The organism is Methylobacter sp. Wu1, assembly GCF_036553575.1.
Taxonomy (GTDB): Bacteria; Pseudomonadota; Gammaproteobacteria; order Methylococcales; family Methylomonadaceae; genus Methylobacter.
Genome location: NZ_JAZHOC010000033.1, coordinates 1 through 54,573, shown reverse-complemented (window position 1 = coordinate 54,573; position 54,573 = coordinate 1). Strand labels below are relative to the sequence as shown.

66 protein-coding genes and 1 pseudogene (1 of these 67 only partly in view) are annotated in these 54,573 nt (G+C 55.8%); 19 read left to right on the top strand and 48 right to left on the bottom strand.

The window, feature by feature from the left end:
• The 43 genes from V2P20_RS03700 to V2P20_RS03490 all read right to left on the bottom strand — a co-directional run.
• On the bottom strand, positions 1–306 hold the 5' portion of the coding sequence (locus V2P20_RS03700) for a DUF1320 domain-containing protein (protein ID WP_331816236.1). Its footprint begins 96 nt before the window's first position; the window shows 306 of its 402 coding nt (coding positions 1–306); the start codon lies at positions 304–306; its stop codon lies off the left edge, out of view.
• A 3-nt stretch (positions 307–309) separates the two neighbouring features.
• Positions 310–522 carry a hypothetical protein gene (locus V2P20_RS03695; protein ID WP_331816234.1) on the bottom strand — a complete coding sequence of 71 codons (213 nt, stop codon included), beginning with the start codon at positions 520–522 and terminating at the stop codon, positions 310–312.
• A 12-nt stretch (positions 523–534) separates the two neighbouring features.
• Positions 535–1,581: a Mu-like prophage major head subunit gpT family protein gene (locus tag V2P20_RS03690; protein WP_331816232.1), complete on the bottom strand. Its 1,047-nt coding sequence runs from the start codon at positions 1,579–1,581 to the stop codon at positions 535–537.
• Between the two features lie 9 nt (positions 1,582–1,590).
• Positions 1,591–1,983 carry a hypothetical protein gene (locus V2P20_RS03685; RefSeq protein ID WP_331816230.1) on the bottom strand — a complete coding sequence of 131 codons (393 nt, stop codon included), beginning with the start codon at positions 1,981–1,983 and terminating at the stop codon, positions 1,591–1,593.
• Complete coding sequence (locus V2P20_RS03680) at positions 1,980–3,071, bottom strand: phage protease (RefSeq protein ID WP_331816228.1); 1,092 nt, start codon at positions 3,069–3,071, stop codon at positions 1,980–1,982. Before V2P20_RS03680 ends, V2P20_RS03685 begins: the two co-directional genes overlap by 4 nt.
• Before the next feature lie 198 nt (positions 3,072–3,269).
• Positions 3,270–3,719, bottom strand: coding sequence for a phage virion morphogenesis protein (locus V2P20_RS03675; protein WP_331816226.1), 450 nt, complete (start codon positions 3,717–3,719; stop codon positions 3,270–3,272).
• Positions 3,720–3,824: 105 nt separating this feature from the next.
• Complete coding sequence (locus tag V2P20_RS03670) at positions 3,825–5,090, bottom strand: PBECR2 nuclease fold domain-containing protein (RefSeq protein WP_331816224.1); 1,266 nt, start codon at positions 5,088–5,090, stop codon at positions 3,825–3,827.
• 70 nt (positions 5,091–5,160) lie between these two features.
• Positions 5,161–5,523 (bottom strand): hypothetical protein, encoded by a 363-nt coding sequence (locus tag V2P20_RS03665; protein ID WP_331816222.1) that lies wholly within the window; start codon positions 5,521–5,523, stop codon positions 5,161–5,163.
• Positions 5,524–5,542: 19 nt separating this feature from the next.
• On the bottom strand, positions 5,543–6,721 hold the full coding sequence (locus V2P20_RS03660; RefSeq protein ID WP_331816220.1) for a hypothetical protein: 1,179 nt from the start codon (positions 6,719–6,721) through the stop codon (positions 5,543–5,545).
• Positions 6,722–6,746: 25 nt separating this feature from the next.
• Positions 6,747–7,100, bottom strand: a complete 354-nt coding sequence (locus V2P20_RS03655; protein WP_331816218.1) for a hypothetical protein — start codon at positions 7,098–7,100, stop codon at positions 6,747–6,749.
• A 21-nt stretch (positions 7,101–7,121) separates the two neighbouring features.
• Entirely contained in the window at positions 7,122–8,708 is a 1,587-nt protein-coding gene (locus tag V2P20_RS03650; protein ID WP_331816216.1) for a DUF935 domain-containing protein, read from the bottom strand.
• A 2-nt stretch (positions 8,709–8,710) separates the two neighbouring features.
• Positions 8,711–10,132 carry a terminase family protein gene (locus V2P20_RS03645; RefSeq protein WP_331816214.1) on the bottom strand — a complete coding sequence of 474 codons (1,422 nt, stop codon included), beginning with the start codon at positions 10,130–10,132 and terminating at the stop codon, positions 8,711–8,713.
• Complete coding sequence (locus V2P20_RS03640) at positions 10,125–10,670, bottom strand: phage protein Gp27 family protein (RefSeq protein ID WP_331816212.1); 546 nt, start codon at positions 10,668–10,670, stop codon at positions 10,125–10,127. Before V2P20_RS03640 ends, V2P20_RS03645 begins: the two co-directional genes overlap by 8 nt.
• A complete protein-coding gene (locus tag V2P20_RS03635) occupies positions 10,670–10,978 on the bottom strand; it encodes a hypothetical protein (protein ID WP_331816210.1) in 309 nt (102 codons plus the stop codon). Before V2P20_RS03635 ends, V2P20_RS03640 begins: the two co-directional genes overlap by 1 nt.
• Positions 10,971–11,309: a hypothetical protein gene (locus tag V2P20_RS03630; protein WP_331816208.1), complete on the bottom strand. Its 339-nt coding sequence runs from the start codon at positions 11,307–11,309 to the stop codon at positions 10,971–10,973. The genes V2P20_RS03635 and V2P20_RS03630 overlap by 8 nt, the downstream gene beginning before the upstream one ends.
• Positions 11,306–11,665, bottom strand: a complete 360-nt coding sequence (locus V2P20_RS03625; protein ID WP_331816206.1) for a TraR/DksA C4-type zinc finger protein — start codon at positions 11,663–11,665, stop codon at positions 11,306–11,308. The genes V2P20_RS03630 and V2P20_RS03625 overlap by 4 nt, the downstream gene beginning before the upstream one ends.
• Positions 11,659–12,030, bottom strand: coding sequence for a hypothetical protein (locus tag V2P20_RS03620; RefSeq protein WP_331816204.1), 372 nt, complete (start codon positions 12,028–12,030; stop codon positions 11,659–11,661). The genes V2P20_RS03625 and V2P20_RS03620 overlap by 7 nt, the downstream gene beginning before the upstream one ends.
• A complete protein-coding gene (locus tag V2P20_RS03615; protein WP_331816202.1) occupies positions 12,027–12,203 on the bottom strand; it encodes a hypothetical protein in 177 nt (58 codons plus the stop codon). Before V2P20_RS03615 ends, V2P20_RS03620 begins: the two co-directional genes overlap by 4 nt.
• Positions 12,200–12,406 carry a hypothetical protein gene (locus V2P20_RS03610; RefSeq protein ID WP_331816200.1) on the bottom strand — a complete coding sequence of 69 codons (207 nt, stop codon included), beginning with the start codon at positions 12,404–12,406 and terminating at the stop codon, positions 12,200–12,202. The genes V2P20_RS03615 and V2P20_RS03610 overlap by 4 nt, the downstream gene beginning before the upstream one ends.
• Positions 12,403–12,963 (bottom strand): lysozyme, encoded by a 561-nt coding sequence (locus V2P20_RS03605; RefSeq protein WP_331816198.1) that lies wholly within the window; start codon positions 12,961–12,963, stop codon positions 12,403–12,405. Before V2P20_RS03605 ends, V2P20_RS03610 begins: the two co-directional genes overlap by 4 nt.
• A gap of 59 nt (positions 12,964–13,022) precedes the next feature.
• Positions 13,023–13,424 (bottom strand): Mor transcription activator family protein, encoded by a 402-nt coding sequence (locus V2P20_RS03600; RefSeq protein ID WP_331816197.1) that lies wholly within the window; start codon positions 13,422–13,424, stop codon positions 13,023–13,025.
• Positions 13,425–13,547: 123 nt separating this feature from the next.
• Positions 13,548–14,360: a hypothetical protein gene (locus tag V2P20_RS03595; RefSeq protein ID WP_331816195.1), complete on the bottom strand. Its 813-nt coding sequence runs from the start codon at positions 14,358–14,360 to the stop codon at positions 13,548–13,550.
• A 115-nt stretch (positions 14,361–14,475) separates the two neighbouring features.
• Complete coding sequence (locus tag V2P20_RS03590) at positions 14,476–14,664, bottom strand: hypothetical protein (protein WP_331816193.1); 189 nt, start codon at positions 14,662–14,664, stop codon at positions 14,476–14,478.
• Complete coding sequence (locus V2P20_RS03585; protein ID WP_331816191.1) at positions 14,661–15,335, bottom strand: KilA-N domain-containing protein; 675 nt, start codon at positions 15,333–15,335, stop codon at positions 14,661–14,663. The genes V2P20_RS03590 and V2P20_RS03585 overlap by 4 nt, the downstream gene beginning before the upstream one ends.
• A gap of 293 nt (positions 15,336–15,628) precedes the next feature.
• Positions 15,629–16,195, bottom strand: a complete 567-nt coding sequence (locus V2P20_RS03580) for a hypothetical protein (protein ID WP_331816189.1) — start codon at positions 16,193–16,195, stop codon at positions 15,629–15,631.
• A complete protein-coding gene (locus V2P20_RS03575) occupies positions 16,192–16,320 on the bottom strand; it encodes a hypothetical protein (RefSeq protein WP_331816187.1) in 129 nt (42 codons plus the stop codon). Before V2P20_RS03575 ends, V2P20_RS03580 begins: the two co-directional genes overlap by 4 nt.
• A complete protein-coding gene (locus tag V2P20_RS03570; RefSeq protein ID WP_331816185.1) occupies positions 16,317–16,808 on the bottom strand; it encodes a hypothetical protein in 492 nt (163 codons plus the stop codon). Before V2P20_RS03570 ends, V2P20_RS03575 begins: the two co-directional genes overlap by 4 nt.
• Positions 16,808–17,116: a hypothetical protein gene (locus V2P20_RS03565; protein WP_331816184.1), complete on the bottom strand. Its 309-nt coding sequence runs from the start codon at positions 17,114–17,116 to the stop codon at positions 16,808–16,810. Before V2P20_RS03565 ends, V2P20_RS03570 begins: the two co-directional genes overlap by 1 nt.
• Positions 17,113–17,349 (bottom strand): hypothetical protein, encoded by a 237-nt coding sequence (locus tag V2P20_RS03560; RefSeq protein ID WP_331816183.1) that lies wholly within the window; start codon positions 17,347–17,349, stop codon positions 17,113–17,115. The genes V2P20_RS03565 and V2P20_RS03560 overlap by 4 nt, the downstream gene beginning before the upstream one ends.
• Positions 17,346–17,810: a regulatory protein GemA gene (locus tag V2P20_RS03555; protein WP_331816182.1), complete on the bottom strand. Its 465-nt coding sequence runs from the start codon at positions 17,808–17,810 to the stop codon at positions 17,346–17,348. Before V2P20_RS03555 ends, V2P20_RS03560 begins: the two co-directional genes overlap by 4 nt.
• 67 nt (positions 17,811–17,877) lie before the next feature.
• On the bottom strand, positions 17,878–18,390 hold the full coding sequence (locus V2P20_RS03550; RefSeq protein ID WP_331816181.1) for a hypothetical protein: 513 nt from the start codon (positions 18,388–18,390) through the stop codon (positions 17,878–17,880).
• A gap of 2 nt (positions 18,391–18,392) precedes the next feature.
• Positions 18,393–19,028: a DUF3164 family protein gene (locus tag V2P20_RS03545; RefSeq protein WP_331816179.1), complete on the bottom strand. Its 636-nt coding sequence runs from the start codon at positions 19,026–19,028 to the stop codon at positions 18,393–18,395.
• A 62-nt stretch (positions 19,029–19,090) separates the two neighbouring features.
• Positions 19,091–19,408 (bottom strand): hypothetical protein, encoded by a 318-nt coding sequence (locus V2P20_RS03540; RefSeq protein WP_331816177.1) that lies wholly within the window; start codon positions 19,406–19,408, stop codon positions 19,091–19,093.
• The gene (locus tag V2P20_RS03535; protein ID WP_331816176.1) at positions 19,408–19,572 is read right to left on the bottom strand and encodes a hypothetical protein; all 165 of its coding nucleotides are present in this window, start codon (positions 19,570–19,572) and stop codon (positions 19,408–19,410) included. The genes V2P20_RS03540 and V2P20_RS03535 overlap by 1 nt, the downstream gene beginning before the upstream one ends.
• Before the next feature lies 1 nt (position 19,573).
• Positions 19,574–19,828 (bottom strand): hypothetical protein, encoded by a 255-nt coding sequence (locus V2P20_RS03530; protein ID WP_331816174.1) that lies wholly within the window; start codon positions 19,826–19,828, stop codon positions 19,574–19,576.
• Positions 19,825–19,995 (bottom strand): hypothetical protein, encoded by a 171-nt coding sequence (locus tag V2P20_RS03525; protein ID WP_331816172.1) that lies wholly within the window; start codon positions 19,993–19,995, stop codon positions 19,825–19,827. Before V2P20_RS03525 ends, V2P20_RS03530 begins: the two co-directional genes overlap by 4 nt.
• 231 nt (positions 19,996–20,226) lie before the next feature.
• Complete coding sequence (locus V2P20_RS03520) at positions 20,227–20,547, bottom strand: helix-turn-helix transcriptional regulator (RefSeq protein ID WP_331816170.1); 321 nt, start codon at positions 20,545–20,547, stop codon at positions 20,227–20,229.
• On the bottom strand, positions 20,540–21,115 hold the full coding sequence (locus V2P20_RS03515) for a hypothetical protein (RefSeq protein ID WP_331816168.1): 576 nt from the start codon (positions 21,113–21,115) through the stop codon (positions 20,540–20,542). Before V2P20_RS03515 ends, V2P20_RS03520 begins: the two co-directional genes overlap by 8 nt.
• Positions 21,108–21,347, bottom strand: a complete 240-nt coding sequence (locus V2P20_RS03510; protein ID WP_331816166.1) for a hypothetical protein — start codon at positions 21,345–21,347, stop codon at positions 21,108–21,110. Before V2P20_RS03510 ends, V2P20_RS03515 begins: the two co-directional genes overlap by 8 nt.
• Positions 21,348–21,350: 3 nt before the next feature.
• Positions 21,351–22,103 (bottom strand): ATP-binding protein, encoded by a 753-nt coding sequence (locus tag V2P20_RS03505; protein WP_331816164.1) that lies wholly within the window; start codon positions 22,101–22,103, stop codon positions 21,351–21,353.
• A gap of 25 nt (positions 22,104–22,128) precedes the next feature.
• The gene (locus V2P20_RS03500; RefSeq protein ID WP_331816162.1) at positions 22,129–24,165 is read right to left on the bottom strand and encodes a Mu transposase C-terminal domain-containing protein; all 2,037 of its coding nucleotides are present in this window, start codon (positions 24,163–24,165) and stop codon (positions 22,129–22,131) included.
• Positions 24,158–24,616 carry a hypothetical protein gene (locus V2P20_RS03495; RefSeq protein WP_331816160.1) on the bottom strand — a complete coding sequence of 153 codons (459 nt, stop codon included), beginning with the start codon at positions 24,614–24,616 and terminating at the stop codon, positions 24,158–24,160. The genes V2P20_RS03500 and V2P20_RS03495 overlap by 8 nt, the downstream gene beginning before the upstream one ends.
• Before the next feature lie 67 nt (positions 24,617–24,683).
• Positions 24,684–24,959, bottom strand: a complete 276-nt coding sequence (locus tag V2P20_RS03490) for a helix-turn-helix transcriptional regulator (RefSeq protein WP_331816158.1) — start codon at positions 24,957–24,959, stop codon at positions 24,684–24,686.
• A gap of 137 nt (positions 24,960–25,096) precedes the next feature.
• Between V2P20_RS03490 and V2P20_RS03485 the strand changes: the two genes are divergently transcribed.
• Positions 25,097–25,825 carry a S24 family peptidase gene (locus V2P20_RS03485; protein ID WP_331816156.1) on the top strand — a complete coding sequence of 243 codons (729 nt, stop codon included), beginning with the start codon at positions 25,097–25,099 and terminating at the stop codon, positions 25,823–25,825.
• Between the two features lie 696 nt (positions 25,826–26,521).
• Here the strand turns inward: V2P20_RS03485 and V2P20_RS03480 are convergent.
• Both V2P20_RS03480 and V2P20_RS03475 read right to left on the bottom strand, forming a co-directional pair.
• Positions 26,522–26,854 carry a hypothetical protein gene (locus V2P20_RS03480; RefSeq protein WP_194970614.1) on the bottom strand — a complete coding sequence of 111 codons (333 nt, stop codon included), beginning with the start codon at positions 26,852–26,854 and terminating at the stop codon, positions 26,522–26,524.
• A gap of 396 nt (positions 26,855–27,250) precedes the next feature.
• Positions 27,251–27,365: pseudogene (locus tag V2P20_RS03475) on the bottom strand (transposase); the annotation flags it as partial.
• A gap of 589 nt (positions 27,366–27,954) precedes the next feature.
• Between V2P20_RS03475 and V2P20_RS03470 the strand changes: the two are divergent.
• The 18 genes from V2P20_RS03470 (at position 27,955) to V2P20_RS03385 (ending at position 49,556) form a co-directional block, all read left to right on the top strand.
• Positions 27,955–29,433, top strand: coding sequence for a di-heme oxidoredictase family protein (locus tag V2P20_RS03470; RefSeq protein WP_331816153.1), 1,479 nt, complete (start codon positions 27,955–27,957; stop codon positions 29,431–29,433).
• Between the two features lie 104 nt (positions 29,434–29,537).
• Complete coding sequence (locus tag V2P20_RS03465; protein WP_331816151.1) at positions 29,538–30,116, top strand: hypothetical protein; 579 nt, start codon at positions 29,538–29,540, stop codon at positions 30,114–30,116.
• Positions 30,117–30,129: 13 nt separating this feature from the next.
• Positions 30,130–31,347: a hypothetical protein gene (locus V2P20_RS03460; protein WP_331816149.1), complete on the top strand. Its 1,218-nt coding sequence runs from the start codon at positions 30,130–30,132 to the stop codon at positions 31,345–31,347.
• 15 nt (positions 31,348–31,362) lie between these two features.
• On the top strand, positions 31,363–32,613 hold the full coding sequence (locus V2P20_RS03455; protein WP_331816147.1) for an aconitase/3-isopropylmalate dehydratase large subunit family protein: 1,251 nt from the start codon (positions 31,363–31,365) through the stop codon (positions 32,611–32,613).
• Positions 32,610–33,110, top strand: a complete 501-nt coding sequence (locus V2P20_RS03450; RefSeq protein ID WP_331816145.1) for a hypothetical protein — start codon at positions 32,610–32,612, stop codon at positions 33,108–33,110. The genes V2P20_RS03455 and V2P20_RS03450 overlap by 4 nt, the downstream gene beginning before the upstream one ends.
• Positions 33,107–34,123: an extracellular solute-binding protein gene (locus V2P20_RS03445; protein ID WP_331816143.1), complete on the top strand. Its 1,017-nt coding sequence runs from the start codon at positions 33,107–33,109 to the stop codon at positions 34,121–34,123. Before V2P20_RS03450 ends, V2P20_RS03445 begins: the two co-directional genes overlap by 4 nt.
• Before the next feature lie 299 nt (positions 34,124–34,422).
• Positions 34,423–35,526, top strand: coding sequence for a hypothetical protein (locus tag V2P20_RS03440; RefSeq protein ID WP_331816141.1), 1,104 nt, complete (start codon positions 34,423–34,425; stop codon positions 35,524–35,526).
• Between the two features lie 49 nt (positions 35,527–35,575).
• Positions 35,576–35,884: an acyl carrier protein gene (locus V2P20_RS03435; RefSeq protein WP_331816139.1), complete on the top strand. Its 309-nt coding sequence runs from the start codon at positions 35,576–35,578 to the stop codon at positions 35,882–35,884.
• A 16-nt stretch (positions 35,885–35,900) separates the two neighbouring features.
• Positions 35,901–36,614, top strand: a complete 714-nt coding sequence (locus V2P20_RS03430; protein ID WP_331816137.1) for a dTMP kinase — start codon at positions 35,901–35,903, stop codon at positions 36,612–36,614.
• The gene (locus V2P20_RS03425) at positions 36,611–37,558 is read left to right on the top strand and encodes a hypothetical protein (protein WP_331816135.1); all 948 of its coding nucleotides are present in this window, start codon (positions 36,611–36,613) and stop codon (positions 37,556–37,558) included. The genes V2P20_RS03430 and V2P20_RS03425 overlap by 4 nt, the downstream gene beginning before the upstream one ends.
• Positions 37,559–37,561: 3 nt before the next feature.
• Positions 37,562–38,644, top strand: coding sequence for an SDR family oxidoreductase (locus V2P20_RS03420; protein ID WP_331816133.1), 1,083 nt, complete (start codon positions 37,562–37,564; stop codon positions 38,642–38,644).
• A gap of 18 nt (positions 38,645–38,662) precedes the next feature.
• Positions 38,663–40,333, top strand: coding sequence for a nucleotidyltransferase domain-containing protein (locus V2P20_RS03415; RefSeq protein ID WP_331816131.1), 1,671 nt, complete (start codon positions 38,663–38,665; stop codon positions 40,331–40,333).
• A gap of 13 nt (positions 40,334–40,346) precedes the next feature.
• Entirely contained in the window at positions 40,347–43,025 is a 2,679-nt protein-coding gene (locus tag V2P20_RS03410; protein WP_331816129.1) for a phosphoenolpyruvate synthase, read from the top strand.
• 69 nt (positions 43,026–43,094) lie between these two features.
• Entirely contained in the window at positions 43,095–44,810 is a 1,716-nt protein-coding gene (locus V2P20_RS03405; protein ID WP_331816127.1) for a fatty acyl-AMP ligase, read from the top strand.
• A 106-nt stretch (positions 44,811–44,916) separates the two neighbouring features.
• Positions 44,917–45,978 carry a hypothetical protein gene (locus V2P20_RS03400; protein WP_331816125.1) on the top strand — a complete coding sequence of 354 codons (1,062 nt, stop codon included), beginning with the start codon at positions 44,917–44,919 and terminating at the stop codon, positions 45,976–45,978.
• A 3-nt stretch (positions 45,979–45,981) separates the two neighbouring features.
• Complete coding sequence (locus V2P20_RS03395) at positions 45,982–47,427, top strand: acyl-CoA reductase (RefSeq protein WP_331816123.1); 1,446 nt, start codon at positions 45,982–45,984, stop codon at positions 47,425–47,427.
• On the top strand, positions 47,427–48,215 hold the full coding sequence (locus V2P20_RS03390; protein ID WP_331816121.1) for a hypothetical protein: 789 nt from the start codon (positions 47,427–47,429) through the stop codon (positions 48,213–48,215). The genes V2P20_RS03395 and V2P20_RS03390 overlap by 1 nt, the downstream gene beginning before the upstream one ends.
• Positions 48,216–48,218: 3 nt before the next feature.
• A complete protein-coding gene (locus tag V2P20_RS03385; RefSeq protein WP_331816119.1) occupies positions 48,219–49,556 on the top strand; it encodes a cytochrome P450 in 1,338 nt (445 codons plus the stop codon).
• Positions 49,557–49,559: 3 nt separating this feature from the next.
• On the opposite strand, the gene V2P20_RS03380 is transcribed toward V2P20_RS03385, so the two are convergent.
• The 3 genes from V2P20_RS03380 to V2P20_RS03370 form a co-directional block, all read right to left on the bottom strand.
• Positions 49,560–50,840, bottom strand: coding sequence for a cytochrome P450 (locus V2P20_RS03380; protein WP_331816280.1), 1,281 nt, complete (start codon positions 50,838–50,840; stop codon positions 49,560–49,562).
• Positions 50,841–51,039: 199 nt separating this feature from the next.
• Complete coding sequence (locus V2P20_RS03375) at positions 51,040–51,834, bottom strand: hypothetical protein (protein WP_331816117.1); 795 nt, start codon at positions 51,832–51,834, stop codon at positions 51,040–51,042.
• An 841-nt stretch (positions 51,835–52,675) separates the two neighbouring features.
• Complete coding sequence (locus V2P20_RS03370) at positions 52,676–54,379, bottom strand: ABC transporter transmembrane domain-containing protein (protein WP_331816115.1); 1,704 nt, start codon at positions 54,377–54,379, stop codon at positions 52,676–52,678.
• Positions 54,380–54,573 lie beyond the last annotated feature (194 nt).

The window sequence follows — 54,573 nt, the reverse complement described above, 5'->3', positions numbered from 1 at the left end:
CTTGCGCGCCGCCATCTTCTCCAGTTCCTTAATGGCATCATGAAACCGCTCCTTGACGAGTTCGGTGACCTGATTCGCATACAGGTAATAGCGGGTGATATCGCAGGCCAGATCGACCACATCGTCACTGGCCAGCGGCAGCTCATTGCGGCCGGCCAGGTAGCGATTGATCTTGCGGTCTGCACGCGCAATGGCTTTCTCGACGGCAGCAGTGCCTATCACGCCTAGCCCTTCCTCATCGGTCAGCTGGATCAGCTCGGCCTCGCCGAACTCGTCGATCAGGTCTTGCTGCGTGCAGTAAGCCATAGCTTAGGCGTCCTTTTCCGGTTCCTGGCCGATCTCGATATCCTCGACCACCAAGAGTGGCTCATTGCGGATCTGTTCGAGCTGATCTTCCGTGAACTCGCTGATGAGCACTTCCGTAGTACCGGTCCATTCACGACCGCCTCGGCGGAATCCGATCTGGGCGGTTCTGACCCGGATGGCCGATGCGGTTTTTGTGGGTTTAGTCTTTTCAGCCATGGTTATCTCCTATTAGCCCGCACCGGTGCTGCCGACAGACAATTGCCAGAAACCGTAAACACCCGTCGCGCGTGCTTCGGCGCCGAACTTGTACTCCGCCTTCATGAACACGTCGTCGTTTTCCATCGTTGTCTGCGAGACAAAGGTCGGGCGCTTGCGCATCTGCACGATGAACGGCTTCACGGCCTTGCTGGTCACATGCAGGAACCAGGCGGTATCGGAGGTCAGCGCCGGATTGACGATCAGCTTGGCCGTGCCCTTGTAAGGGTTCGGGCTATTGTCGTCGAGCTTGTCGGCCTCCAGCAGTTTTTTAGCGATCGCTTCCAGAGCGGGCGGCACTTCCAATGTGTCTGGCATCAGCCTGAGCGGCATGCCTTCTTCATCGGTAAACTTCATGATCGCCGTTCTGGCGGCGCCATAGCCGGCGGCGGCTGCCGCTGGTGTGGCTGCGCTCAACACAGTCGTCAATTTGTTCGATACCGAAGCGCCTTTGACGGAATGGTCCGTGTCGTAGAAATACTGGCCGTCGATCCCCAGACTGGTAAACGCGCCGTTTTTCAGACTGTCGACGATAATATCGTTCAACTCGGACGCGCTGTCGCCGGCCATCTGCGCCTGGGCGTTGTAGATGCCGAGGCTGTCGTCCTCGATGTCGTTGCGCTTGACTGCGATCGTGGTTTCCCAGTCCTCGTTGATGGCGGTGTATTTGCCGGCTTCCAGCGATTTGACCGACTTTTCGCCGACCCACTTGCGCATCATCGGGAAGCGGCTCAGCCAGGCGTAATCCTCGCTTTTGCCATTGGATAAGATCTCCATAGCCGTCGCCTGCCAATTGCCTGGGCTGGCCTTCAGCGCATTGTTGAAGATCGTTTTCAGTCCGGTGAAAATTGTGTTGATCGTTCCGGCATTGACGAGAATGCCGCCGAAGGCCAGCGGCATGACCGCACCGGCATCGAGCATGACAGGCGCGGCGACCGCCGACCCCTGGAAAGAGAAGGCCAGGGCCAGCATCCAGACCATGACGAATAAAGCCCCGAGGGCGATTCTGATAGATTTCATAGTTTTTCCTTAAATTTTGATCCAGACGCCGTCGGCATCGACCCCGACGCACTTGCCCGCCACCGATTTGCCGGTCGACACGCTGGAGACGGTCTGGTCGTCGTTGATGTAGATATTGGTTTCCAGATGCGCGATGGTCACATCGCCGGCGTTGGCGAACTTGAATGTGCCGCGCCGCACGGTGATGGTTTTCGCACCATCGGCGCCGGCCGAGTTGTCGACCTGTTCCTCGGCCCGACCGACCACCTTCAGTGTCGTTGCCACCGAACCGGGTACCGCATAGCCCGAGGCATTGACGCAGACCAATGAGCCTGCATAGATCTTGGTCGATGCCGCAACGCCATAGACGAACTGGTCGCCTTCACGCTGGGGGGTATTTCTGTCTTTCGCTAATGCTGTCATGAGTTAGCCTCTTTGGTTTTTTTGTATTCTTCCGGGTCGACGCCAATGGCGCTGCATACCGCCAGCTCATCATCCGTCAAGCTGCTGCCCGTTTTAAGCGGCTCCATGCCGACGGTTTGCATGCCGGCCAGGGCCGCGATCGGCTGGGCGCTGTCCAGATAGCCTTGCAGTGACGCGATGTCCTTTTTGCCCAGAGCGGTCGCCCAGGCTTTTTCGGCCTCGCCGATGATCTTGCCCTTAGCCACACCATCCTCAATCAGCTTGGCCACCTGGTCTTCGACGGTCGTTGCAGACAGCGCGGCCAGGCGACTGCGCATCTCGTTGACGACAGCGATCGGGGCATAAAGCGCAGGGTCGGGGTGGGTCGCGGTTGCGGTGTCGACTTGCGCCGACAGGGCGGCGATCTCGCCGTCCTTGGCCGCCAGTAGCGCCGACAAGCCGGCCGTTGAGCCGTCCGGCTGGGCGATCATGGCTTTCAGTTTGTCCAGCTCGGCGGCGATATCGTCGGCGGTCGCCGTAATCGGCAGATTGAGCAGATAGCGCAATCGTTCTAAGAGTTCGTCCATATCGGAGTCCTGTGTTGATGAAAAGAGAAGCGCCGCCGCAGCGGCCAAATCGGTCAGTCCGTCCAGCGCGGCATAATTGACCAGGGCGGCCATGATCACGCCGGTGACGTCGCCGGTTTTCGGGTCGTACTTCAGAACCGGGCTGATGTATCGGTATTCCTTGGTTTCGATCGCCGCACGGGCGGCGGCCGTCCATTCGATATCGGTGGCAAACAGACCGTCGCCGGGCCGCCATTCCATGCGCCCGAACCAGCCGGCCGCCGGGGCGGGCTGGCCGTTGGTCTTGCTGTGCAGGGTCTGGTGGTCGTAGTCGATCAGGAACTTATCCTGCTGCGCGCTGGCAGCGCTCAGGATGGCAGCGGCGTTGGCGTCGTTCATCACCCAGCCGGGCAAGCCTTGTGGGCGCCCGTCCTTGGCCTTGAACTGTCCTACGGGTAGCAGTCTGAATTCAGTGGGCGCAGCGCCGTCCAGCTCGATAAGCCGGGCGGAGAGGGCGATGGTCGGGTGCGGTCGTTTGCTCATGGCCCTATGCTAGGGCCTCATGAACGGGGATCGTATGGGAAAGGATTCGTAAGGGCGGTTTAGACGGTGAAGCCGGTTTTTTGAAAACTTTGGCTAGGCTTTCGATTGAAAAACCCGTTTAAACAAAATTTAACGCGGGTTTAACGGGGGTAAAAACCAAAGCGAGTACACTTATTGCGGCTGAGCCAGAAAAACGGCTTAAATCGCATTTCTGAGCTGATCTTCAATAATCGCCAGAATGGCGTCCTGGTCGGCGTCGGAAATACCCAAAAACGGCCGGGCCGGAATGTCGCCCCACAAATGCGGAAATTCTGATTTAGTGCCGCCGAATTGCTGCAGGGCTGCATATTCCATCGGGCTGCCGATGATCAGCGTATCGGGCCCGACCAGATTATCATGGATCTCGTCCTTCAGATTGCCGGTTTCGCCGGTCAATGGCTGGTCGCGGCCCTTACGCTCGATCGTGATGTCGCTGTTGCCGGCCCAGGCCTGCCCGTCCGGCCCGGTTTTCGAACCGAAGCGCTGCTTGGTCGATTCGGTCAGGGTCTCGCCGATCTCGATCAGCGTGGGGCGCAGGTTGCCGGTCGTGCGCAGCAGGTTTTGCAGGGCCGCCAGCACGGCCTGGTTGTCGACATGTATTTCAATCATGACGGAATCGTCCTATAATTTTGGCGGGGTCGGCGGCGGTGAAGCGCTCTTCGATACCGCCGCCGATCAGCCCGCCCGGAGCGTTCGGGAGCGAGGGCCCTGGCCTTATTGCCGGGCATAGACCAGTACGCCTTTGCGCTGTTTGTTGATGTATTTCAGGTCCCGCGTCGGCACAAAGGTCCAGCCTTCCAGCTGGCCTTTGCCGGCCTGGGCAATGAGCAGCAGCCCCTCCTTGTCGCCGTTCTCGATGCGCTTGATCACGCGCACCCGCATCTCGATTTTGCCCGTGCCCTTGTGGCGCTGGAACATCGCCCAGACTTCAAACGGATCGTTCAGCAATTCGGCCAGCATCGGCAAATATTGCGAGCGGGCCGGATCAATGTGCTCGCCCAGCACGGCCGCATCGATCATGACCGGATAATTGAAAGCCCCGCCGACACTGTAGACCTTGCTGTCGCCGCCGAAGAGCTGGCGCAGTGCCGCGACCACCTCGGCTCTGGATTCCCGATGCGGACCCGGCGCGGCGACCGCGGCATCGATCGGCACCACGGCCGGCCGCTGGTAATCTGTCCAGGTCCGCTCGGCCAGCACCTCCCAGGCGTCCGCCTTGGCGGCCCGCCAGGCGTCCATGGCTTGCTCGGACAGGTTGCGCGGCGAAAGTCCCGCACCGGGCGCATAATCCCAGCCGTAATCGACGCCGTTCGGCAATACATGCCGGACGCCGTTGCGGTCCTCCTTGACATAAACCCCTTCGTCCGGCGCTTCGGCGCCTTCATATTCACGAGCCCGCACGGCCGTGACGCGGCAGCGGCAGCCCCAGCCGTTGGGCGGGAAGTGCGTCTGCCACCACGGATCGTCATGGGGCAGCACCAGGCCGGACCAGCTTTGATGCAGGGGGCGCGGGTGGGCAACCGTGTCGTTGTGCACGTATTTCCAATAGGGCCGGCTTTTCAGCAGATCGGGATCGTTGAGCTGCTGCCAGCGGCCGGCGGCATAGCTGGCGGACAGGTTGGTCTTGTAGATCACGCGCGTGCGCCAGTCGCGGCCTTCCTTGGTATCGCTGCCGGTCCAGCCCTCCCAGCCGTGCTTCTGTACGATGGCCTTGAACTCTTTCCGGAACCATTGGATGGACTTGCCGTCGGCGATGGCCTGATCGACGGCCGTGCGCAGATCGGCCAGCAGCTCGGCCTTGGCGGCGCCGGCCACGACGAACGCGCGGTCGTGCGCCGCCTTCAGGATGTCGTCGTAATGCTCGGTCGGCAGGTTCAGTTTCTGCTGAAAAAAGGCCAGCTGTTCCTGGAACGGCGTGTTGAAGCGGCCGTCACCTCGAGCGTTAAAAGCGAGCTGAGTGGGGGAGAGATTTAACGGCATTTCACTACAGTCTCGCTTTTCTTGTTTCAGTTATCATGCGACGCCTCTTCTCCATCCACCTGGCCGCCGCTTAATCCAAAATAACTCTTTGCAAACTTTCAACGGCGAACACTTCCCAATGCGAGCGCCCGTCATCGTAAATTCTTATATGATCAGGAAAGGCCGTTACTTCGGCAATAGGCTCGCGTCCTCGCTCTGCTGCCAGATTGTCCAGATAAACCTTAAATTCTGAGGCTGTGTACGTTTTTAAGATCGTAAGTAGTCCTTCACTGAGTTCAAGTCCGGCAGCCCAATGTGTAACTGGCGGTTGCCCGTCAGATGACAGCGGCACTTGAAATGTCTCGGCCCCACCGGAGTCTGGATCGAGTACGCGGGTAATATCTCTCGCGTTGGCTACAAACGCATCTTCTACAATAAAAATTACTTTTTGCATTATTTCCAGCCTTGTTTAGTTAGATTGTTACGCCAGCATGTTGAGCAAAATAACTGATGACGTTAGCGCGCTCTGTTGGAGTTAAATCTTTTTGTCTGTACAGGCCGCCGTAGAATCTAAGGTCTATGGCCAACCCTGTGTTTATCTTTAGTGGCGCCGCAGTTATCGTATTGGCCCCCATCAAAAAACTACCGGGAGCCTGCTCTACATTATTTTTACCAACATAAATAAGATCATTGATCAGGCGAGCATGAGTTACGATAGGTGTGTTCGGGGTAGTAGATCCTACTGTTCCAGCCGCGCCCGACGGAAGTAGACCAAAGTTAGCCGCTCTTATAGCAACACTATAAATATGAGCCGTTGCAGGACGCTGAGCTAAATACATATAGTTAAGTGCGTCTTTTTGTAATCCTAAAATTGACAATCCTGCTGATCCACTGGAGGCGTTATAGGCATACGCCAACGCCATGAACGAATCGTTCTGAATGGTGAACACATTGCCGGTTGTCAGTTGATCATCAAGCCCGTCATGCTCAAGATAGTAAAATCCGTTCGCGTCTTGTCGCAATATTGGCTTGCTTGCTGTCGTATTCTGGAATTGATGTGCCCCTTGTATCAGTTTAAAACTATCATAGATGTTAACTGCCCCTGCTGCGCCTGCTGCATCACCAAGACTGATGTATATTGTTTCTACTGTAGGTATGAATGGTACTACTGCATTGCCTGTTGCTGCCACTGACCCGTAGGTTGAACCGCCGATAGTTGGGCCAACCAGGATACGACCGGAGCTTGTCTTAGAAACGAAATTCCCAAACAAAACGTAAGGGGTGTTCGGAACAACAGTGACGGCTTGATAAACATATCCAGCACCACTATTGCTTACTTTTAGTCTGCCGGCATCCAAAGTCGGTGTTACATTTGCCGTGCTTGGCGTCCAACCTGAAACGTCAACATCAAATGATCCATTGATGATAAGGTTAGCCGTACTGTATCGTTTATCGAGCATCAGCCCGACCTCCTGGTCGACAACGGCTGGGATCGTACCGATTGAATCCTTAAAGAGCGTAGACAAGTCCCAAGGCTCATACAGCGCAGCGGCTTCGCCCGTTGCAAAAATCGAACTAATAGCGAATGCGATGACGCTCTTAGCAAACATCGAATCATTAATAGACGGGCTGTTGCTATATTTTAGCGGCATATCGTCACCATTCTCTTGACAGCATTTACCACGACTCGCAGTAAAACGCCTGCCCTGTCGTGGCGCCGATAATGCTGATCGCACCGACGGGTGTCCCGTGTTCCGGCGATTCGTACATCTCGTAGGTCTTGATCTCCAGGGAATTATGATCGGCTGTCGCCGTGCCCGTGCGTGAAATCCAAAGCGATCCTGCGCTCACATTGCGCAGCGCAAAGCCGATGCGGCCGGCGTTGGCCGCGATCAGCGTCTGGGCGCTGTTGCCGGTGGTGATCGTGCCGCTGCAGCTGGTCGGCGTCACGCGGATCAGCGTGGCCGGCGCGGGCGATGCCCACAGCAGCGCCAGCCCGGAAAAAACAATAAACTGTTTCAAGCTTTTCATGGATACTCCTACATTAAAAAATCAATGGCCGTTCTCAACATCAAAACGCCCCGACAGCTCGGCCGCCGCGAACGCCAGCTGCATGACCTTGACCAGCTCGCCGCTGTCCATGGCGCCGTAACTGCTCAGCAGTTCATCGCGCAGCGCTTCCAGGCTGTCGGCCTGCTCGACCTTTTTACAGATCGCCTCGACCCAATCCTTGACGGATGCACTTGCTGACGCGGCTAGCAGTTCGGTCTGGCTATCGACGGACGTCGGGTCGCGGTCGGCCGATGACACGGACGGCGCCGTATCGCCGGCCAAGGCCGCCAGGGACGCGGCTGGCTGGCCAGGCTCGGCCGGCATGGGCTTGGGACCCGTGGACAGGATTTCCTCGCCTTCCTCGGGCTCAGGAATCTTCAGCTTCTGGTTCACGTAGCGCAGCGGGATGCGGGCGCCGACGCCCACCAGCTTGGGCAGGGCATCGGCATACAAGGCCAGGTCGTCCGGCTCCTGCGTGTCGCTGACAAAAGTCGGGCAGCGGTTGTCCGCGAACAGCCCGTTCAGCATGGCCATGGGATAAACCAGGTGCGCGGACAGCGTCTGGTCGAGTTGGGTGGCGTCGTCGTCGCGGATGTCCAGGCGTACTTCATTATGGACATCGCCCAACGAGCGGTTGCCGTTGGCGCCCGTGGAACTGGTCAGCGTGCCGCCCAGAATGGCTTTCGATTGCGCGGCCTCGCACCAGTCGATCATGGTCGAGAAAGCCGCGCCGCCGTTGCCGCCGCCGGTGATGGACGCCAGCTCCAGCTGCATGCTGTCCGGGATGATGCCGGCGGCGTTGTGGCCGATGCTCAGCACCGTGCGCAACAGGTCGCGCTTTTCCTTGTCGCCGGCCGTGGCCGGGTATTTGCCGATACGGATCGGCAGGCCGTAGGTTTCCAGAAACTCAGCCAGGTCGCGCACCGAGTAGTTCTTGTACAGATACGGCCAGACCAGGGAGCGATAAAGGCCGGTGCGGGCGATATAGCCGGCGCGGGACTTGTGCTGGTGCACGATCCAGCCGAACGGCTGCAGCGGCACGCCATAACTGGCGCCAGAATCGCGCAGATGCAAGGTGTTGCGCTGGTCGGGCGGGCAAGTGAACCAGGACGGCGGCCGGTGCTCGATCCGGTTCGGGAACCAGAGCCCCTGGGCCGTGCGGCCCCAGCCCAGCTCCAGGCAGGCATAGCCGTGGCCGATCGCATCCAGCGCGTCCATGCGAATACTGCCGATGTCCAGCTCATCGCGGATCAAGTCTTCGAGCGACTGGGTATTGGCTTCCTCCTGGGCCGTGGCATTGCGCGGCGGCTCCAGCGTCCAGTCCAGTTTCTTGATGGCCATTTCGCGCTTATGCATCTCGGCGTCGATGTGCGCGTCTTTCTCGCGCATGTCCATGTACAGCTCGGCCTGGGCGATCATGTCGCCGGCCTCGGCGGCCGCCAGAATGGCGGCCAGCCGGGCCGGCGTCAGCCCTCGGGACGGGTGATTAGCAAACTCGCGGTGCAGCAGGGCGGATTGCGGCGAGTCGGTCTGCCGGGCCTTGACCTGCGCCGTCAGCTTTTGTTTAAACCAGTCTAAAAAGTGCATGATTACCAGGCTCCATCGCGTTCAATCTCTAAATCGTCTGTTTCCCAATAGCGGTCATTCTTGCTGGGGATGGGGGTGTATTCGATCACCGAAGCCGGCGTTGATCCGGCGTGCACACCCAATGCACAAGCCCAGAATCTGTCGGCGTGGCCGTTTTCCGAGCGCTCGGCCGTGAACCGGATATTGCCGGACGGCGTAACGGACTTGGTCACCGCCCGCAGATCGGCGCGTATCTCCGGCTCATATGGAATGCGCAGCTTGCGATCCTCCAGGGCGCCGCGTACCGGATAGGCCAGCGCTTCTTTTATGGAGGCGGAAAACGTCACCAGCTCGATGCGGTATTGACCAAACTGCTTTTGCGCATCGTCGCCCCAGCCGATCCCCAGGCCGGTGTAATCGATGCAGCAGCGCGACAACACTGCCAGCCAGGGCCACAACACTTTTTCCTGATCCGGCTTGCTCATCTTCTTGAGCGTGATGATCTTGCGGGTATACAGCACATCGCCCAGCCGTTCGAATATCCACAAAACCGTCAAATCTTTTTGCCGACCGATATCCAGCCCGCCGTACAATTCCCGGCCTTTGGCCTGATCCAGCTCGATTTCCCAAGGCTCGCCGCTGGGGTATTCGGCGCTGGCGATCAGGTCGTATTCCAGGAAGGCCGCGTCATCGTCGGCCGGATCGCACATGTATTCCTGCAGGAACGATTCTTCGTCGGCGCAGCCGGACTTGATGAAATCGAAATAGTCGGCCTCGGTCATGGCCTGCACTTCGTGGTCGGCCGGCAGCGCGCGTTGCAGTTTGTATAAAAAACCCTGATCCAGCGCATCCTGGAGCGTTACCCGGTGCAGGCTGATCTTTTTGGGATTGCCGTGCTCGCGCACCTCGCGGATCAACTGATTGAAAAAGTTGTGGCTGCCGCGGTGCGTCGATATCAGCTCCATGGAGCCGCCCCAGGTGATGCCAGGGTAGGCAATCGACCACAGCTTGCGAGGATCGGGATGCAGCGCGAACTCGTCCAGGATGCGGCCGCCGCGCTTGCCGGCCTGCGCATCCGGATTGCTGGACATGCTATGGATGCGCTTGCCGGAGGCGAACTCCAGCACGTAGGCAGTCAATTTGGCCTTTTCGTCGATGACCTTCTCGCCCAGATCCTGGGCGGCAATTTGCAGGATTTTCGCAAACATCTTGCAGTCTTCGATGAACAGACGGGCTTGCAAGTCATCGCGGCTGGAAACCCATTGGTCCCAGCGCTGGCCCGCCATGGCTGTACGCTCATCGGCCTTGTAGGCCGTCGACCAGCTGATGCCGATCTGGCGGGATTTTTCCATCAGCTTCAGGCGCGAATCGTCCTTGATCCAGCGTTCCTGGAACGGCAGGAAAATCGCGTCGGGATTGGCCGGAATGATCTTCGCGTTACCCATTGTTATTCATGCCCAGCGCTTCGCGGATGCGCTCTATGCCTTGCTCAGATACGCCCTCGGCTTTGGCCGCACTGGTTGCGGCCTGCGCGGCTTGTTCACGGATTTTATGCTCGATTTCCTGTTTCCATTTCTTCTGCAGCACGCTGGCCTTGGTCATGTCCAGCACGGACTTGGCGGCCTCTTTCAACAGCCCGACACGCTCGCTGGGTTCGGCCTCGTCCAGATCCTGGAGCGTGACCATGACGTCGAACAACTCGGACTGCACCAGGGAAATGACGGCAGCCGAGCGCAGGTCGGCATCATCTGGCGCCGCCTCGGCGATCAGACGCGCGGCCTCGGTGGAGTTTTTGACGGCTTGTAACTTGCGCTTAAGCTTTGAACCGTGGCGATAAGCCGAACTGCGGCTGATCTCGAAGCCATTGGCGGCCAACCAATCGACCAGGCCGTCATAATCGGTAAAATTGCGCCGGATCAGCTCCTGCTCAAAGGCGGCGCGCTGTTCGGGCGTCAGCCCATCGATCAGTGATGGCTTTGGCATTAGTTGAAATACTTCTCAGGTCTGGCGATGCCGGGCTCGACCGGTAGCGTGTACTCGACGATATCGACGCCATAGCGGGCGATTTCGCCAAACCAGCGACCATCCGGGCGCTTGTCGATCTTGACCAGGTCGCGGTCGTGCAGGTAGTCCAGCTCACGCCGCACTTCGTTTTGCGTGGCGTCCGGGTATTCCGACTGGATCACCGACAGCACAATCTTTTCGAAGGCGCCGATCGGCCTGGCGTTGTTGAGCGTTAATAGTATTTGCCAGCGGATCGACTCGCGCCGGATTTTTTCCAGGTCAGCCATGGTTTCGTTCTCCTTTCAATAGGGCGTTTTCAATGCGGACAGCCAAGCCGTCAATCTTGGCCTCTATAATGGTTTGGTTTCGGATGTAATCATCGCGGCGCACATAGTTAAGCGGAAGCTCTGATCGCATGGTCATCAGATCGCGCTCAATGCGCTGCCATTCGGCCTCGCTCTTCTTTGCGCCTTGCTCCAGGGCCGCGAATTTGGTATCTAGGCGTTTTTCGAACTGCGTCAGCAACAACTTGGCGAGACCTAGCAGCACAGTCATGCTTACGGATAGTAGAGCGCCCAGCACGCCAATCAGCTGCCATAAATCAATTGTTAAATTCATCGCCCCAGTCTCTCCAGGCGTTCCTCGGCGGCCTTGCAGTTCACGCACAGGTTGACGCCGGGGATTGATTGCCGGCGCGCTTGCGGGATTTCGTTGCCGCAGGTTTCGCAGTGCGTGAGCGAGTAGTTCTTCAGGTTGAATGTCTGCCGCTGCCGGTGTTGCAACAGTGCCAGATCCGTGTGAAATTGCTCGGCATGGCCGATTTGCTCGTCATCATTCATGTGGTCTAGCGGGTTGAGCAGCGGTTCGAGCCCTTTCATGGTCGTTCCTTGTTGATCGAATAATGGTTTCCAGGGTTTCGGCATATTGGCGCAGCCGGCGCTGGCGTTCGGCCAGGCGCCGGTAGACGTCACCACTCAGGCAGTCCAGCTCGCTGCCCTTGATCGCCGGCAGCACCGGCCGGGCCGGCAGGGGCAGGGGCTGCGCCTGGATCGGCGGGCGCGGCGCCGGGCAGCCAGTCATTGTCAAAATCATCGCGATCAGGGCGAGGCGTTTGGGCATAAAGGTCTTCCTTGCGGTGGCGTTCGTGCAGGGTTTCCAGGTCGGCATCCAGCGCCTGGCGCCGGGCGATTCGGTCCTGGGCGGCCGTATTGGCGGCCTGTAGCGTGTCGACGGTCTGTGCCAGGCGCTGCGCCTTGCTGCGGTTGACCAGCACCACGGCGATCAAGGCCAGAATGGCCAAGGCGGGGGCGAGGTATAAAACGATTGTCGCCCACATCATTGACCGCCCGTGCCGTTCAGGCCCGAGCGTTTGAACTTGCGGTCCACGCCCAGATAGCCCATGCCGTTCGTCACCAATATACCGGCGTCGGCCGGGTCCATCAGGCCCGTAATGCCGCCCAGCACGCCATAAATGATTGCCAGCCAACCGGCCGTTTTCGTGACCCAGCTCATAAAGCCGCCTCCTGATTGATATTGAACAATTTAAAGAATGCGCGGCACGGCATGTGCAGCAGCAGCTGGAATTGCACGGCGCGGCCTTCGGCGCAGATGTTATCCACGCGCGCGGCCGACGCGTTGACCCTGTGGCGCTCATAGTGCAGTTCTTCGGCTAATGCCTGGTGTCTGGCCAGCAGTTTATTTACGTCGGTAGTCATTGAGGGTTTCCTTCGAATAGGGCGCGCTCAGCGGCGCGGCGGGTGATTAAGCCGTTCAGCTTGACCTTTTTGCCGTCCACGGTGCCGTAGATCCAGCGGTCAAACTCGGCGCTAGCGCCGGCGGTGTCGCCGGCATGCAGCTTCTTGCGCAGGGTCGATTGTGCGTAGTTGCCCTGGCCGATGTTGAAAATGAACGAGACCAGGGCATCGAACTGATGCTGCGTGAGCGCGACCGGCGTTACGGAGCGCAGGAATAGCGCGGTCTGGGCGATGTCGCGGTCCAGCAGTTGCCGAGCCTGATCTGGATTGATGCGCAGCAGGGCTTTGGCTTCAGCGCTGATGACCTGGCGGCGCTGGCAGTCGGCCTTGATGCGGGCCAATGACTCGGCCGAGACGTTCCGGAATAGCTTGGCGTCCCATTTCGGCACGATCACGTGGCCCCATCCGATGGTCAGCAGGTTGGATGGGCACAGGTAAGCGCCCAGATACAAAGCTTCGGACGCTTTAATCAGGTCGGTGCAGGCGGCTGAAACGGTAGTGGGGTTTTGTGTATTCATGCGGGCCAGTATAAGAACCGGCCCGGCGGGGCAGGATAGGAAAGGCTTCCTAAACGGGCTTAGGCGTCAAAGATATCCAGCTGGCGCATCGGCACGGCATTGCAGATCTGGTTGACCTGGCGCTGGGTCAGGCCGTATTTGATGGCAATATTGGCCTGCGACTTGCCGTCGGCGAAGTCGCGCAAAATGTTCTGGTTGCGCAGGGCGCGGGCCGCGGCCGCCGCACGCGGGATATCGATCAATTCATCGGCATAGATTTCGCACAACAGGCCGAAGGCCTCGGGGCCCAGCAATTCAGCCAAACGATGGGTTGCATGCGGCTTCTTGGGCACGTGGATACGCACGCCCGGGTAGTTCAACAATAAAACAATCGCGGTCTGCTGGCCGCAGTAGCTGGCGATCTCTTGTAACCGTGGCGGAATCAGATCCGTCGGCAAATCAAACAGGCGTGAATTCAACATGGCGGCTGGATTGGAAGTTTATGAAGGCACGCATTATAAACTATATGTTTATAAATGGGCACAAAAAAGCCCCGTTTGAGCGGGGCTTAACGTGTTCAATACTTAGGGCGGAACGAGGGCTTTTCAATCAGATTCTTTATGATCCTTGTGCTGGACGGTCAGGAAGTATACGCCCGATTCCTTAATCAAGGACAATTCTAATTTTTTGTCGCCTTGTATGATTTCTTGCTTGGCCTTTTCACTGGTTTTGGCTTTCGATACTTTTTGAATTGCTGCCTCAAGCCATTTCCCCCGGCCGTCCCATTCCGGCACAGTGTTATTGAGTAGAATAACCATACAAGCGATATTGCCTAGGTTGACTGCAGGATTCTTTACCGATCCAGTCATCAGTGAGACACGATTGACATTGTCAGGCTCCCCCATCACTTCTAGCGTTGACATGGCTTTCGTACTATCAGACGAAGCCATCATACGGCGTTCCCCGCCGGCAAGTGGCGCTAATTCAAATGTCATGCCGAATTCATCAAACCCCTTGCTGACTTCGGCGAAAGTTAGACCAAGTGATGGATTTGTAATGTCCGCTTTTCCCTCAGTATTGGGTGCTGAGTCTTCTTCTGTGATATTGATTTCTGCCGCCGGATTAATCTGGTGCGCCAACTTTTTGGCCTCATAAATCTCTTCTTTGCGCAATGGGCCACATTCGATATTAAAGTCTTGCTCGGATAGTTTGGCCATTGCTTCAGCGCAACGCTCTCTTGGAGTTTTTGGATTGGCTGCAACAGGTGATTCTTCTGGATTTGGCGCTACGTTAACAACGTCCTGCTTATTTGCCGTTTTCGCGCTATTTTTTTCTGGAGGCCCTATGTATATCCCAATCGCTAAAAGCATTAAAAATACAGCCGCCAGCGTCCAGAGTATTGTTTTAATTGTTTTCACTCGTCTTTCTCCCAAGTTTAAAACAGGTAATCTTAGCCGTAAGACGGGATTTTCGTAAACGCCAGACAAAAAAAAGCCCCGGCTTGGCGGGGCTTTTTAGCGGGCTTAGGTATAGCTATTTAAGGCCGGCCGTTAGCGCGGCCAGCGCGTCCCGTTGCTCAGAAACGAGAAACGCCATCAGCACCGAGAACTTATCGCGGTTGACGTTGTGCAGGTCTTTCTCGGGCAACAGCAGATCGTCAATGGCTTCCAGGCAGATGACGATCGTGTCCAGGCGGTCCAGGGCGTCGATTAGCGGATTCATTCTGCACCGCCTTTAGGCAATAGGCCGTCCCGACGTGCTTGCCAAATAACCTGGCGCACATGGTTAAAGGTTTTTCCGGTCGCTTTGACAATTTCATGGCGCGGGCAGCCGTCCAACTCCATCTGGATAATAGTATCGGTGACCTTGAATTGCTCTTCTTGCCGGCGCTTGGCGGATGCCACAATGTTATGCAGGCCCAAGGAGGCGCATTCGGCGCCGGTCAGAAAGACCGTGGCGTTGTTTAAATCCGCCTTGGCTTGCTTAAGGGTTTCGCGGTAATCGCTGTACTGCGTTAATGAAATCGGTTTGCTGACATCGATGGATGACGGCTTGAGCTGGCCTGTCGCCATCTCGTCATAAGCGCGGATGACTTGCAGACTGAATGATGGACTGATCCACATGGCGTAGGCGTAAACCAGTTCTTTAGCGACATAGGTGCCTTGTTTATTGCCCCCGTTTATCACTCTAACCGGTTGATTTTGTTCCAGAGCCGGAATTCCGGCACTGGATAATTCCGCGATTAATTCTTGTGCTTGCTGCGTTTCCAGCCAGTAGTTTGGGCGGTGCTTTTTGAGGCTTCCGGCGACTTTGTGAAGATCATTCAGGCAATAACGACCTTGATCGTCCTGACGGATAGGGGTATTGGAAATAGTTAGCGCTAGTGCGTTCATGGTGGGTTCCGATAAGTAAGATTATAAACCCGGCAACATGAGACCAATCATGGGTGCCGGACTGAACGGGTTGGCCTACCGGCTTATCGGACCGGCCCGCCTTTTTAGGGGCGGCCCGTCCAGCCCGACATAATGAAGAGCTGAACGCTATACATAAAAATGCCGCATGATGCGGTCATGTACCGATAAATTCCGGGAGGCCAATCCCGTACACCGGCTTTTGCCAGTGCCCGATCAGATTAGCGCCCGGAACGGGTTTTGTCAATTCGCCGGGCGGCGATTGACAATGCAGGTCACGCGGTTTGCCGCGCCTGCCTGATCTGGTCCTCCAGTTTGTTGATCTGCTCCAGCAAGGCTTCGTCGCCACCGGCTTCGTAGAGTTGCCTGACGCCGTTCAGTTCGCCCGTCAAGCGTGTTAAAACGGCATTCTGCTCGTTGCGTTTAACACGCTCATCCGGCGCATAATCCAGAAAGCGCTTTTCGAACAGCCAGCCCTGGGCCATCTTGCGCACCTGGCCGGGCGCCAACTGCTTGCCGGCCTCCTTTTTGGCGGCATCGACGATCTGCTGGTATTGCGCGTCGGTCAGTTCGCCCAGCTGGTGCCAGCGCATCGCGGCCTCGTTGCGCCCTTGCTTGTGCCCGAAGGCGAGCCAGAACGCCGTGAACCACTTGCGCTGCCGGTCGCTCAATTCCCGGTGCCAGTCCTTGCCGGTCTGCGGCTTGCTCTCGATTGGTTGGCCGTAGCCGTGCCGGGTCAGGGCGTCCCACAGGTCTTCGGCATACTTGATCGCCGCCGGCAGCTTGGGCAGTTCCGGCAGGCTGCGGATGATCACGGCCTGAACGAAGCGTTTTTTGCTCATACGAACAGCCCCACGAAAGTCAGCACGGCATAATAGGCCGCGATCCAATACCAATGGCTCTCATTTAGCCATACCGCCATGCCCAGGCTGGCGAGCGTTAGCCCTGATAGATAGAGGTCGTTCATGCGCTTTCGACCTCCGGCTCGATCGCGGCCAAGTGCTGATCCAGTGCGGCCTTGTAGGTGTCATAGTCGACGATCTGGATATCTTCGTTGTGCTTTTTGATGTGGGTGATAAAAGCGCCAGGCGTTGAAAAATAGGGCAAGGTGAAAAAAAAGCGGTCATAAATGCCCATCTTCTTGGTTTCGCGCTTGCCGAACGCCCTTTCGTATTGCTTGATTTGCTTGGCGCTTCTACCCTTGCTTTTGATTGCATAAAAGCGGCGGGGAATATCGGGCAGCTTGTCGATTTCGCTTTCCCGGCCATGCCAGATATCCTGGCCTTTCATATAGCCGTTGACATAAACCGCAATCACCAGGCGCATCTTGTCTCTCTGGACCTGTGCCGCGACGGCATAGCCATCGATTAGGAAATAAACAGAGCAGTATGGCGTGGATAGCTTGCGCTTGACCTCGTCCCATTGCTCTTTTGTTGGTTTTGCTGGTGTTGCCATTATTTCCTCCTCGGCCTGATATTCGTCATGTTTCCGCAATGATCGCATTTGCAGCGTTGCCGGGTTTTCAGTTCCTCGCGAAGCTCGCGCATCTGTTCAAGACTGCGCTTCCACATGGATTCTTCGTGCGCCAATCGAAGCAGCATGGCTACCGGATTCAGCTTCTCGCCACAATCGCCACACTCTACCGTGTTGAGTTCTTCGCTGACGATGATCGGTCTATGCTTGCAAGCACCAGGGCGATAGCGGGCTCTGGCATCAGTCAGACTTATCACATTGGAGGCCAGTTCTATAAGGTCTATTTTCATTTCGCATCCCGCCCTTCGCGCTGGGCGTTATTCGGCAATTCGCGTTCGAGTTTTACCATGATGGCGGCGCAGTCCTTCATAAATTCGTGTGTCCGCTCAATATGTTCGAGCACCTTTTTAGTGCTTATTGTTTTCTGCGTTTCGCAGAGTCGATACAACACCGAAAGGCCATCGCCCCTTGCTAGGGCGGCAGCTATATAAATCGCCTCGCGTTTCAATTCGTCGTTGTTCATCTGACTTCCCGTCCTTCACGCTTAGCATTCTTCATCAAGCCCGCGATGATGCCGGCCAGCTCGCGGCCGTCGCAGAATTCCAGCGCGTCCTTTTTGTACATGTGCTTGGCCATGCTGGCCACATACTCATACGGGCGCCCGGCATCGGCCAGCAGCGCCTCGATCTTGCGCAACTGCGCGGCCCGTTCGGACGCGCTGCCGATCGAATGCGGCCGGCGGCCGGCCCGCTTGGGCGTGGTAAAGGTGGCGCCGGCGCGTTCCAGGTGCTGTACCACCTTGCTGATGCCTTCCGGTGTCAGGTCTTTGGCCGACTTGACGCCGCCGATCGCCAACAGCATGGCGCGGTAGGTGTCGTCATCCATGCCCAGCTGCTGCTTGCCGATATGGATCTTGCCGATCGCGGCGTGACGTCGGGTGACGTGTTTGGGGTTTTTATAGCTTCGGTTTCGGTTACTAGCCATGATTGCTGCTCTTGTTGTTGTTTTTGCTGAAAAGGGCGGCCGTTCGGGCCGCCCGTACCGGTAGGGTTTAGTAATAGCTCTGCCGCGCATTGCCGGCCAACGAGGCGAACGTCACGCCGTCCGGCGCACTCGCCGGGGTCAGTCCGGGCCGTAGCGCCTCGCGGGCATTATCCATTTCCTTAAGATGCACGATCTGGCGGCTCGGCTGGCTTTTACGGGCTTTCAGCAGCCGGCGGTCATGCGTCCTGCGTCCCCATTTCGTTGCATAATGGCCGCGCATGAAGGCGCAGGCTAGCCGGTTGTCCAGCCTTGGGCTGTCGACATGGAGCGGCGCCTTCAGGCCGCCCATTTCGGCGATAAAGTGTTCGGACGTGATCGGCATATCCTTCAGCGGCGTCTTCTCCAGCCGGGGCAATATCTCGGCCTCGTCGTACAGATAGGCGTTGTTTCGCTTGGCCTTGGGTTGCGGCATGCCCAGCGCCGGCAAGGCGGCGGCCAGGTTGACTTTATAGCTGGACGGCAGGCCGGCCAGTTTGGCGATCTGCTTGCGGTCGATCAGTACAGGTGATGTGGTTTCCATGACTATAACCCCGCAATATCCATAGCAATCTGCTGATACTTGTCGGACTCGCCGACCCGCTCATACAGACGCAGATACTGGGAGGTCGAGGTGATCTGGATCGAATCCTTCAGCGCCTGCATGGCCTGCTGCCATTTCGGATCATCGATTTTCAGGCGCATGAGGCCGAAGATTCTGGCCGTGTTAATGTTGCCCTGCTTGTCGGTCTGGAAGGCGTGCTCGACCAGGGCTTTGATGTTGGCGTTGCTGTCGGCGGTCCATTCGTGAATGCACTCGTCGATCAGCTGCTTGGCGATGTGCAGACGCTCATCGAAGTTCAGCGAGTCGCTGACCGCCACGATCACCTTGTATTTGCCGTCATAGCTGACCAGGGACAGATTGCCTTTACGGCCGCCGAATGTGGTCTTGTACTGTTCGGCCGCGATGGCCAGAAAGGCCGCGATATCGTCCATGGCCTGGTTCTTGAAGGTGCGCATCTGCTCCTGGACGCGGCGGGCCTTGCTGATAATGGTGGCGACGGTGTCATCGCGCAGCAGATCCAGCGGCTCGATGGTGGCGACAGGCACCAGGCGGCCGTACGAGTCGGCGCGGTAGCCGTCGGGGATAGGGAAGGACGTATTCAGAGGATTTGTGCTCATGGTGTTACCTAAATTCATGCGTTAAGGTGCCCATGCCGGGAAACGGCACGGGCGGGGTTGTTTCAGTGCAGCGCTTTAAAGGCCAGTGTGCGCCACGGCCGCCGAGCTTGCCAGCGGCGGCGCGGGTTCAAGGCCGGCGCCACCATGGCCCGGTGCCAGACGACCTCGACGCCGTCCACGTTGGCGGCATAGGTGAAATAGTGTCCGCGTCCGTCCTGTCCCTGGCCTTTGTAGCGCGAGGGCAGCTGCCGGGTCGCCACTGTGGCCTTGACCGTGATGCAGGGCGCATCGCCAAAGCGCGCGGTCACGATCACGAAGCCCATGGCGAGCAGTTTTTCGGCCACTTGGGCGACCAGGCCTGGGTTCTGTTCAGCGGGCATCACAAAACCCCCTTGCTGTACAGGTCGCGAGCCGTGCGGCGGCGGGCTTTCAAGCGGCGCTTGGCTTGCAGGTTTTCAAAAAGGCCCGTGCAGCGGTCCAGGAACAGGTCCAGGCGGGCGCGGCGGCGGGCGTGTTTCAGCAGTTCGTTATGCGGTCTGATCATGTTAAACCTCCTGATCGTTAACGGGATGCGGGCGCGGGATCGGGCGCACGGAGAACACCGGCGCCTCGCCCCGGATGTCCATGTCGATGACCTGAAAACCCAGATCGGTCAGCCGGACGATATGCTCGGCCAGCTCGGCTAGTCGGGTGCAGTCGGGCTGGGCGGCCAAGCTGACGCCGACGGTTTTCGTGACGGCCTGCATGGCCGGGATGGCGCGCTCGATGCGCGCCGCCAGTTGGTTGAAGAGTGCCTTCATGCGTCCTCCTCGTCGTCCGTGTCCGGACCGAATGACACGCTGATCAGCGTGTCCTGCTTGACGTTGAGCGCGATAAAGTACATGAGCGTGCCGTCGCGCAAATCCAGCCGCTCCAGGGAGTGAACGGCAACCAGGCCGGGATTGTCTTTGTTAATCTGGATGCTCATCTTATAAACCCTCCTCAACCAGTCGCCACGCAAAGGCGCGGTAACCTTTATTTTCAGCATTGTCGCTATGGAATCTTTCGTATTCACACAGTGGCCACATCTTTGGACGAGACAACCCTAATCGAAATCTAGCGCGAAAGTTGATTCCACGTCTTGCTGTCAATCGCCAGCGACAATGTTCACGGAGCAATTTGCGGTGTTTAACGCCTCTTTTAACTGTGCAGATCTTTCTCATTTCATACCCCCTGTTTTACCGTGTTCGCAGTTCCGGCAGGCCCGCCAATGGGCCAGACCGATCGGATTCGATGGGCGCGGCTTGCTGGAATAGTCCAGGCACTCGGCGCGCTTTAACTCGATGTTAAGGTGTGGGCAGAGAATCCGGCCGAAAGCGTCCTCGAATTTCTCCAGGATGTTTTTCGGGTTGGCCGGATATTTATCCCTGACCACGAGGCTGAGCGTGCAGCGCGGCACGCCGATCTTGGCCGCCACTTGCGTGATGTTGGTTCGGGCCACCTCGGCCTTTAGCCGTTCTAATGATGCTTGATTAGGCATTGACTTTACTCCAGACGACCTCGCCTAGATTCGGGTCGAATATTTGCTTGCAGCGTTGAATCTGCGGCGGCCTGGGGCCGGTGTTTTTGCTTGCCTTTAACATATAGCGGCCGTCCTCACGGGTTGCATAACCCGCATAAAATAGATTTTTAAGATAATCCAGCGCATAGGATTCGGTGATCGGGTGCTCGGGCGTGCTCGCGAAGGCGACCAGCTCCTGGACCGTGACCGGGCGCCCCAACTGGCGCAAAGTTCGCCACATATTTTCCTGTGGCCGGCCTTGTTTTACTTCGGCTCCCTTGCGATCGACGCGCGGCGCTTCGACGCCGTTGTCCTTTTCCAATTTATAAACCTTGGTTTTCTCGTCGCGGCTTAAGATACCGCCGGCGTGCAAGGCTTTTAAATAAGTCCGGGTCGTGTCGTAGGGAATGGCGCCTGATACTGCGCCACTGAGTTGTTTTAGGGTGAACTCGCGCAAAATGCGGACTTGCTCCCAGATTAACTGGCGCGGTTCTTTGCCGCCGATCATTTGCAAATGGACGGGTTTTTTACCTGGCGATCTACGCATGGGTGGCCTCCTTCGCATTGATATAGTCAATGGCGGCGGCGCCGGCGGCGATCAGTTCTTGCAGCTCCTCTTTGGTCAGCGTCAGCATGCCGACCGTATTGTGGTTAGCGCATATCAAATGCAGCGAAATAGCAGGCTCCTTGCTGTTTTCCCTTACGGCCAGCCTCATGCTGGCATCCCCTGAAAACACGCGCCCCCCGGCGCGATCGTCTGCGTATGTTTCTACTTGCATTACTTAAACCCTACGTTTTGGCGCTTCGCCGGTGTAAAAATTGACTTTGTTCTTTTGGCAGATCGCCAGGTCGATATAATCGGCGCCCAGCATGTCCGCTTCCTCTCGGGCCTGGTCCAGATTGACGCAGACACGACGGACGCTGCCGTGGCTGATGTCGACCAGATGCGCCAGCAGGTCGTCGCCGCAGGCGATGCCGGGCGCGTAGACTTGCGCCAGCAGGCGCGCATCGTCCAGGGAGACGGGCAGGGCGGGCACAAAAGACAGGATGCGGCCGTGGAAGCGTTCCCACTTTTTCAGCTTCTGCGGCAGGCTTTCCTCGCCGATGATCAGGATCGGCGCTTGGCTGCCCTCGTAAATATCGCGGACCAGTTCCACGGCCTTCTTGTCGACCAGGTGGTCCATCTCATCGACGACCAAAGGCCGGCCGGAGGCGCTCAGCTGGTCGCAGATCTGGTCGAGCATTTCGCCGGTCGTCTGGCCGGCCTTGATGCCCATTTCCAATAGGATTTTCTGGAGCAGCACTTTTTTGCTCCAGATCGACTTGACCTGGACGTAATAGCCGCGCTGGGCGTTGCACAGGAAGTTGCTCGACAGGCTTTTGCCCCAGCCTGACGGCCCGTAAAAGCAGACCAGGCCCGGCAGATTGGTCGAGCGTGACAGGGCGCGCTCCAGGGCCGTCTGGCATTGCGCCAGGTTGCCGATTTGCGCGATGCCGGCCGCTTGCGTGACGGGGTTATCATGTTGTATCATCATAATTCACTCATTTTTGTTGTTAGTGTTACAGTGCGCCGCTGGATTGCTCGTCAGCGGCATAAGTGCGCAGCCAGCTTCTGCCGTCGGCAGATTTCGGGTACGCGATGTAAAAAGGGCGCAAGCCGTCGGGGATGTCCTCACCGGCTTTTACCCGTTGATCCAGTTCGCGCCAGAAGTTAAAGCGCTCCCTGGGTTGGTCGCTCGTGGGAATGGTGGCTGCCATTTCCACGGGCCGATTCTCGACACGCAGCGCGGCTGCGCGCATGCCGGGGATTTCTTCAATGGGCAGGGCTTCCAAAGCCTTGCCGCCGTTACGTTCCGCCTCGATCTCTTCCAGTGTTTTCTCCGCGCGTTTCCGTCGGCCGTCGGCGCGTCGATCTCGCGCCTGCTCGATGACGGGCTTGGGGAAATAATCCCTGGAATTGCCGTTAAACTCAGCCTTGCACAGGAACCGGCCGTCCTCGTCATAAACCCAGACCCACTTGGCGTCGTGGATGTCATAGCCGATTTGCAGCTCTTCGCCGTGGCGGGTCGCCAATTCGCTGTTAAAGTAGCGGTTGCTGAACAGATTGATCTCGGCGCGCAGGATTTTGCGTACCACGCGCGGCCTGAACAGGATATCGGCCTCTTCGGGCGCGATTGTGTGATGCTGATAGCCATCGATCGTGTTCATCTTACGCGCCCGGTACTCATAGGGGCGCATGTGCCGACGCTTGCCGGTTTCGGGGTCCTGGATCGTGGGCAAACTGCTGTGCGGCCGGTTGTTATAGTGCTCCATCGCATCCTCGCAGGCGGCGATAAAGTTGGCCCAGCTGATCGGCAGGCGGATCAGGCCGTTCTTGTCGCCGCGGCGGCTTTCGTTGTGGAAAAGCTGCTTGGCTTCGCGGTCCATGTCCCAGCCGATATAGCTGTCCAGCGTCTTGGCCAGCGGTATCCATAAGGATTTATGCAACCGCTCGATCACGCCGCGCGCCTGGCTGTTGTAGGGCAATGAATGCTGGACCTCGGTGCCGAACCGGCCCAGGATGCCGACGGCCTCGTCTTTCAACATTTCGTTGGCATAGCCTGAGCCGTTATCGACATAGAAGATGGCCGGAATGCCTGAGCGCGTGAACGCATGGCGCAGGGCGTCGACCGTGGTCAGCGAGGCTTCGGACAGCGATACGGAAAAGCCGACGACGGAGCGGTCGCCCACGTCGATAATGGCCGTGACTTCCGGCCGGAACGGGCGACCATGAAAAGGATGCTGGACTTCGGCGTCAAAACTATGGCCATCGGCGGACCAGACATCATTCGGCCACAAATCCTCAAAAGCCCGGCGCACAAAGGGCTTGATGCTTTTCAGTTCGCGCGGCCCCATGCGGCCTTTTTCGGCATGGATCTTGGGCAACTTGTCCAGAAAGCGCCTAACCTGGTGAATGCTCGGGCAGTTGCCCCGGTGTTGGCTGGCGAACTCGGCATAAGCCATCGCGACGCTGGGTTTTTGCGGGCGCTGGTAGCACTTCAAAAAGTCTGCCGCCCAGACGGGCAGGGTCATTTTTTTCTGGTTGAATTTAGGGACCAGGCTGTCGGCATTGAGCCAGCGTTTGATCGTGCGCACGCTGGGCACGGCGTTTTTGGCGCCGCGCTTGTCGCGGGCCAGTTCCAGCTGGCGGGCCACGATCGGGTTGAGCTGGCCGCGTTTGGCCAGGGTCAGTAAGGTGTTGATCGCGGTTTCCTGCGTGCAGCGGGTTTCTGCTTGCAGGCGCGCGATCTCGGCGACGATCGCTTGGCGGGCATCGCGCTCCAGGCGCTGGGTGTCGGTGAGCGACCACTCGTCGACCTCGATAACGGCCGGCAGCTGGTCGGCCGGCAAGGCTTCGCTAACGCGCTGATTCGCTAAATGTTTTTGTGTTCCTTTGGGCGTGGCTGATTCGGGATATTCGTAGCCGCCGCCTTTGCCTGACCTGGCGCGGCTTGGCCAGTTTTCGCGAACAGCCATTTTTATTACGCCTTGTATGGTTCCAGGCATACCAGGCAATCCGGCCAATTCCTTGGCACTGTAATAGTGTTGTTTACTCATGGCCGTCATCCTGCATCATGGCCTCAAGGCGTCTAATGCGCGCATTAATGTCTTTGAGGGTCTGCTCTCTTAATAGCACCAGTCGGCCTAGCTCCTGGGCGACGGCGTCCTTGCCGTAGGCGACCATGCCGCCGCGCTTTTCGGCCATCCAGTCCGTCAATTTGGATGAGTTGCAAACTTCTTCCAATACCGGCGCCAACCATAAAGGCAAGGCATGATCGATGCGGGCCGGGCTGGCGTAGCCGTCCAGCATATGCTTGCTGATTTCCTTGCCGGCTTTGCGTGATAATTCCGCACTGATTGCGTTACGATTTGGAAACCCTGACTCGGTCAATATCTCGCCGATCAAAAGCGCTGATTCGCGCGCATAGCGGTTATCGCCGGGCGCCAATGTCTGGGGCGCTGGAATTTTGAACAGTTCAACTGTAAATCCATCTTGACTTTTAAACATTTAAATCCTCTCCTTGCGGTTTTTGCGTTTACTGTGGGCTATAATTCCCATCACCTTATATACAGGGTTAAACACTACGTGGCCGTCGGCCTCGATTGGGCATGCCTTGATCGTCATAGCGCGAGGGCCAGATCTCCTGGGGCGCGACACCGATCTCGGCGGCGATAATGCGCTCGCCTTTGGGATAAGGCGAGGCGATCGCATTGCCCAGCGTGTACGGGCTTAGCTGGTGGTGGATAGAAAGCCGACGTAGCGACCAGCCTTTTTTCCGAAGGGCGGCCACGATGTCGGCGGGATGCCAGTCCGAGTGACTGGCTTTTTTTGTATTGTTTAACTGGCTCATGTGGTAAACAATACTTCAAATAATTACGAGCATCAACAAAAAATTACGACAATGTTTTGTTGTGTCGTAGTTTGTCGGAGTTTGATCGTAAATAATTACTGGGATTGTTGATAAATGTTTACTTTTTTCAAAAGCTTATGATAACTACGACACTCGAAGAGCATAATAGCGACGATGTCGGAGTTAGCGATTCTAACTCCGACACATTTGCGGAAAGAATTGATGAGATAGTTAACGAATTTGGAGGAAATTCTGAGTTCGCAAGAATTTGCGGTTTTTCTGAAGGCATCGTAAGAAATTGGCGAAAGGGCGATTCTGATCCATCAAGAAAAAAGTTAATTGTTATTGCTGACGCGTTTAATCTTAATTATGAATGGCTCTTGACGGGCAATGGCCCAAAGTACCGCGGCGATAAAGAGCCTATAACTGGCGCTATTGAGTCCGACGATTATTTATACATACCTTTATATGATGTACGAGCCTCGGCCGGCCATGGTGCCTGGAATGACAGCGAAAATATCAAATGCTATTTAGCATTCAGACGCGAATGGATACAGCACGAGCTGGGGGGCGCCTCCGATCAGCTTTGCCTAGTCTATGTCGCCGGTGAGTCGATGGAGACGGCGCTGCACGACAATGATGTCGTCATGGTTGATTTATCATCCAAAGAACTGGTTACTGAAGGCATTTATGCGCTGATCATGGACGGGCGCTTCTTGCTCAAGCGCCTGCAAATCCTGCCAGGAAAAAAAATCAGCATCAGCTCTGACAATAAAGCGTATCAATCGTTTATTGTGGAAGACGGACTGGACAGTCCGGACCTTTATCTGGTCGGCAGGGCAGTCTGGATCGGACGAAAATTATAAAATATTAAAAAAATCCAGTTTAAAGTTAGTTTAAAGTTAGCCATCCTAATTCTTTTGCACTATAATAAAAAACTACAAATAAAACAGTTATTTACAAAACTTTAAACTGATAATGAACATTTAGTGCACGAGTTTAAAGTTTGATTGGTTAACTTTAAACTTAACTGGGACGGATTTGCGGTTATAATTGGGCTATTATTAATCGCCATTAGGAAATGAGTTCGATTGGTCGATTATAAAAACGTCAAATAAACAAAATGTTAACGCTGAAAAAGGCAAAAACAGCAAAACCTTCCTGGCTGTTTTATCTAAAAATCGTCAAATTGTCCTTGTGCCATGCAAAACGCGAAATTCTTTAAGATTTTGCGGAAATTTTGCAAAACACAAAAAATCAGCAAAATCGTCTGAGCCCAGTCATTCCGCTATGTTCGGGCTCATTTCGCCTAGTTCCGTTTGTGCCATATACTTCACTAATTCACAAAAACAGCCGCAACAGTTGCCGATTCATCAGGCACAAAAAAGCCCCTATTGAAAGGGGCTGAATAAGGACTTTGTATTGAGGGTGAGAGCGTAAACCTTCGTTCATGATATTACCGCTCATTTCTTATCGACTAATTAACAAAAATTAAAAGACATAAAAAAGGCCAGCATATAGCCAGCCTTGATCGATGATTGTTCTTTGATGTAATGCTTCGGTTACTTTAGGTGGAGTTTCTCTAAATATTCCGCTGATTCCCCGATTGTATCGGCTAGCAGATTGACAGCGTCTAGCATAGTCACTTTGTTAAAGTTGCTCTTGATGGCTTCCGGTATAAGACTTTCGCATTCCTCATCCACTTGAAACCGTCTAAGCATGTCTGATATTGCCAATATTGCTCCACTTGCCTGTTTAATCTTCTCAATATGCTCCTGAGTTACGTCATAGGGCCTAAAAGCGGGTTCTTTTCGGCGGTCATGCTTTCTCTTATCTTTAGCACGCGACTCAATAAATCTATACAGTTTTTTATCTGGTTCTGTCTCTAATTTCATATTGTTTGTACTGTGCAAGAAACACAAGATAAGCATAGTTGACAAAAATAAAACTGCCAGTAAATGGTGGGCTTGGCTGAGCTTTGATGCTCACTATTTGGTTATACTGACTCAAGCGCTCGCAATGGAAGAACAAAAGGCAAAAAAAGCCCCTAAATTAAAGGGGCTGAATAGAGACTCCACTGTAAGTGAGGGTGGGGTGTAATCCCTCGGTCATGATGTTACCGCTCATTTCTTATTGGTTAATTAATGAGATACAAAAAAGCCGGTGTGCCCCGGCTTTGATTAAGTATTTTCTGATTACGGCTATTCGCAAACAGCCTCTAATTTTTCCCAAGCCGTCATGTGTTGGTGTCTGATCGCTGATGCTGAGCCGGCCAGCGTTGAGGTGATCTAATTCGGGTGGATATCAAACTCGGCCGACAATTCGGCTAAGGTCTTATCGCCTCAGCGCTGCCAGGGCTACCTTGGCTTTGAATTGCGGTGAGTGATTGCTTCTTTTCTTGTTCACGTTTTTCCCTCATGCGTTGATATCACCATAGAGCCGCTTTATCACTTAAGCCGCTGTCCATTTTCTTAGGCCATTTCTGTTCATGTAAATAAATCACATATTGCCTGTGTAATTTTTAACAGATTTCAACGATCCATTTCTTCAAACTATCTCAAGTACTTCGATGTTCAACAGGGCGGAACTTGGCATTTCAATTTTAATGTGGGGCGTGAGTTAAGGCTCAGCAGGTTCTATCCAGAAGTATTTGGTACAGAGGGTGTATTTAATACGGATGATGCAACGGTCTCATCTGGGGTTGAAGATTAGCCGATCTCATCACCCCTTAAGGAGAAAAGTGAAGGAACATTAGAAGTTGCGATTGAGATGGCGTTTACGGATTATCTGGATGTCAGCGTGTCATGCCGTTATCCAATGGCACATTATTCAAGCTGATGCTCTAGCTTGCTACCAGTTAGCTAATGCCCGATGATTTTTCTGCATCATTAGCATTAGCAGGTGCCGCTCAGCTGCGTTAAAAAAGGAAGCCCCAAGCAGCGCCGGAGTGAATATAACAAGTAGAACAAATCATCTCATAATTGGAGAAAATCTTGTGGAGCAGCAATATAAATTAATACCTTACATTTTATTCGGGCTTTTATCCTCTCATTTTGGCAGTGCGGCCGCAGCCGCTCCTAAAATCTGTCCGCCCGGACTTGAAGCGGATTCCCCGACCGTTCCTTTCTCAATAGAACAGGCAGACATCAATAGTGGCGCTCTCAGCTTCCAGCAAATCAGCAACCACGGTAAATCGCTGTTTGACGCCAGATTCAACCGTTGCGACGGTTCAGGCCGCCCTGAAACGACTGGCGGCGGCGACAAACGCGACATTCCCAGCTTTTCGGAAGAGGGCGAACCCATCACCGCGGCACAGGTTGAAAAACTGCGCACTTCGGCCCCGGATTCCGATGCCTGTTCCGGCTGCCATGCTCAGCCCGAAAGCGGCGGCGCGGGCGATTTTGTCGCCAACGTATTTGTTTTGGCCCAGACGCTGGACCCTGTCACGCTCTCTGTAAGCCCGACAAGAAGCAATAGCCGCAACACCCTGGGCATGCACGGCTCAGGGCCGATTGAAATGCTGGCGCGCGAAATGACAGCGGATCTTCAGGCGCAAAGAGCCGCCCTGGGTGACGGCATTCATACGCTGACCACGAAAGGCGTCAAGTTCAAGATCAAAATTGCTAACGGGCAAGTGGTTGAATCGGAAGGCATCGATCACGATCTGATAGTCAAGCCTTTTCATCAAGCCGGCAAAGTCATTTCATTGCGCGAATTCTCTAACAATGCCATGAACCACCATCACGGCATGCAGGCCGAGGAGCGTTTTGACTTGAATCCGTCTAAAGGGATGGATTTTGATGGAGACGGCGTCGAGCGCGAGCTGACCATCGGCGACGAGACCGCCATTAGCATCTGGCAGGCTCAATTATCCACGCCGGTGCAGTTCATGCCGGAAAAACACGAAGAGCGCGAGGCTGTTAAACACGGTGAAAAGGTATTCAACGATGTCGGCTGTACCTCCTGTCACGTGCCTTCGATGGTGCTGAACACCCGCCATTTTGTCGAACCCAATCCGTACAATCCTGCCGGCAACTGCAAATCCGCCGAGGACGGCTGTCCGAATTTTTCCTTCGACATGACCAAGACCGGCGACAAGCCCAGACTTGAAAAAGGCCCCAAAAATACGGCCATTGTCCGCGCTTATACCGATCTTAAACGCCACAACCTGTGTGATGACGCCAATAGCGCCAATCCTATCCGCTGGTTTTGCAACGAGCAGCTCGCGCAGGGCCGGCCGGACCAGAACGGCAAGCCGGGTTCCGAATTCTTCTTGACCCGCAAATTATGGGATGTCGGCAATACTGCGCCTTATGGCCACCGCGGCGACATCAGCACCATTACAGAAGCCATTCTGTACCACGGCGGAGAAGCCCGCGCCTCTCGCGATGCCTTCGCCGCAAAACCGGTAGAGGATCAAAAAGCGCTTGTGGCATTTTTGAAGACACTGCAGGTCGTGCCGCAAAAAAAGTAAATTCAGTATAGCGGCTGAATTAGCCAGCCCCGTTGCCGGACCGGTATCTTCCGGTCCGGCAACGGGCATTGAAACGCTAACCGAATAATGACACGCCGATTCTTATGAAATGGATCAAGAGCAAAGCCCTGTTCTCACTATCACTGCTGTTGCCCTTGGGCAGCTGCAACTACAACGACGCCAGAGTTGACTATGACAAACAGATAAAAGTCTGTTCGACCGCTGAAAGCAACGGGTTGATAGATATGGCGGCTCAAGCTTGCCATCAGGCGCTGAAGATTGCGGACGATCAGGTGTTTGCGCCCGCGGAAGTCTCGGAGCTGTTGTATCGGCTAGGCTATCTGGAGCGCCAGCGAGGACAGTTTAAAGACGCGGAAAGGCTTATCCGGCGCTCACTGGCGATCGAGGATCTTCTCAACAACCAAGAGAAAATCGCCTCCCGGCTGATTGAGCTGGCATTGAACCAAGCCGGGCAGGACCTCTGGCTGGATGGCGCCGAGACATTGAAACACGTTGTCCCTTTGCTCGAGAGCTTGTCAGACAATGACCGGAAAGCGGCAGCCGGTGCGTTCAGGTTATTCAGCGTACGGCTTGAGATGCGCGGTTATAAAGCGGAGGCCAAACTATTTAAGGCCGATTTCCCTGATCGGGAAAATATTAGCGGTCTAGCCATCATTAATTAAGAGGATATAAACAGTGGAGCAGAAAGAAATTAAGGGCATCTACACCAATATCCCTGCCAAAATCGAGACGATTGATTGCACCTTGCGCGATGGAGAGCAGGCGCCGGGCGTCTGGTTCACGCTGGAAGAAAAGCTAAGGTTGGCAAAGTTATTGTCAGAAGCGGGGGTTGACGTTCTGGATGCGGGCTTTCCGGCCAGCAGCTGCGCCGATACCGAGGCTATGCAGGAAATGAAAAGCATGGGGCTGCGATCAAGCATAGGCGCAACCGCCCGCGCCGTTCACAGCGATATTATCGCGGCCGAAAGAGCCCAGGCCGATGAAGTGTTTCTGTTCATGCCGACCAGTGATTTTCGTCTTCAGCAAACCCTTGGCGTAGACCGGTCCAAGGCACTCGGCATGCTCCAGTCCGCGGCCGAAGAGGCGGCCGGCAGGGCCATGGGCGTCAATCTGGTTTTCGAGGATGCAACGCGGGCAAGCTTTTCATCACTGATGCTTTTTATGAATACATTGCTGACCAGTGTACCCATAAAGAGAATTGTTGTCTGCGACACGGTCGGCTGTACTTTCCCTTACGCCATGGAGAGGTTGATAGCGCACCTATACGATGCGGTCCCCAAAGACGTCAGGCTGTGTGCTCATTGCCACAACGATTTTGGTCTGGCTGTCGCCAATACGCTGGCCAGTGTCGCCGCAGGCGCATCCAGCATTACCTGTACAGTCAACGGCATCGGGGAACGCGCCGGAAATGCCGACCTGGCGGAGGCCATCGCCGCTCTGGAGCATCTTTTGTTCGTAGGGCATTCAGTCCGTCCCGACTATCTGCCGGTTCTGGCCAGGGAGGTTGAGCGGATCAGCGGCATTCATACCAGTCCGACCAAACCTGTCACCGGCTTTAATGTGTACCGTCACGAGTCGGGCGTACATGTCGACGGCATGCTCAAAAATGCAAAAAGTTACGAATATCTGCCTTCTTCATGGGTTGGCGCGAAAACCGAATATGTGCTGGGCAAGCACAGCGGTGCCGCACTGGTGCGCCATCTGTTGAAACAGGCCAATATCGACGCAGAGGAAGAAACTGTCCATCAGATACTCGGCAGCGTCAAGAAGGCTATGGAAAAACGCGGCAAGGAACGCCACAAACAAGCTTACAGTGATTGCCTGCAGTTTCGTACCCAGGCTTTGTCAGGCGTGAGAATTGCCGATTTTCTCGCCCAACATGTCAGTGACTGATTCGGAGAGTTTATCGTGCGGGAAACATTAAGCGACAAGGTCATCCGCAGCCATGCCTTGAACGGCACCGGCCAGGAAGACTACGTGCATGCCAGGATAGATGCGTTGCTGGGCCATGACGCAACCATTGCTTTGCTCATCAATGAGTTCGAGCGGCGTCGATTATCCATCTGGGACAAAAGCAAAGTCATTTTTACCAATGACCATTTCTCACCGGCGGCCAGCATTGAACGTGCCGACATTTCCGCCAATTTTCTGCGTTTTTCCCGAAACCAGAAGATGGACAACTTATTGGTGGATAAAGGCATTTGCCATCAGTTGCTGGTCGAAAACAGCCTGTGCCAGCCGGGCAGCCTGATTGTCGGCGCCGACAGCCATACCATTATGGGCGGCGGATTGGGTGCCTGCGCCACCGGCATGGGCTCTACCGATATTCTGTTCGCGCTGGCCACAGGCACGACCTGGCTGCGCAAGCCGAAAACGATACGCGTCATTTTCCACGGCAGCCTGACTGAAACCTGCAGCGGGCGGGATATCGTCCTGGAGCTGCTGCGCCTGCTGGGCGAGGACGGCGCCCAGTATCGCTGCCTTGAATTTCACGATCATGCCCAGCCCAAATTGTCTCAGGATGACCGTTTCGCGATCGCCAATATGGCGGTTGAAATCGGCGCCAAGTTCGGGGTTTTTGTTCCCGACGAGATTACGCTGGCTTACTGTCATGCGCGTGACAAGCAGACGCCTGGCAATCTGGTGCTGCCGGATGCCGATGCCGACTACGAATACACCCTGGAGCTTGACCTGTCAGCGCTCAGCCCAAGAATAGCCAAGCCCTGGTCGCCGGCCAATGTAGTCGCGCTCAGCGAGCTTGACAGCATACCGATCAGCACGGCTTTCCTGGGCTCTTGTTCCAGCGGCAGAATCGAGGACATTCAGGAGGCCGCTGAAGAACTGGAGGGAAAAACCATTCATCCCGACGTGCGCCTGATCATTATTCCGGCCTCAATCAATATCTTCAAACAGGCGCTGGACAAGGGTTATGTCAAAACCCTGACAGAAGCCGGGGCTATTTTCAATCAAAGCAGCTGCGGGCCGTGCGGCGGCATAGACAAGGGCGTATTGGGCTCCACCGATGTCTGTATTTCCACGTCCAACCGCAATTTTCGCGGGCGTATGGGGCATTGGGACAGCAGGACCTATCTCGCCAGCGCTAGGACGGTGGCGCGGGCGGCACTGAAAGGTTGTATCAGCGGAGATTTGTATTCATGAACAGTATCCAGGGCAGCGTCTGGTTATTTGGCGATAACCTCAACACCGATGTGATTCATCCGCCCAATTGTTACAGTCTGGACCCTGTCGTGGTCAAGCAGGGCCTGTTTTCAAAACTGGACGCCACGCTGCAGTCCCGCCTGAAGCCGGGCGATATTCTAGTGGGCGGCAAGAATTTCGGCTGCGGCTCCAGCCGGGAGACGTCCATTCGAAGCCTGTTGCTGAATGAGATAGGCGCGATTGTCGCAGTCGATTTTGCGCGCATTTTCTTCCGAAATGCCACCAACAACGGCCTGCCTTGCCTGCAATTTGCCAATGCCGAAGACAAGCAGAAGCTGGCTGAAGGCGAAACCTGGACAATCTCTTTCGATGACTGGACGTTGACAGGCCAAACCGGCCAGATCATTCCTTTAGTGCCGGCGGGTTCGTTTGTCAGGAAAATCTGGTCGGAAGGCGGTTTATTAAATCTGTTGCCGGCTTCGGCTGAAGACGCATGAAGCAAGCAAAACGTTTTGACAAGCCCGAATGCCTCGATGTCATGACCTGGGCCGGAAAATGGGGAAGCAGCCTCGAAAAGGTGGTATCGGCCCGTTTTACCGAATTGACCGGCGTGCCTGTCAGGCATCATACGAACATCGGCCTGCGCCTGCCGGAGCGGCTTCATGCTGCGTTGCGCACCCGGGAACGCCCGCCTTATGACGTGGTCTGGTCAAATGCGGTACCGGCCGTCGCCATGGCAGAACTGGATTATTGCCAAGTGTTCGATGAAGATGACATGCCGTCACTGGCTGAGCTTTACGAGCGCGCACGGCCGGCGGGCTTTGCCGACCGGTTGGTGTTTCCCTACAGCGTGCATTATGTGCTGGTCTATTTAAAGTCGGCCGTCGAGGTTCGCGCGCTGAAAAGCTGGGATATTCTCATGGAGCAAAGGCATGCCGGCAAGATCGCCGTTTACCCGAACGGCAAGGGGTTCTATCCGATTGCCCAGGTGCTGGGCGGCGGCAGTATTGAGAGCCTGCCTGAAAACATGCAGCCCTGCTGGAATTACTTGGCCGGGTTCCGGCCCCGGATAGCCGTTCTGGATTACAGCATCGGCATGGAATCCCTGTTCAGGACGGGAAGTATCAATCTGTGTTTCCGGGCCTTGCCGAATGCGCTGGGTTTTATTGAAGCGGGGCTGGATGTCGGCTGGACCATTCCTGAGGAGGGCACCTCGGATACCACCGACGCGCTGTGGATTCCGCAGCATGTGCCAGAAGATCGCGCCTACTGGGCAAGGAAATACATTGACGTCGCCTTGTCAGCCGGCGTGCAAAGCGAATGGTGCAGCAGATTAGGGGCTTTGCCCGCTAACAGGAAAGCGGCAGCTTCGGCTATTTTCGATGGGCCGGGCTTCCCGCGCAGCATGGATGACACTGGCGGCTTTCTGTACGTGCCTGACCCTGTGATGTGGCGACATGAAGCCCGCTGGGAAGCGATCTTCGAACAATTGCCATCGTCAGGCTACTGAAGAATTCGATGATTGGCCATTGGCCCGGTTAACGGGCCATTTTTGCCGCCACATTCAGTTTCGTCTCAGCACGTCAGGCGCAGCAATTTTTATATTGAGTCAACAGATCTCATTCAGCTGATTTCAGGCGACGGCTCATTGCGCTGGTGCAACAGAACCGGCGAGCTATCCAGGTAAATAGATCACACCTTACGTGTGTAATTTTTCACAGATTCCGCCGGTCTGTTTCTTCATACTGTTTCACAAGGTTCGATGTTCGACAGAACTCGATGAGTGAATCAAACTTGAGATGTCATGCCATGACCGATAAATCTTCCACCGATAAATTATTTCTTCCGGGACAGGATTTCACAATCCGTCCGGAATGGCGAAGAACAGCGCAGCCACAGTACACGCAAGCCCTGGTTTATGCGCCCGGCAGAGTGCATTTTTGCGTATTCGATTTTTCCAAAATGGGCCCTGGCCTGGGCGGCGGGGGGCTCGGGGTCTCCACATCAACCGCGGTCAATAAACTGCTTGTTTCCAGAAAGCGCAATGCCAGTCAGGAAATGACTGCCACCACACGGCATCTGGTGCAGCTTTTTAAGGAACTGGTCAATTACGCCGACGACGATATTTTTGTCGACATACAGGAAAAGATTCAGTTTTCCCACGCGGGCCTTGGCTCCAATGTCAGCCTGAATACGGCTGTGATTGCGGGGCTGAATGCCTTGTTCGGCAGCCCTTTTTCGGTTGAAAACATGTGGGACATCATCACCCGTAATTACGTCGAGAACGCCGCGGACGGCCATGCCATTTATCGGGGGCTGGATACCGGCGTCGGCGAGGCCTGCCTGTTGTATGGCGGCCTGGTGTGGATCGCCGAAGGGGAGGGCATGGGCGATGGACGGTATATCGGTAACCTGGCCACCGATGGCCTTTGGATAGTGACCGCGGTAGGCGATGTCGGGAAATTGTCCGGCGATGTGCTCAAGGCGTTCGGCGCCGATGCGGATATGTCCGGAAAAACCGAAAGCGAAGTCGTTGCCGGCAAATGCAACGAGTATCAACGCCAGTACGGCGATGCGCTTCACACGGTGCTGCACAGAATGCGGGCCGATCTGTTGAGAAATGATCTGCGCGGTCTTTTATCGACTTGCTGGGACATGAATGAAGTCGGCAACATGAAAGTGCTGGAAGGCATCTATGAGCCGGCCATTCTGCATAAACTGGTCAAAACCCTGCGCAATGCAGGAGCCTTATACGCCGGCATGAGCAGCGCCGGTCCGGGGTTTTTCGCGTTTGCCGATTCAGAACACAGCGCGCTGAGGCTGCAATCCGTTCTGCAGGACCGGTTTGGCGATTATTTCAATAATTTCGCCGTGGGGCAGGCAGGCTCAAAATTGAGCATTTATCTGGATTAGCGCCCATACCGAACTTCAATCATCAAGTCCATCAGAGAACACGTTTAAAATGACACCGCAGGCAGAACATCATTTGACCAGGGATCATGTCTTCAGCGTTATGCAGGCGCAGCTGAAAAAGCTGGCCGACAGCTATGAGACCATACCCGAAGAGATCCAGTGGTCCGATTCCATTATGACCGATCTGGGCTTTGACTCGATAACCGTGGTCGAACTTTGCTGCGCCGTTGAGGAAGCCCTGCAGATAAAGGAACTGCCATTAAACCGGTGGCTTAACGAACAATCGGAAAAAGACGGTGAGCGTTATACGATTGCCTCATTCGTTGACCTGGTTCTCAGCGCCAATGCGCCACAGTGACAGGGAGCAGATTGTCATGGAACAGGTATCAACAACCCTGCCGCTCGAGGCCATCGGCACCCGCCGTGCCAATGCGCTGTCCCTGCGGCCACACGGGCTGCCCGGCACGTTAATAACGCTGTGCGGCATCGATGGCGCCGGCAAAACGTCCACCATCAAGGCCATCACGGACTATATCGGCAGTCAGGGCCTGCCGGTATTCTGCACCTACACGCCCACCGAGCGGGTCAGAACCAACAGCTTGTTTCGCGCTTTGGTTGACGCCGCGGACGACAAGGCACGCAGCCAGATAGACATTCTCGGCCTGTGCCTGACCATTCTGGGGGATTTGATACAGCACATCAGCGACACCATCATCCCTCATCTTGAACAGGGGCATGTCGTGATTTGCGACCGCTACATCTACACCAGCCAGGCCGAAGTCCACAGCCGGGCGGCCGATGAAATCCCCAAAACCGTGCTGGCCTATATCGCCCGGCATGTCATACGTCCTGACCTGGCCATCGGCATGCATATCGATCCCGATACAGCCAGACAGCGCATACAACAGCGCGAGCATGAGCGGGACAAACCGCTTGATCTCGAGTTCATGAAAATCCAGGCGGAGGCCTATCTCAATGTCGCGCGCGACAACGGGCTGCTCATGATTACAACCGATGCGCCGCTGGAATCCACTTTCGCCCTGCTGAAGCCCAGCCTGGATTATTGCCTGGCAAGGTATAAAAAATGATTTCCAGCAGCCAAAACCAACAACGGCGTAAAAAATTTGCCGGCGTGTTGCCGGCTCTGCGTTGGTTTCACGCTTATGCCCGCACCCGATTGCCTTTCGGCAGCCTTATTCTGCCGCTGGCGCTGAGTTTTCCTTTATCCTGTATTTTATATCATAGACTTAGTGGTCAACCACTTCACTTCAGCCTCGTATCTGTCGCTGAATGGTTGAGCTTCATTCTGCTTTTTGTCCAGTTGCGCCTGATCGATGACCTGGATGACGTGCAGGATGATCACAGTAATCAACATCAGCAAACCGAGTTGACACAGCATTTATCCATGCTGCTGATCATCACGGCCAGCACGTTAATCGTGCTGAACATGGCTTCCTTCAGAACGCTGTCGGCGGTTATTTTTTCAACCTTGATTTCATACGCCGGGCCGTTCCTGATCAAGCGCTTTCTTCCTCCGCATCCGGCCAGCCTGATGCTGGGCTGGCTGGTTTTTGAAGGGGCTCCGGCATCCTTTTTTGTTTATATCTATTTCGCCTGGTTAAGCCATTCCCCGGCAGAAGCGCTCTCCATCACGCAGATAGCCCCGGTGGCCGGCATGTTCTGGCTGGCTTACGAAATATGGAAGTTTTCCCGCAAAGTCCATGTTAATGCCATGCAGCCCTATTTTCTGCCGAAAAAAGGCGTCAGGGTAGTGTTGAGTTTATTGCTGGTTCTGGCGGCGGCCTTGATGGCGGCCTTGGTCGACATGGCTGATTTTTCAGCCTTCGGACGTTACGGCGCCGGTTTGTGGCCTCTGTTTTTTTTAATCTGGATGAACGGGGCATGGCCTGATCTTTCAGGGCTTGAGGGCCGCGAGGCGGTCGCGGCGCCGGCTTGGAACGGCATGAGCTTTCTGGTCATCTTTGAAATCATGCTGGGCATTGAGTTTATTTTTGAATGGGTACGGTTATAAATTATGCAAATACTGGTAACAGGCGCGAGCGGTTTAGTGGGCGCAGAAGCCATCGCCAGGCTTCTGAAAGCCGGACACACCATTGTGGCGCTCGTTCATTCCGTCGGTAATATTGTTACCAACGACGGCACGCTTTTGCCCAGCCGGCCTTATACCGGCGGGCGGGGCAATCCGGGCGAACTGCTGACTGTTAAAGGCGATCTTCAGCAGGACGGTTTGGGGTTAGATGCCGAACTCTACAGGCAGCTTCAGTCCTCCGTGGATAGGGTGCTGCATTCGGCGGCCTTGACCAGCTTCGGGCGTCCCGAGGAACGCTACGAAGCCATCAATGTCGCCGGCACGCGGCGGATGATTGACTTTGCCATGAAAAAGCCAGGCGCCTGCATTCCTTTCATCTACATCAGCACGATGTATGTCTGCGGCGAGCGCCCCGGCATTTTTTCGGAAACGGCGTTCGACCGCGGGCAAAGCTTCGGCAGTCCTTATGAGGCCAGCAAGTTCAGAGCCGAATCGCTGATCAGGAAGGCCCAGGACAATGGGCTGCCCACGGTCATCGTGCGCCCCGCCATTATCGTCGGCGATTCCGCCGGCGGCACCATGCGCAAGTTCGACACCATCTATGCGGTTTACCGCATCACCACGGCCGGGCTGGTGCGGACCATACCCGGCGATTACGGCGCGACGCTGGATATCGTGCCGATAGACTGGGTGGCGGACGGCGTGGTGGCCGCGCTGGAAAACTTCAGCGAGGCACAGGGCAGAACCCTGCACCTGTGCTCCGACCAGCCGCTGGCCTTGCGCGAAATCAACGACGTCTGCGCCTTGTTTCCTTCTTTCAGCGTGCCGCGGTTTGTGCCCGGCCACGTGTTTCACAGCTACGACATGAAAGGCCTGGAAAAGCGCTACTACGGCGAGGTGATCAGCCTGTACGAATCCTATTTTCGCCGGCAGACGGTTTTTGTGCGGGATTCCACCAAAGACATTTTTGCCAAGGCGCCGCCGGCGCAGGGCAAGGAACTGCTGCACAAAGTTTTCAGCTACGCCGTCAAAGTCGGCTATTTCAGAAGAACAACCCATGAAATCTAACCGTCAGGGAGAATGTTGATGTCGCTTAATCATTCATTTCTGCTGCAGCTCTGGGAGCAGTCCCGCCAGCAGCTATACGCTCAGCTGGGTCAACGGCAGCCATCGGCGGTCTTTCTTGAAGGCTCGATCGCCGAAGGTTTTGGCAACGAGCGTTCGGATATCGACTTCGTCGCCGTCATTGACGACGGCACGGAAATGGCCACCATGCCTTATATCCTGTTTCTGGAAAACCGGCGCGTTGAAGTGCGTCTGTTAAGCCGGGAGCGGCTGCAGCGTGAACTGCTGCAAGTAAAAGAAGCCCTGAATGCGGGCATCGAATCCGTGGCGCAGATATCCTGGAACCAGCTGGAGCGCTGCCAGCGGTTCATCGGCTGCCTGCCTATTGAAAACGAAGCCTGCATCAAATCCTTACAGGATCTGCTGGGCAAGGAGCCGCTGGGCAGGGCGGTCGCGCTGTGGTTCGAGGATTTTGCCCGGCAGACCGGACGCTATGCGGTGGCCATGCTGGCGCTGGAGCAGGATGATTATGCCCGGGCCTGGATAAAGACGTCGGTTTTTCACGCCGCCAAAAGTTTTGTCGCCCAGCGCGGCGAACGCTATCTGGGCTCCAAATGGCTGTCGCTGCAGCTGGATCGTGCCCAGGTCGATAAAAAGCTGGTGCAACGCTTTTGGGATTTTTATACCGAAAAATCCCAAGACAGCAGCGCCATCGACTATTTGCATAAAGGCATTGCCCTGCTGGAAGAATTCTCGGTTTCCGGCGTTGAGCTGAATTTTGAAAAAGTGCTCGCCGACAGCCGGGCCGGTGTCAGCACCTGGCAGATAGGCCGGCATCTGCACATTCTTCGCGGTGAAGACATCTTTCGACTGGACGACGGATCTGCCCGCGTCTGGCGCCGGATTATCTGGAATACACCGTGTATGCAGATAGCTCATGACAAACGCAGTGTCCAGGCGACAACAGACGCCAAAAATCATTTGGCCAATTTCAGCCGTGCCGGTCTGATCTCCCTGTGCTGGCAAGGCGAGGGCGAAATTCGGGCCCGGCAGCTGGGAACCTCGTGCCCGCTGCTGGCGGATAAGGCAGCGCTGATCTCGGTCGACGGGGCGCGGCTGTCCGCCAGCAGCCCGGCCGGCATTCAACTGTTGCCGGTTCCTGCCCGCCGTCTGGCGGAAGCCGGCGTCGAACTGACCTGGGCGAACATAGGTGTGGAAAACTCCCGGGAAGACTCGGAAGGCGCACTGCGCAGCGGCCAGCTGCGGGTGCTGCAGTATACCCTGCAGCGCATGATCCAGACGGCCTGCATGGTCGCCCTGGCCGGGTACGGCATCACGCCGCAGCCGCCGCTGGAAGAAGCGGTTCTTGAAGCCTTGCGCCTGCTGCCGCTGAATCCGTCCCTGGCCGAAGCCATCCGGCGCATTGAAACCGAGTCGATTCATTCCAGGGAGCAAGGGCAGGAACTGTTCGAGCTTGCCGGACAGATTGTCGGAGAACTGCGACAATTGGGCGGCGATGAGCAGTTTCCGGCCAGTTTCGACACGGCCTCGGGCTGGTGCGAAACGGTCATGTATGGCTATGACTGGATTAATCTGGCCACGCATCTGAATGCGCGTTTTCCGGCCAGTGCAGTGGGTGGGCGAGGTTCCGCTGAAGAAGCTCGTGATTTGCTTGCCTCGAATATTGGTTAAAACAGGACAGGATATGGACTATAGCATGATTGCACCGCTCACCTCGGCAAATCGTCTCGAAGATATTGAACGGTTCGCTGGCAACAAAGGGAAATCCCTTTACCTGCTGGGAAACAACGGGGTTCCTGTGCCTCCCTGGATCATTCTGGGCACGGACGTCTTTCAATACTATCGGGAAGCGGCCGGTCTCGATAAGGTGATTGCGGCTTTTTTACAGAACTTCAATGCGGACAATGCCGGCGACATAGCGGCTCAAATTCAAAATGCCGTGCTGTCGGCGCCGCTGCCCGAAACGGTCAGCGCCTTGATCAAGGAAGCGCTGACTTCATTGGGGCAGGGACCTGTCGCCATTCGCTCTTCCGGCAAGGAGGAGGACAGCAAGGACTTTTCCTTTGCCGGCCAGTTTGATACGTATCTGGGCATCGAAGGCCTGGATGACACCCTGCTCCATGTGCAGAAATGCTGGGCATCGGTGTATTCGGAGCGCTCGCTGCTGTACCGGCACCGCCACAATCTGGGCTTTGCCCATGTCGACATTGCCGTCATTCTGCAACGGCTGGTCATGGCCGACCGCAGCGGCGTGGCATTTACCGTCAATCCCGCCAACGGCAATGCCAACGAGCTGGTCATCAGCGCCGTTTATGGTTTGGGAGAAGGGCTGGTTTCAGGATTGGTGGACGCGGATACGGTCGTCGTCGACAAGCGCAACGGCGCTCTGATCAGTCAGGTGATTGGGGAAAAAGCCCAGCAGGTAGGGCCGAACGGCGACATCAGCGATGTGCCGCCTGAGGCCCAGCAGCAATTATCCCTGAGCGGCGAAAACATACAGGCGATCTGCGCGTCGGCCAAGCAGATCGAGCAGAACTTCAAGGCGCCGCAGGATATTGAATGGTGCCTGCAGGAAGGCCGTTTATGGATACTCCAGGCCAGGCCGGTCACGGCTTTCAAAGAGGAACCGAAAGGCGATTTTCAGATTTGGGACAATTCCAACATTATCGAGAACTATCCCGGTATCGTCAGTCCTTTGACCTTTACGTTCACGCAGAACCTGTATTCGACAGTGTTTCGGGAATACTGCCGCCTGTTGCGCATTCCCGAAAAACAGCTAAAGGAAATGGACGGCTTTCTCGGCGCGGTGCTGGGCTATATGAACGGGCGGGCCTATTACAACCTGCTGCACTGGTACAAACTGGTCGGCACCAGCCCGTTTTATAATCTGGGCCATAAAATGCTGGAAGTCCAGATGGGACTGGACGAGTCTTTGGACCTTGTCGCCTGCGAGGAAAAAATCCAGCCTTACCACGCCGATTCCCGCCTTGAGTATCTTTGGATTCGCGCTTTGAGCGGGGCAATGTTTTTCTGGTATTTTTTCACGCTGAAAAAGCAGGTGCGCAAATTCCGTGCGGCCTTTTACAAACTGTACGAGACCTTCAATGCCATCGATTACAGCGAGTTGCCCGCCGACCGGATCTATGCCCACAGCAGGCAGTTCGAGCAGGCGATCATTGCCCGTTGGGGCATCATGATTTCGCTGGAATCCTCCATCGGCTTGCCTTATGGCTTGTTAAGGCTCCTGATCCGCCGCTGGCTGCCCGATGCGCCTGACTGGCTGGAAGTCGCCGTAATCGGCGGCATTCATGATATGGAATCCATGGAGCCGGCATTGAAAATGGCTGAGCTGGCCGATCATGCCAGACGGAATCCCGAATGGGAGCGCATTATCAGCCAGACGCCGGCAAAGCAATGCAGCCAGGCGTTGGCCGCGGCGGGAGCCGATGCGTTTCTGGCCCGGATTGACGCCTACATTGCCGCTTACGGCTATCGCAGCAACAATGAGCTGAAGCTGGAAGAGCCCGATTTGCGCGAGGAGCCCGGCGTATTGTTCGACATGCTGAAAGTGGCCCTGGCCACGGGCGCTAAAGAGCAGGGCGCGCCGGCGACCTATGAGCGCGATCTGAAAGCGCTGCTTGATAAGGGCCTGAATCCCGTGCAACGCGTTCTGTTCAACATTGTCTTGCGCAAAGTCCAGTCGGCCATTCAGGCGCGGGAAACCGTGCGTTTTTGCCGCTCCAGAACATTCGGCGTCTTCAGAAACATGTACAGGGCAATAGGCAATGATTTTGCCCGCTGCGGACTGTTCGATGACGGGCGGGATATTTTCTATCTGCGCCTTGAAGAATTGAAAGGCTGCTTCGAAGGCATGGTTTCGGCCCGTGAGATAAAACCTTTAATTGCCCAGCGCAAGGCCGATATGGACGCTTATCGCGCGATGAAAGCCTTGCCGCCGCGTTTTGTCACCTTCGGCTCGGTGCTCGGCTGGCTGCAGCGATGGTCGGACACGGATGGTCAGCAGCATGAATCGGCCGCAGCCGATGACGGCAGCTGCGAGCTGCGCGGCACGGCCTGTTCCCCCGGCTTTGTTGAAGGCCATGTTCAGATCGTTCAGGAGCCCGGCGAGTTCACGGGCGGCATCCTGGCCACTTACCGCACGGATCCGGGCTGGGTAGCCGTGTTTCCGTTTGCCGAGGCGCTGCTGGTCGAGCGCGGCAGTCCGCTGACGCATGCGGCGATTGTCGCCAGAGAAGTCGGTCTGCCCACGATCGTGCAAATACCGAAACTGACCCAAATGCTCAAGTCCGGCATGCGGGTCAGAGTCAATGGCCAGTCAGGAACGGTCACCATTCTGGACTGAGGGCTGAATCGATCAGCCCTTTATTGCCGAACAATCCCTTATCCATTTTGAAAAAGCCGGTTTACGTTTATGAGTGAAACCCTTGCCGATATTTTGTTTGCACTGCCGCACGACGAAGAGCGCGGCATGCGTTTTATTACGCAACAAAACGAAGAACACTATTATCCGTGGCATTTGCTGCGGCAGCAGGCGCAACGGGTCGCCGCCAATCTGCAGTTCATGGGCGTCAAAAAAGGTGACCGCATCGCGCTGGTGATTGCCGAGCAGGAATATTTCATGCTCGGTTTTCTCGGCGCCCTGCTGGCGGGCGCGGTGCCGGTGCCCATGTCCTCGAATTTTATTGCCACAACCCGCAGCCGGCACAGTTATTTCGCCACGCTCGGCCACATCATTCAAGCCGCCGGCGCCCGCATGCTGCTGTGCATGGCGGCGCATGAAACTTTCTTGCAACAGGGTTTGCGCGATGCAAGCGGGGCAACCGTCAATCCGGCTTTGCTGGCCGTCGAAACCTTGCTGGCAGCAGAAGGCGGCGCTTTTAATCCGCCCAAAATGAACGGCAGCGACCTGTGCTTTCTGCAGTTCACTTCCGGCAGCACGTCGCTGCCCAAAGGGGCGATGGTCAGCCATGGCAATGTCATCGCCAATGCCCGAGCCTTTCTCGGCAATAAAGGCAGTCTGAAAAGGCGCGATGACGATATTACCCTGGGCTGGGTGCCGTTCTACCATGACATGGGACTGATGTGTTTCGGCCTGGGGCCTTTGGTGGTCGATCTGCCGGCGGTCCTGATTCCGACCGAACGCTTCGCCAGACAGCCCTGGTACTGGATGATGGCGATATCCCAGCATCGTGCGTCCATCACGTTCGCCCCGAATTTTGCTTTCGATATCGCCGCCCGCCTGACGCGCGAGCGGCATTTGGCCGGCATGGATCTGAACCGGCTGCGCGCGGCCGGATGCGGCTCGGAACCGATAAACCCGAAAGTTCTGCGCCAATTCATGGCCTGTTTCGCCCCGGCGGGATTGCGTGCGACTGCGCTGATGCCTTGCTACGGCATGGCGGAAGCCACGGTAGGCATTTCTTTTCATACTGTCGATACGCCGATCATCACCGATCTCGTCGATGCCAGCGCCCTGCGCAACGGCGAAGCGCTGCCGGCTCAGGCCGGCAGCGGGCAGACTGCGGAAATGATCAGCTGCGGGCACGTCATTCCTGGCCACCAGCTTAAAATTGTCGGTCCGGACGGCCAGACCTTGCCTGAGCGGCAGATAGGGGAAATCTGTTTTTCCGGCGCAAGCGTTACGCAGGGCTATTACCGGAATCCGGATGCAACCCTGGAAAGCTACCGGGACGGCTGGCTGCACACCGGGGACCTGGGCTATATCGCCCAGGGCGAACTGTACATCTGCGGCCGGCTCAAGGACCTGGTCATTATCCATGGCGTCAACTACTATCCGCAGGACATCGAGTGGATCGCCTCACAGGCTGAAGGGATCAGGCCCAATAAAGTGGTTGCTTTCAGCGTCATGCGCAAGGGCCAGGAATGCCTGATATTGTGCGTCGAGCCCAGTAGTTATAAAAATATCGAGGCTTTCAGACATGCTCTGGTTGAAGACGTCGAGAAAGGGCTGGGGCTGCGCATCAGCGAAGTCGTTGTCTTAAAATCAGGCGCTCTACCCCTGACCTCAAGCGGCAAGGTACAGCGGCGCAAAACCAAAGCCCTGTTTGAGAACGGGGATCTGCAAGCCTATGAGGAACTGGATGAGGCGGAAAGCCTCCCGGCGTAATCCCGGAAGATCGCCGGAAGCCCGTTGCCAGAAACATAATTCATACTGACAAAAGCCATGACTCCTAGATTGATTCAAATGACTACCCATTCCATTCAGGACTGCCATGTTCCGTTATAAAGATCCGTTCGTACAAAATCTGGCTGAGCAGATAGCCGCCCTTATTTTAGGCGAAGCCATGGATAGAGAGTCTGTCGAGCAGGCATTGGAAGAGCTTGCCTTGGCCAACCTGCCTCAGCTTGCCGACTACTGGCGGAAAACCGGCTGCCGACTGGGCATACCGGATTCCGCCTTTAAAAACAGTCATGTCTACTATTTTCCGGACCAGCCCGCGGCAAGAGTTTTTCGAACCAGCGGCACCAGCGGCGCCGATAGGGGAGCCGCCTGTTATTCGCCCTTAGGGCTGAAGCTGATGGACCTTTCGATCATCGAAAACGCCAGACGGCATCTTATTCAGGAACTGGACAGGCCTGTCATCATCCGCTTCGTGCCTACCGTTTCACAGGCGCCGGAGATGATCATGGCCTATGGCATGGAGCTGATCGTGACGACGTTTGGTGACAAGGCCCGCAGTGCTTCGGTCATCACCGGTAGCGGCGTCGATTTCGAGCGCCTGCGTTCCATTCTGGACCAGGCCGTCAGCGACGATCAGCCTGTGGTTATGCTGGGCGGTTCGTTCGCGTTTGTAAACATCTGCGATGTGCTGGAAAAGCTCGGCCGGTCATGGCAGTTGCCTGAAGGTTCAAGAACGCTGGACGGCGGGGGCTTTAAGGGGCGTTCCCGCGTCGTCAGGGCCGGCGAGCTGAGATCGGCCATCACGAAAACATTCGGCATTCCGGCCGAAAGGGCTTTCAATGTCTTCGGCATGACCGAACTGGCGAGCCAGCTTTATGATGCCAATGGCCGCGAGATAGGCCCGCTCGACGAACGCCCCAAACGCAATCTGCCGTTCCTGCAGGCGCGGGTCCGGGACAGTTATACGCTGGCCTACCGCGATAGGGGCGAGGGGCTGGTTGAAATTATGGATTCGTGCATCATCGACCGTCCTCATCGCGTATTGACCGGCGACCTGGGGCTGGCGTCCGAGGACGGCGTAGCCATTATCGGTCGAGTAGAGCGCGGGCAAGCCCGCGGCTGCTCTTTGTCTCTGGAAAGCATCAAATTCTGACTTATGCCTACTAATCGTAATATTTCGTGGATACCCGCCTGGGTGGGTGCCAGCCAGCTGGAAACCTTCAATGCCAATATCATCAATGACCGGGGCGGCCAGCCGTGGCGGTGCACCCGGCCCTTGAGCGATCGCTGGGGCGTTATTGCCGACGGGCTCAGAGAGTCAACGGCCGCGCTGCGGGCCATGCCCATCGCGCATATTGTCGAGACGATCGATAAAGTCACCGCCAAATGGTGTGATCGGAACTGGTCGGTGCGGCAGGCGGCGCGTGCGGCTGTCGTTGAAGCGACCGGCTTTTCTGCGGAAGCGGTTGACAGAAGCTTCGATGTCGAACTGAAAAACTACCGGGCCGATTCCCTATGGCGGGTGTTATACCGCGAGCTGGGCGATGCGGCAGCACTGGACGGTTTCGTGGCCGATGCCCGACTGCCGGGGCGCACTTACGCCATAGGCCCCGAGCTTACGCTGGCGATCTTTACCGGCAACGTGCCGGGCTTGCCGGCCTTGTCCATGGTCAGAGCCTTGCTGGCCAAGTCGGCAGTCATCGCCAAAGTAGCCAGCGGGGAGCCTACTTTTGCCGCCCGTTTTGCGGCAAGCCTCGCCGAAGAGGACGCGCGCATAGGCGACGCCTTGCTGGTCACTTACTGGGAACGCCATGAGCGCGAACTGCTGAAAACCGTTCTGGCTCAGGCAGAAGCCGTCATCGCTTATGGCAGCATCGAAGCCTGCCGTTCGGTGCGTGAATTGGCCCGCGATAACCGCATTTACATGGAACACGGCCATAAGTTCTCCGCAGGGCTTTTGGGGCGCGACTATCTGGCCCGGGTCGGGGCGCCGGTTATTGCCGGGCGCATTGCCGAGGATGTAGGCACATTCAATCAGCATGCCTGCATCGCGCCGCAGGTTTATTTTGTGGAAGGCGACAGGGCGGCCGTCCATAAGCTGGGCGATGAACTCAGCCGGGCCATGCAGGCTTACGCCGAAAAATACCCTTTGGGCAACTTAAGGCTCAAGGATGCGCAGACCCTGCAATTGCAGCGCGCGGCGCAGGCTTGGAAGGCGACCGTCGCAGACGCCGATAGCGGCTTATGGCAGGATTCCGCACTGAACTGGACCATAGCGATTGAAAAAGACCTGGCTGAGCACAGCTTGTCAGGCAACCGTTACATCGGGCTTATTCCGGTGGATAGCCTGGAACAGGCACTGAAAGCGCTGCGGCCTTATGGCGAATTTCTGCAGAATCTTGCCTTGGGCGCTGATGAGCCTGATCTGTCGGTTCTGGCGAGACGGGCGGCATTGCTGGGCGCCAGCCGTATCTGCCAGCCGGGACGCATGGCGGAGCCCAGCATGATGTGGCATCATGACGGCCAGCTGTGCGTCGCCGGGCTACTGCGCTGGTGCGATATAGAAATGCACGAGGCCTTACATGAACAGGAAGAACAATAATGCGCAGATTTCATTTGTTTGAAACAGTCGACTTGAACTGGTGGCCGCAGGTTTTGCGCGACGGTGTCATGGACTGGCTACGGTTTATGATAGACAGCCACAAGAACTTCAATCTTGTGGCGCCCAGGCTGCGCGATACGCTGAATAAAATGGGCACCAGCCAGATTGTAGATTTGTGCGCCGGCGGTTCCGGGCCCTGGCTGACGCTGGCGGCGGAACTGGCGAAAACCGGCGAGGTGCAAATTCTCCTGACCGATTTTTTCCCCAATGAGAAAGCCTTTCGCTACACGCTGGAGCAGTCCGGCGGCCGCATCCGCTTTCATCCTGAGCGCGTGGATGCCGGGAACGTGCCTTCATCGCTGAAAGGCGTGCGCACCATTTTTAGCGCGCTGCATCATTTTCGTCCTGACCAGGTGCAGGCGATTCTCGCCGATGCCGTCAACACCCGGCAGGCGATCGTGGTCATTGAGGGCTCCGATCACCGCCTGTACGGCAGTCTGTTAATGCTGACCATGCCGCTGTTCATGCTGCTGTTGATGCCTTTCGTCAAGCCGTTTCGCTGGTCGCGCCTGTTTTTTACCTATCTGGTCCCCATCCTGCCGATAGCCGGCCTGTGGGACGGTATGGTCTCCATGCTGCGCACCTACACGCCTGACGAGCTGCGCGAAATCATCGGCCGCATTCCAGGGCAGGAGGCGTTTTCCTGGGACATCGGCACGCAGGCGATCCCCGGCTCGCCCATAGGCATTACCTATCTTATCGGTACCCCAAACTCAACAGTTTCTTAAACTATGAATACAAAACCGCAAACAGTGCGCAGAACGCTCCGGCAGTATTTTTCAGAATTGGGGCTGCTGCTCGACAATCCCCTGTCGGGCTTTGAAGTTTACCAGCAACGCTGGGGGGACGTGGTTCCGCTGCCGATTCCCGGCTTGCGAGCTTTTCAAATCACGCATCCTGAACAGGTAGGCGTAGTCTTGAAAATACCCCATCGGGATCAGATGGCGACCAAGTCTCTGAAAGACCTGTTAGGCAAAGGCCTGCTGACTAATCAGGAAGACGACTGGCACTGGCGGCGGCGCATCATTGCCAAGCCGCTGGGGCCCAAAGCCATCACGGCCTTTGTTGACGATATGATTCGCCTGACCGAAGGCTGGTTTACCCGGCTCAATCCGGAGGGCAGGGAAGTCGATGTGACGCCCGAATTAATGGGGCTGGCTTTCGATATTCTGATCCACACGGTTTTCGGGGCCAATATCAAAATCGACAAAGACAGCATATTGTCCCTACTGGAACAGTATATGCGCGAATTCACTCTCGACAATACCGGCTGGCGCCGCTGGCTGCCGCCGTTCATTGTCACGCCGGGCCGTCGTCAGCGGCGCCGGGCGATTGCCGGCATGCGGGAGTTGATCCGCACCGCCATCGCGCAGCGCCGGGCTGCGCCGGAAAGCGATGATCTCCTGTATCGCCTGCTGACCGCCCGTGATGAAGAGGGCAACAGCCTCAATGACGAGCAGCTGCGCGATGAATTGCTGACCATGATTCTGGCCGGTTACGACACGGTAGCGTTAATGATCGGCTATGCCTTGTGGCTGCTGGCAAGGCATCCTGCCATTCAGCAACAGGTTCGTGAGGAATTGAAAGCGTCTATCGCCGATGAGCCCATCAATGCCGAAATGCTCACCAGACTGCCGCTGTTGAATGCGGTGCTGGATGAGTCGCTGCGCCTGTTTCCGCCCGCTTACATCATCGGGCGCGAGGCCGATAAAGACCTTGATCTGAACGGTTTCCAGATAAAGCGGGGCGATCAGTTGCTGGTTCCGCTGTGGGTCGTGCACCGCGATCCGCGCTGGTGGCAGGCGCCGGACGCCTTCAGGCCGGAGCGCTGGCTGAATGGCGAGACCGCGAACCTGCCGGCCAACGCCTTCTTCCCGTTCGGCGGCGGGCCGCGCCTGTGCGTCGGCGGCCATTTCGCCAAACTGGAAGGGGCGATTATCCTGGTGACTATTTTGCGCCACAGCCGTGTCAGCGATGTTAACGATGATCAGCTGAACCTGCTGGCAAGCGTCACATTAAGACCGGTTGACGGCATACGTCTGCGTTTTCACAAACATTCGCCTGCGTGAATTTCAGTCAGGTTTTACCGGTTTCAGGCTTAACCGGATGCCTTCCCGGGCGCGCAGCGTGATGCTCGGGATCAGATCCAGCTTGTAGCCCGGCACAGGGCTGATTTCAAAATGCTGCAGAATGAGCGACAGCGCGACCATGCCTTCGTATTTGGCAAAATAACTGCCCACGCACAGGCGCGGCCCGCCGCCGAACGGGAAGAAGGCGTTGGCCGGCAGGTTCGCGGTCTCGCCATTCAGCCAGCGCTCCGGCCTGAACGCGTCCGGCGCCTGCCACCAGCGTGGGTCGCGGTGGATCACCCAGGCCGGCGCCAGAAGCTGGTCGCCTTTTTTGACCGCAAAGCCGCCTATTTCCATGTCATTTTCAGCCTCTCTGGCAACGACATAGGCGGGCGGGTACAGGCGCATGGCTTCATTCAGGACCGCATCCAGACGTTGCAGCGCGGGCATGTCATCCATATCGGCATGGCGGCCGCCGAATTTTTCCAGCAATTCCTGCCGCAATTCATCCTGAAAATCCGGTCTATGCGCCAACAGCCATAAAGAATAACTCAGCATTAATGCCGTGGTCTCATGGCCCGCCAGAATAGCGGTCAGCACATGATCGCGCAGTTGTTTGTCGGTGAGGCGCTCGCCTTTTTCATCGCCGGCGGTCAGCAGGCGATACAACAGATCATTATCGGGTTCGGTTTCTCGGCGTCTGGCTATGGCCTGATAGACAATACTCTCCAGTTCGCGCATTGCCTGCTGGCGCCGTTTTCTGCCAGGGGTACTGATAGCTTTGGGCAACAGGCGCCGCCAGCTGCTGGTATCCAGATAAAATTCGTACATGTACTCATCCAGCGCTTTGGCGACGATAGTCCTGTCCACCGGAATTTTTGAACCGAATACCGTGCTGATCAGAATATCAAGCGTCAGGCTCAACATGGAAGCGCTGATGTTAAGGTCATGGGCGGAAGGCGTCACCGTAACCATCCAGTCCTGCGTGATTTTGGCCATCGTACCGATAAACCCTTCGATAACGCGCGGCGCGAATGCAGGCGAAATCAGACGGCGGTGTTTTTTCCACTCAGGGCCATTATTGGTTAACAGGCCATCGCCCATGATGTCCGATATGGAACCCGTCGTGGCGTCTTTGCGGGGCAGATTGAGGATCGCGCTGACATGCGCCGGATGGAAAAACTGAATGGCGCGCATGCCGGGCAGCGGCAGGGGCACTATATCTCCCCATCTGTTTTTGGAATGCAAAAAACCATTCAAAGGATTATTTATAAAACCAAACATTTCCGTAAGATAACTCACAGAGTTCCTTTGTACGGAACGCACATTGGGGGTATTCATAATCAATTCCTTAACATGACGGGAAAATAAAGGCAGGCTTCAAATCGAATCCTGAATTTGTGAACGAAAGGGAATACGCCTGATAGTCATCGAGTGATTACCAGGCGTCAGGGTAAGCGCTTAAAATTAGATTCAGGTGAATCTAGTTGCCGTTTTTATCAGAGAAAGTCAGCACATTGCGCACGTTGTACTGCAATGTCTGGCCTTCGTCGGTTAAAGTGGGCTGGCTGAAACCGCCGGAGACGCCCATTCCAAAGGTTGCACTTTCCAGTTCACACATGATAGGGAACGTGATGATGCCTGGAATGTTTGGACCCGCCGGGATCATAGGCTCTTTCGACCGGTAGGACATGGTGATTTCCCGTTTCTTTTCGCAGTGCTTGCCATGATTCTTCTCACATTGATCAGTCAGGATGTTGTAGTTGCCGTCAACAAAGAATGTACCGGGCGGCACAAAATGACCGGCTAGATGGCCGCCTAAAACTTTGCCGTTAGGATCGATCACGCGCGCTTCCCAGCCGCCGTCGCGCACTTCCCAGCCGGAGGATGGTATTTTCTCGCCGGAAATGACATAAGCGCGATAATGGGAAGCCCTCTCGACCCGGTAAGGGTGAAACCAGATGCCTGGGTCGTTCTCGGCATCGATGCCAAACTGCTCTTTGAAAAAGGCCAGCGCTTTTTGGCGGACTTCTTCAACTTCAGCATCGGTACGGTGCATGATGTTGTATTGAAAATCCCAGGCCACTTCTTCGGGTTCAGGTCCGGCTTCGCTGAGAGGAATAGAACCGTTTGCCATAAAAAGCATCATGGATTTGAAGTTGTCAGGCAATATGCCTTTCTTGGGTTCTGCATTGATGGAATCGGCTTGGGCTGCGTTAATATTGAAAGCCAATGCCGCAATGCCCAGGATAATTTTTGTGCGTGTAAATTTTTTCATTTTTATCCATTATCGATTTGAGTTAATAACAGTATTTTTATTTACTTTAGGTAAAGAACATTAAATAAATTACCCTATTAAATTTTCGCTCCTTGTTGACGCCTGAAAATTAGTACGAAAATTTACTTTGGATTTCCTCAGGCATCGTTTATTTAATTATCTTTAAATAAAGGAATTTATTGTTTATGCCCAATATTGTATCGGGCAAGTGACATTAATTTTATATATAAATATTTTTATTATTTACCTGATAGTTAATAGTTGAGCTTATTTAAAATTTTTATAATTATCAATTATTTATGCTCATTGAGGCTCTGTCTTGGGCTTGCGCTGCATTTTTCAGATCGCCATAAGCCGCAGAATTAAAATAATTTTCGATTATATGCGTTGAGTGATTCTATGGTTTTATTCGGCTTCTTCTTGATAATCAATGCATACGATAACTACAGATGATTCATGCGCAGTGCAATGCGAATATGCATACGCATGCTTTATAAGCCTCACAAACTATCATTGGGCCAATCCGGCTTTCAGAACGGCTATGGTTCTGATCTTTGGCAAAGGGCACATCGCGGCTTCGATAAGACAAGCCATGCAATCCCAACCGACACCATTCGGATTACCCATGTATTGAGCTCCGTTGAACATCGAAGTACTTGAGATAGTATGGAGAAATGGATCGTTGGAATCTGTGAAAAATTACACAGGCAATATGTGATTTATTTACATGAACGGAACCGATTCCGTTGCATTAATGAACGGATGAGATGGATTTCGCCATATTTCCTTGCTGTGATAATGCGTCAAAGAGAAGGATTTTTATTAATGAGCTTTCTATTGATCAAACGTCGAATTGCAAGCTTGCAAGCCTGGCGTATAGCCCGCTCTGTTTGCGCAAATCTTCCGGCGCGCCGATTTCGACGATACGCCCCTGGTCCATCACAATGATGCGGCTGACCTTTTTCACCGTGGCCAACCGGTGGGCAATGATCAGGGTGGTACGGCCCTGCATGGCCGCATTTAACCCTTCCTGCACAAGGATTTCGGATTCCGCATCCAGAGCGCTGGTGGCTTCGTCGAGCAGCAGCAGCGGCGCATTTTTTAAAATCGCGCGGGCGATGGCGATGCGCTGGCGCTGGCCACCGGACAAGCGCGTGCCGCGCTCGCCCAGAAATGTCTGATAGCCTTCCGGCAGACGGTGGATGAATTCTTCCACTTGCGCAGAACGGGCGGCGGCCATGACTTCATCGTCACTGGCCGTGGGGCGGCCATAGCGGATATTCTCCAGGGCGTTGGCCGAGAAGATCACCGGATCTTGCGGCACGATGGCAATTTTGTCCCGTAAGTCATGCAGGGAAATCTGACGGATATCCTGCCCGTTGAAGCGAATGGCGCCGTCTGTTGCCTCGTAAAAACGCAATAACAGCTGGAACAGGGTGGACTTGCCGGCGCCGGAAGGGCCGACCAGCGCGACGCTTTCGCCGGCGGCAATGTCGAGCGTGATGTTGTCAAGTGCAGCCACCTGCAGGCGCGACGGGTAATGGAAAGTGACGTTTTCGAATTGAATTTCTGCCTTATCGGGCTGCGGCAGCGGTTGATGCGGATAGGCATCGACAATGGCGGGCCTGGCATGGAGCAGTTCCAGCAAGCGCCCGGTGGCGCCGGCCGCCCGCATGATGTCGCCCCATACTTCGGCCAAAGTGCCTGATCCGCCCGCCACCAAAGCCGCATACAGGATGAAGGAAGCCAATTGACCGCCTGTCATGAGGCCTGTTTGCACCTGATTCACGCCGATCCATAATACGAAGATAATGACGCCCATAACCGCCATGATGATGAGCGCCGTCAGCAGCGCCCGCACGCGGGTACGCCGGATAGCCGTCATGAAGCTGACTTCCGCCCGGTCTGCGAAGCGGCGGGTTTCCTGTTGTTCCTGGGTATAGGCCTGAACTGTCGGTACCGCGTTGAGGATCTCGCCGGCTAGCGCCGAAGCGTCGGCAATTTTGTCCTGAGCTTCGCGCGAGAGCTTTTTCACCCGGCGGCCGATGACCAAAATAGGCAGCATCAGCAAGGCCATCAGGCCCAGGTTCAGGGAGAACAGATAAAAACTGGTCACCGCCAGCATGACCATGCCGCCGGTCAGTTGGAACAGGCTTCGCAAGCCCATCGAAACAGAGCTGCCGACTACAGTCTGGATCAGGGTGGTATCGCCGGTCAGGCGAGACAGCACTTCGCCGGTTTGCAAAGTCTCGAAAAACTGCGGGGTCTGCGTCAGCACCCGCGCATACACAGCACTGCGCAAATCCGCCGTGACCCGCTCACCCAGCCAGCTTACCATGTAATAACGCGTCGAGATTGTCACTGCCCACAGGCTCGCCAGTCCGAACAGAACCGCGAAGCGTCCGTTCAGGCTTAGCGAGTTTAACAGTCCGGTGCCGGCATTCTGTCGCTGCCCGAAGCCAACATCGATCAGGTCGCGAAACGCCAGCGGAACCAGCAGGATCGTGGCCGAGCCCAGGCACAGCAGAATAAACGCCAGGGCCATCCGTCCCCGGTAAGGCCGGAGAAACGGCCACAGCCCCCTCAGGGAAGACAGGTGTCGGGTGGAGTCAGGCTGGATTGAGCTATGCGCAAATCTGGTGTATGGAGAATCAAGCGGCGTCCTGTTGTAGATCTCCGGTTTGTTTAATGCCGTTGACGAATTTCACGCCGGTAATGACCTCGGCTAACTGTTGATAG

Bases quoted from the DNA above. Each gene is read 5' to 3' on its own strand.
- V2P20_RS03420 (WP_331816133.1), top strand. From the start codon at position 37,562: ATGCAAATACTGGTAACAGGCGCGAGCGGTTTAGTGGGCGCAGAAGCC.
- V2P20_RS03580 (WP_331816189.1), bottom strand. From the start codon at position 16,195: ATGAGCAAAAAACGCTTCGTTCAGGCCGTGATCATCCGCAGCCTGCCG.
- V2P20_RS03590 (WP_331816193.1), bottom strand. From the start codon at position 14,664: ATGAATCCGCTAATCGACGCCCTGGACCGCCTGGACACGATCGTCATC.
- V2P20_RS03400 (WP_331816125.1), top strand. From the start codon at position 44,917: ATGTTCCGTTATAAAGATCCGTTCGTACAAAATCTGGCTGAGCAGATA.
- V2P20_RS03375 (WP_331816117.1), bottom strand. From the start codon at position 51,834: ATGAAAAAATTTACACGCACAAAAATTATCCTGGGCATTGCGGCATTG.
- V2P20_RS03480 (WP_194970614.1), bottom strand. From the start codon at position 26,854: ATGAAATTAGAGACAGAACCAGATAAAAAACTGTATAGATTTATTGAG.
- V2P20_RS03520 (WP_331816170.1), bottom strand. From the start codon at position 20,547: ATGCCTAATCAAGCATCATTAGAACGGCTAAAGGCCGAGGTGGCCCGA.
- V2P20_RS03635 (WP_331816210.1), bottom strand. From the start codon at position 10,978: ATGGCTGACCTGGAAAAAATCCGGCGCGAGTCGATCCGCTGGCAAATA.
- V2P20_RS03490 (WP_331816158.1), bottom strand. From the start codon at position 24,959: ATGAGCCAGTTAAACAATACAAAAAAAGCCAGTCACTCGGACTGGCAT.
- V2P20_RS03555 (WP_331816182.1), bottom strand. From the start codon at position 17,810: ATGGCTAGTAACCGAAACCGAAGCTATAAAAACCCCAAACACGTCACC.
- V2P20_RS03550 (WP_331816181.1), bottom strand. From the start codon at position 18,390: ATGGAAACCACATCACCTGTACTGATCGACCGCAAGCAGATCGCCAAA.
- V2P20_RS03435 (WP_331816139.1), top strand. From the start codon at position 35,576: ATGACACCGCAGGCAGAACATCATTTGACCAGGGATCATGTCTTCAGC.
- V2P20_RS03620 (WP_331816204.1), bottom strand. From the start codon at position 12,030: ATGATGTGGGCGACAATCGTTTTATACCTCGCCCCCGCCTTGGCCATT.
- V2P20_RS03410 (WP_331816129.1), top strand. From the start codon at position 40,347: ATGGACTATAGCATGATTGCACCGCTCACCTCGGCAAATCGTCTCGAA.
- V2P20_RS03415 (WP_331816131.1), top strand. From the start codon at position 38,663: ATGTCGCTTAATCATTCATTTCTGCTGCAGCTCTGGGAGCAGTCCCGC.
- V2P20_RS03485 (WP_331816156.1), top strand. From the start codon at position 25,097: ATGATAACTACGACACTCGAAGAGCATAATAGCGACGATGTCGGAGTT.
- V2P20_RS03600 (WP_331816197.1), bottom strand. From the start codon at position 13,424: ATGTTGAATTCACGCCTGTTTGATTTGCCGACGGATCTGATTCCGCCA.
- V2P20_RS03675 (WP_331816226.1), bottom strand. From the start codon at position 3,719: ATGATTGAAATACATGTCGACAACCAGGCCGTGCTGGCGGCCCTGCAA.
- V2P20_RS03395 (WP_331816123.1), top strand. From the start codon at position 45,982: ATGCCTACTAATCGTAATATTTCGTGGATACCCGCCTGGGTGGGTGCC.
- V2P20_RS03465 (WP_331816151.1), top strand. From the start codon at position 29,538: ATGAAATGGATCAAGAGCAAAGCCCTGTTCTCACTATCACTGCTGTTG.
- V2P20_RS03430 (WP_331816137.1), top strand. From the start codon at position 35,901: ATGGAACAGGTATCAACAACCCTGCCGCTCGAGGCCATCGGCACCCGC.
- V2P20_RS03645 (WP_331816214.1), bottom strand. From the start codon at position 10,132: ATGGGTAACGCGAAGATCATTCCGGCCAATCCCGACGCGATTTTCCTG.
- V2P20_RS03535 (WP_331816176.1), bottom strand. From the start codon at position 19,572: ATGATCAGACCGCATAACGAACTGCTGAAACACGCCCGCCGCCGCGCC.
- V2P20_RS03505 (WP_331816164.1), bottom strand. From the start codon at position 22,103: ATGATGATACAACATGATAACCCCGTCACGCAAGCGGCCGGCATCGCG.
- V2P20_RS03500 (WP_331816162.1), bottom strand. From the start codon at position 24,165: ATGAGTAAACAACACTATTACAGTGCCAAGGAATTGGCCGGATTGCCT.
- V2P20_RS03405 (WP_331816127.1), top strand. From the start codon at position 43,095: ATGAGTGAAACCCTTGCCGATATTTTGTTTGCACTGCCGCACGACGAA.
- V2P20_RS03685 (WP_331816230.1), bottom strand. From the start codon at position 1,983: ATGACAGCATTAGCGAAAGACAGAAATACCCCCCAGCGTGAAGGCGAC.
- V2P20_RS03565 (WP_331816184.1), bottom strand. From the start codon at position 17,116: ATGAAAATAGACCTTATAGAACTGGCCTCCAATGTGATAAGTCTGACT.
- V2P20_RS03450 (WP_331816145.1), top strand. From the start codon at position 32,610: ATGAACAGTATCCAGGGCAGCGTCTGGTTATTTGGCGATAACCTCAAC.
- V2P20_RS03515 (WP_331816168.1), bottom strand. From the start codon at position 21,115: ATGCGTAGATCGCCAGGTAAAAAACCCGTCCATTTGCAAATGATCGGC.
- V2P20_RS03385 (WP_331816119.1), top strand. From the start codon at position 48,219: ATGAATACAAAACCGCAAACAGTGCGCAGAACGCTCCGGCAGTATTTT.
- V2P20_RS03540 (WP_331816177.1), bottom strand. From the start codon at position 19,408: ATGCCCGCTGAACAGAACCCAGGCCTGGTCGCCCAAGTGGCCGAAAAA.
- V2P20_RS03425 (WP_331816135.1), top strand. From the start codon at position 36,611: ATGATTTCCAGCAGCCAAAACCAACAACGGCGTAAAAAATTTGCCGGC.
- V2P20_RS03525 (WP_331816172.1), bottom strand. From the start codon at position 19,995: ATGAGCATCCAGATTAACAAAGACAATCCCGGCCTGGTTGCCGTTCAC.
- V2P20_RS03610 (WP_331816200.1), bottom strand. From the start codon at position 12,406: ATGACTACCGACGTAAATAAACTGCTGGCCAGACACCAGGCATTAGCC.
- V2P20_RS03510 (WP_331816166.1), bottom strand. From the start codon at position 21,347: ATGCAAGTAGAAACATACGCAGACGATCGCGCCGGGGGGCGCGTGTTT.
- V2P20_RS03690 (WP_331816232.1), bottom strand. From the start codon at position 1,581: ATGAAATCTATCAGAATCGCCCTCGGGGCTTTATTCGTCATGGTCTGG.
- V2P20_RS03440 (WP_331816141.1), top strand. From the start codon at position 34,423: ATGACCGATAAATCTTCCACCGATAAATTATTTCTTCCGGGACAGGAT.
- V2P20_RS03575 (WP_331816187.1), bottom strand. From the start codon at position 16,320: ATGAACGACCTCTATCTATCAGGGCTAACGCTCGCCAGCCTGGGCATG.
- V2P20_RS03390 (WP_331816121.1), top strand. From the start codon at position 47,427: ATGCGCAGATTTCATTTGTTTGAAACAGTCGACTTGAACTGGTGGCCG.
- V2P20_RS03615 (WP_331816202.1), bottom strand. From the start codon at position 12,203: ATGAGCTGGGTCACGAAAACGGCCGGTTGGCTGGCAATCATTTATGGC.
- V2P20_RS03445 (WP_331816143.1), top strand. From the start codon at position 33,107: ATGAAGCAAGCAAAACGTTTTGACAAGCCCGAATGCCTCGATGTCATG.
- V2P20_RS03530 (WP_331816174.1), bottom strand. From the start codon at position 19,828: ATGAAGGCACTCTTCAACCAACTGGCGGCGCGCATCGAGCGCGCCATC.
- V2P20_RS03605 (WP_331816198.1), bottom strand. From the start codon at position 12,963: ATGAATACACAAAACCCCACTACCGTTTCAGCCGCCTGCACCGACCTG.
- V2P20_RS03640 (WP_331816212.1), bottom strand. From the start codon at position 10,670: ATGCCAAAGCCATCACTGATCGATGGGCTGACGCCCGAACAGCGCGCC.
- V2P20_RS03660 (WP_331816220.1), bottom strand. From the start codon at position 6,721: ATGCCGCTAAAATATAGCAACAGCCCGTCTATTAATGATTCGATGTTT.
- V2P20_RS03680 (WP_331816228.1), bottom strand. From the start codon at position 3,071: ATGAGCAAACGACCGCACCCGACCATCGCCCTCTCCGCCCGGCTTATC.
- V2P20_RS03570 (WP_331816185.1), bottom strand. From the start codon at position 16,808: ATGGCAACACCAGCAAAACCAACAAAAGAGCAATGGGACGAGGTCAAG.
- V2P20_RS03560 (WP_331816183.1), bottom strand. From the start codon at position 17,349: ATGAACAACGACGAATTGAAACGCGAGGCGATTTATATAGCTGCCGCC.
- V2P20_RS03495 (WP_331816160.1), bottom strand. From the start codon at position 24,616: ATGTTTAAAAGTCAAGATGGATTTACAGTTGAACTGTTCAAAATTCCA.
- V2P20_RS03655 (WP_331816218.1), bottom strand. From the start codon at position 7,100: ATGAAAAGCTTGAAACAGTTTATTGTTTTTTCCGGGCTGGCGCTGCTG.
- V2P20_RS03695 (WP_331816234.1), bottom strand. From the start codon at position 522: ATGGCTGAAAAGACTAAACCCACAAAAACCGCATCGGCCATCCGGGTC.
- V2P20_RS03545 (WP_331816179.1), bottom strand. From the start codon at position 19,028: ATGAGCACAAATCCTCTGAATACGTCCTTCCCTATCCCCGACGGCTAC.
- V2P20_RS03370 (WP_331816115.1), bottom strand. From the start codon at position 54,379: ATGGCCCTGGCGTTTATTCTGCTGTGCCTGGGCTCGGCCACGATCCTG.
- V2P20_RS03650 (WP_331816216.1), bottom strand. From the start codon at position 8,708: ATGCACTTTTTAGACTGGTTTAAACAAAAGCTGACGGCGCAGGTCAAG.
- V2P20_RS03630 (WP_331816208.1), bottom strand. From the start codon at position 11,309: ATGAATTTAACAATTGATTTATGGCAGCTGATTGGCGTGCTGGGCGCT.
- V2P20_RS03380 (WP_331816280.1), bottom strand. From the start codon at position 50,840: ATGTTTGGTTTTATAAATAATCCTTTGAATGGTTTTTTGCATTCCAAA.
- V2P20_RS03665 (WP_331816222.1), bottom strand. From the start codon at position 5,523: ATGCAAAAAGTAATTTTTATTGTAGAAGATGCGTTTGTAGCCAACGCG.
- V2P20_RS03585 (WP_331816191.1), bottom strand. From the start codon at position 15,335: ATGAACGCACTAGCGCTAACTATTTCCAATACCCCTATCCGTCAGGAC.
- V2P20_RS03670 (WP_331816224.1), bottom strand. From the start codon at position 5,090: ATGCCGTTAAATCTCTCCCCCACTCAGCTCGCTTTTAACGCTCGAGGT.